The sequence below is a fragment of the Anoxynatronum sibiricum genome (genome assembly GCF_039414295.1).
In the GTDB taxonomy this organism is placed as follows: Bacteria; Bacillota; Clostridia; order Peptostreptococcales; family Tindalliaceae; genus Anoxynatronum; species Anoxynatronum sibiricum.
Window position 1 is genome coordinate 115343 of sequence record NZ_JBCITM010000009.1, and the last position, 50532, is coordinate 165874.

The window sequence follows — 50532 nt, forward strand, 5'->3', positions numbered from 1 at the left end:
CTCTTTTTCCTGTACATATACCTGCCCTGAAGTGGGAGTGTCCATCCCTCCCAGAATATTCAGCAACGTGCTTTTCCCGGAACCGCTGGGCCCCAGAATCACCACAAACTCGCCTTCATACAAATCAAAGGTGGCGTTTTTCAGAGCGCGCACCTCCACTTCACCCATCTGGTATGTCTTGTTCAGGTTTTCAGACCGGATCAGCACCGGCCGCTGACCGGGCTGTGTCGAAACTTCTTTTATGGTTGCTTTATTTTTGGTGTGATTGAAGCCAAACATGGTGCCCCTCCTTTAACTCCCAACTGATGCCCGTGATCCGTGGAATGAATTACCCGGTGGTTATTTCGTCTTTGTTTTGGTGTTGACTCCCTTGCTGCTCCTCTGTTTTTGACAGTGCCCATGGCAGCCTGATGTCTGACATAATGCCCCGGCTGATGAAATGAAACAATTTGATGTTGAAATCCAATAGTTCCTCATGGTGAATTTCTCCCTGCTTGATCAACCCCATAATTCCGACGGTGAGCACATCCAGCATCATTGCCACGAAAGCCGGGTCGGCTTCCTGTATTTCTCCCGCTGCCTTTCCCTGTTCAAGGATATCTGTCAGCAGTTTAACTGTTGTTTCCCGTTTATAGGCGGCAATTTCCTGCAGCAGATGGGGTTTGTCGTACAAGTCATGATAAAACTCTGGCGTAACGGTTTTGGAAACGACGAATCCTTTTTCAAAATATGCTTTCAGGCGGCTGTAGGTATCCGGCTGACGCCGTAGCTCCTGAGATACTTCTTCGTTGAAGCGGCGTACCATTTCCAGGGTGATCTCTTTAAACAACTCCTCTTTGGAATTAAAATGATTGTAGATAGTCATTTTGCTGATGCCGGCTGCTGCTGCAATTTCTTCCATGGTGACGGCTTTCAGCCCTTTTTCAAAAAAAAGCCGTTCTGCCTGTTCAAGCAGGCGCTGGTGTTTCAACTCCCATTGTGTGGCCATAAACCACACCTCCCTCCGTGATCAACGTGTTCTTTGGATCCCTTCTGATACGACTGTATACATGTGACCAATGGGGATTATTTATACTTTTATACTCAAATAGTCCATTAGTTGATTTTATTGTAAACTTTTTTCGGCATTCGTCAAGGGTTTTTTTGAATTTTCTCGATTGATTTTGAAATCTTTTCTCAAAAACATAAAAAACCGCCCGCGGGCAGTTGCAGATTGAAGACCACCCTCTTTGTCTTCAGCCCAAAACCCCCTGAGGCAGTTGAAACAGCAGTTATGATTAAATTGAAGCCGAACCGAAGTTGAAGACGGAACGCATTTTAAGAGGTGCGCTTCAGCAGTCCCGCACGAATCATGGCCATCATGAGAATCAGAGTAACCACCAGCAGCATGGCAATGGATGTGGTGCGACTGGCCCCGGAAATAAAAATGGCACTCACCCCAAGAAACAGGCTGAAACCGTACAGAATCCAGACAGTTTGCCGGTGGGAAAAGCCTTGGGCCAGCAGCCGATGGTGCAAATGCCCTTTGTCTGCTTCCATGATGGGTCGTTTGTTCACCATGCGCCGGAGAATGGCAAAGGCAGTATCAAAGATGGGAACTCCCAGTGCCAGGACGGGAATGGCAACAGCGATGGTGGTGGCGCTTTTAATCACCCCTTCAATGGAGATGGAGGCCAGCACAAAACCAATGAGGAGAGAGCCTGTGTCACCCATGAAAATAGTGGCGGGGTGCGAATTGTGGGGTAAAAAACCCAGGGAAGCTCCCGCCAAAATCATCAGCAGCACTGCCACTTCCGGTTGGCCGTTCATATAGGCGACGGCTGCCAAGGACAAGGATGCAATGCCGGCCACTCCGGCTGCCAGGCCGTCCAGCCCGTCGATGAGATTGACGGTATTGGTGATCCCCACAATCCAAAACAAGGTGGCAGGAATGGCCAGGGGGCCCAGTGCCACTATGGGTTTGGATGCAGAAAGAAAATTGGTGATGAACTCAATGCGAACACCACCGGCCATCACCAGTAACGCTGCACAGATCTGCAATGAGAGCTTCAGTTTTGCCGGCAGGGGACGGACATCATCCACCATTCCCATACCTGCCATGAGGGTGGCTCCTCCCAGCAGGGTCACCATTTGCCGGTCAAGGTCCATCATCAGCAGTGACACTGCCAGAAAAGCAGCGTAGATGGCCAGCCCGCCCAGCCGTGGAATGGGTTTTCGGTGAACCCGTCGGTTATCTTTCGGAACGTCAATAGCCCCTAACCGATAGGCAGCCCGCCGGGCAAGGGGTGTTGTCAAATAAGCAATCAGCGCCGACAAAGCCAGCGCAATCATCAGTCGATCCATAATGGTCAGGTCACTCCCCGGAAATCAGGTTATCCAGCAAAGTCAGGGTGATGCCGGCTTCCTGCAGCATCTGTTCCGCCAGGGCATCGGGATAGGCTCCTTTGATCACGACGGCTTTCACGCCGGCATTGATCATCATTTTGGCACAGATCACGCATGGCTGATGGGTCACGTACAGCAGGCTGCCGTTGATGGATGTGCCATGAAGAGCCGCTTGAATAATGGCATTCTGCTCTGCGTGGAGACCACGGCACATTTCATGCTGCTGCCCCGATGGAATCCCCAGTTGTTGGCGCAGACATCCGGTTTCCTGACAGTGAGCCATGCCAGAAGGGGCACCATTGTACCCGCTGGCAAGAATCCTTCTGTCTTTCACCAACACTGCTCCCACCTGACGACGCAGGCAGGTGGACCGCTTCGCCACCACTTCTGCCATTTCCATAAAATAATGATCCCAGTCCGGTCGCATGAAAAGCCTCCTGCCTGCTGACATGTTGATAATCTCAAGAACGCAAAGCCGCTTTCATTATACCCTTCCTGAAGACCGGTGGCAAGGGACAAGTATTTCTCTGACCGTTAGGGATCCTTTCGTTTTATACGCACCACAAAACGAACGCCATTTCCCTTTTCAATGGTCAGTGCGCCGCTCATTTGCAGGGCCAGCATTTCCACCATTTCAAGTCCAAAACCTCCCGCCCCGGTTTTATTCATTTTTTCCGGCATGCCTTTTCCAAAATCCTGTACCGCCAGTTCAATCATGTCACCCATTTGAAGCACCGAGATCACCACACTGCCTTCCTGATCCTCTCCATAGGCATATTTCATGGCATTGGTGAAGAGTTCGTTCATCATAATCCCCAGGGGAAACAACAGTCGGCTGTCAAGCATCATCTCATCCACTTCCAGATGCACCCGAATACGTTCGTGTTTTGAAAAGGTGCTTTTCACTTCATTGATCAGCGCCTGAAGGTATTTTTCCACCGAGAGGGTGTGAAAATCTTCTGATCGATACAGTTTATCGTAAATCACCATCATGGTTTGAATCCGGCTTCGGGCATCTTTTAAAGCCGCTTCGGCAGCGGTGTTGCCAACGGCTTCTGCCTGGAGGGTGAGCATCATCACCATATTGTTCATGTTGTTTTTGATGCGGTGGTGCACTTCCCGCAGCAGCAGCTCTTTTTCCTGCAGGAGTTTTTGCAGCTGTCGTTGTGTTGCCAGTCCTTTTGACGGCGTCTGCTTCACCCGGTAACGCCTGACGGTCTTCCTGTCAGTCTGGTTATTCCCACCATTCACAAGAATGATCAGAAACCCGCTTTTTTGATTGCCCAGTTTGACGGGGACTCGGTAAAAGTGCGTATTGTTCACTTCTTCCCATTCTGATTCATGCCGGCCGATGATCTCTTCTTTCGAGCCACCAGTCATGGCTACCCCCGCCGGATTAGCATCGACAAGATGACCTGTTTCGTCTATTGCAAAAGCCGGACACGAAAAAAGTTCCATCAATTGAGGCAGCAGATCTTCGTTATTCGGAATCTTAAGCCGATCCAGTTGACTTTCCATGAACAGGACCTCCCAGAGATCTCACCTTGCGACACCAATAACACCTGCTGTCTTATTTCAGAAATATCACTGCAGCGGCCATCTGAGATTACATCAGAAATGGGCATTACATTTATTACCCGTTTCCAACCCATAATCAACGGTGCCGTCATTTATATCTACATTATATACCAAATATGCTAACATGTGCCGGAATATTCCACCACAAGTAAGCAACATTGTCTTCAGCAGGGTTGCTGTTGACAATCCATTTTAACATTCTATTTTCTTTTCACACAAAAACTGCCGATGGGATATCGACAGTTGAGACTGTAGACAAAGTAAGATGAAGACAAGGGGTTTGGTAAAGGACAGCCTTGGAAATCTTGTCAGTGTTTTTTCGAAAAGATGAGAAAACCGCCAGCGCCTGCTGTTTGAGCACAGCGAGTTCAGGCGCTGTTTTCGAGACTTTCGACTAAAAACACACAAGATTGGAATCAGCTGTTCTGGCCAAATCCCTTTGTCTTCAACCTCAGCTGCCGATGGGATATCGGCAGCTGCCATCATGTCATGTCATGGAAACAGCTTATTTTTTCGATTCTGCCAAGAGACGTTCTGAGATTCTAAGATAGAGAGGTGAAACCACCAGGCGAAATTTTTTCAGCGCCCGGGACCACTGTTTCAGCAGTGCTGCCGCCTGCTTGCTGCCTGTCAGTTCATGGTGCCGGGTGACCAACTGATGCAGCAGCTGACGGTCTGCTTCTTCATCTACGGGCAGAATCGTCACCAGATCCTGATTCACCTGCTCCGTAAGAATTGAAACCCCTTCCATCAGAAAAGCCTTTCCACCACTCATGCCGGCTCCGAAGTTCTGGCCCACAGCTCCCAGCACCACCACCACACCGCCGGTCATGTATTCACAGCCATGGCTTCCGATCCCTTCAACCACGGCAGTGGCACCACTGTTACGAACGGCGAAGCGATGTCCCACCCTTCCGCAGAAATAGGCTTCCCCTGCCGTCGCTCCATAAAGGAGGGTGTTGCCGGCGATCACATTGTCTGCTGCGTTGAACCGGCTTTTCTCCGGTGGCATCACCACCAGTTTGCCGCCGCTGAGTCCCTTGCCCAAGTAGTCGTTGGCATCGCCTTTCAGGGTCAGGGTCATGCCGGGGGCGGCAAAAGCGCCAAAGCTTTGTCCTGCTGAACCTTCAAAAGTGAACTGCATGGTGTCAGGTGCCAGTCCTTCTCCGCCATACTGCTGGGCAATCTGACCGCTGAGGCGGGTACCCACGGCCCGATGGGTATTGGTAATGGGAAAGGTGCCGGAAACAGGCTGGCGGGTTTCAAGACTGGTCGCCGCCACCTTCAGCAATGCTTGATCAAGGGCTGTGATCGTCACTCCCGGCGCTTTTTTGCCGCTTTTCACGGAAATACGGGCCGGCAGCTCTGGCCGGTACAGCAGGCGGTCCACCTTCAGGGCAGCGGCTTTGCCGGCGAGCCCGTCCCGGTGGCGCAGGCGGTGTACCTGCCCCACCATATCATCCATCTTCCGGTAGCCCAGCCTGGCCATGATTTCCCGAATCTCACGGGCTACAAAGGTGAAGTACCGCTGCAGATGCTCCGGCTTACCGGTGAATTTTTTTCGAAGTGTGGGGTCTTGTGTGGCAATGCCCACAGGACAACGGTTCAAATGGCACTTGCGGCACATGATACAGCCCAGACCAATCATGGCAGCTGTTGTCATGCCCACTTCTTCTGCCCCCAGCAGAATGGCTGTGACCACGTCTCTGCCGGTGATAATTTTACCGTCCACCTGCAGCTTCACACGTCCCCGAAGCTGGTTCAGCATGAGGGTTTGCTGTACTTCAGCCAGCCCGATTTCCCAGGGAAGCCCGGCATATTTCATGGAACTGAAGGCAGAGGCACCTGTACCGCCGTCGTGGCCGCTGATCACAATGGCGTCGGCATGGGCTTTGGCTACCCCTGCCGCCACGGCACCAATGCCTGTTGACGCCACCAGCTTCACGCTCACTCGGGCTTCCGGATTGGCGTTTTTCAGATCAACTATGAGCTGTGCCAGATCCTCAATGGAGTAGATATCATGATGAGGCGGTGGTGAAATCAGGTCGATTCCAGGCAGGGAATGGCGCACTTCACCGATCTCCGGTGTCACCTTCCCGCCGGGCAAATGGCCGCCTTCCCCTGGTTTGGCTCCCTGAGCCACCTTGATTTGCAGTTCATTGGCATTCACCAGATACTGAATGGTGACGCCAAAACGGCCGGAGGCCACTTGCTTGGCGGCGCTTTTCAGATTGTTCCCGTGGAGATCGGCGTAATAGCGGGAGGGGTGTTCGCCACCCTCGCCGCTGTTGCTCCTGGCGCCCATCCGATTCATGGCGATGGCCATGGTTTCATGGGCTTCTTTACTGACAGAACCAAAGGAAACCGCTCCCGTGGTGAACCGGGGGAGAATGGCTTCCACCGGCTCCACTTTTTCAAGGGGTACCGGAACCCGCTGGGTGAAGTCCAGGAGCCCCCGCACCGTTTGAACATCGCTGTCGGTGCGGTGAATGTCGTCTGAGAAGGCCCGGTAGGCGTCGTAGCTGTCGGAACGCCCAGCCCGTTGTAACATACTCACCCGGTCAGGACTGAGAAGATGGGGAACACCGCCCTTACGGTGAAACAGTTCTCCGCCAACTGCCAGGGCTTCCGGCTGCTTGTCGGTGATGCTGAAGGCGGGTTTGTGAAACCGCAGCACTTCTTCTCCGATGGTTTCCAGGCCGATCCCCGACAAACAGGCAGGGGTTCCGGGGAAGTACTGGTCCACCAGGGTTTCGTCCAGCCCCACCACTTCAAAAATCTGAGCTCCCTGATAACTTTGAAGGGTTGAAATTCCCATTTTGGCAATGATTTTCAGTAAGCCTTTCACCAGCGCGTCCTGGTAATTCCGACGGGATGCTTCCAGGGTGACGGTTTTTCCCATCCCCCCCTCGCTGTGAAGCTTTTGAAGGGTTTCAAAAGCAAGGTAGGGATTCAGCGCCGTGGCTCCATAACCCAGCAACAGGGCCAGGTGCATCACATCCCGGGCATCCCCGGCCTCCACAATAAGATCGGCCTGGGTACGCAGCTTACGTCGAATTAAATGGTGGTGAACCGCACTCACTGCCAGTAAACTGGGAATGGGGGCGTGGTAGTAATCAATGCTCCGATCACTGAGAATCAGCAGATTATGACCCTGCAAAATGTTCTCTTCCGCCCGCTTACACAGATCATAAAGGGCTTTTTCCAACCGGTTGGGACCGCCATCCATCTGAAAAGTGATGGGCAGTGTGACAGCTTTCAGGTCTTTGGTGTACAGATGCTTCAGCTGTTCCATTTCCCGGTTGGTGATCACCGGCTCTTCCAGCCGCAGATACGCCCGGTCTTCTTCTGTTTCGATGGCATCCACCAACAGGCCGTGATTTCCCAGGTATTGCATCAATGACATGCCGCTCTTTTCCCGAATGGAGTCGATGGCCGGATTGGTCACTTGGGCAAATTTCTGTCGAAAATACTGAAAAAGCCACTGGGGTGCTGTTGAGAGGGCCGCCAGCGGTGTATCCATTCCCATGGCCCCAATATTTTCTTCTCCCTGTAGTGCCATGGGTAACAGGATATGTTCCAGTTCTTCTGCGGTGTACCCAAAGCCCTTTTGCTTTTTGGCCAGTATTTCCCGATTCATGGGCCGGGGTTCGGGCAAGTCTTCCAGCGCATCCAAGGTCAGACGGTTGCGCTGCACCCATTCCCCATAGGGGTAACCGGTGGCGATACTCTCTTTAATGGCCAGATTTTCCAGCAACAGTCCTTTTTGAAGGTCCACCACCAGCATACTCCCCGGATTCATATTTCCCTTTTGCACCACTTTTTCAGGGGGAATGTCCAGCACGCCGGTTTCTGATGCCATGATGATGAAATCGTCATCTGTCACCCAGTAACGGGCAGGGCGCAGGCCGTTTCGGTCCACCGTCAAACCCACTTTGGTGCCATCGGAGAAGGCCAGGGTTGCCGGGCCGTCCCAGGGTTGCATGAGCCGGCCATGGTACTCGTAAAATGCCTGAAGCTCTGGAGAAATGCCAACTCCCCACTGCCAGGCCTCCGGCACCAGCACCATCATCACCTGCTCCATGGGGTGACCGTTGGCCAGGAAAAATTCAAAAATATTATCAAGACTGGAAGAGTCGCTGCCTTCGGGTTCGATGACCGGCAGGATTTTTTCAAAATCGTTACCGAAGATCCTGGAACGCATCACGCCTTCCCGGGCATTCATCCAGTTGATGTTCCCCCGAATGGTATTGATTTCGCCGTTGTGGGCCAGATACCGGTAGGGGTGGGCCATTTTCCAGGAAGGAAAGGTATTGGTACTGTAGCGTTCATGGACAAGAATCAGTGCCGTTTCCAGGGATGGCTGCTGCAGATCCAGGTAATAGTCTTTCAGACGATATCCCAGTATCTGCCCCTTGTATACCAACGTCTCTGCCGACAGGCTGCAGACATAAAAATGATGTGCCGGAGGTCCGCCTGCCGCTGCAATGATCTGCTGTACCCGCTTACGAACCACCAGCAGTTTTCTGGCAAAAGCTTCTTTTGTCTGTTGCTCCCGTTGAACAAACACCTGGGCCACCACAGGCCGGGTGGCTCTGGCAGAATCACCACAGGCATAGGGATCCACGGGCACGGTGCGCCATCCCAATAGCAACAGTCCCTCTTCCCGCAGCACCCGCTCGAAGACTCCCTGACAGTAATGCAGGGCATGGGGTTCACGGGGTAAGAAGATCATCCCCACGGCGTACTGTCCCGGCGGCGGCAGCTCAAACCCTTCCTTCAGCGTTTCCTCTGCCAGAAAACCGTGGGGAACCTGAATCAGAATGCCGGCACCGTCTCCCGTTGTCACATCTGCGCCCACCGCTCCCCGGTGTTTCATTTGATGCAGAATTTCCAGTCCTTTTTCAAGAATCTGATGGGAAGGCACGCCCTTCACGTGGGCCACAAAGCCAACGCCACAGTTATCTTTTTCATGGATGGGATCATAAAGTCCCTGCCTGGGAGGAATCCCCGCCTGCCCATTTTGATGGCTTACCTGATATTGATCTCCTTGTCCCAACAAAACCACATCCTTTCCTTCAATTCCGCCGGCCAGGAAAACATTTTCATGCATTTTCCGCTTTTATTATTCATTATTATGCCCGCGTAAAAATTATCCAAAGTATATGATGGTTGCAACACCTTGTCAAGTTGAATCTTTCGAATTGTTGGAATATTAATTTGTATGCATTTTTGTTTCTGCGAAGCATTCGTTTTCCTTATGGGCGATCTCAAAAAAACAGCCTTTCAAATGCGATGTCCGCATTTTTAGGGCTGTTTTTTTATTTCCTGGTTTTTCTATTTTTCATCCTGCCTTTGGCTGAAGGCTATTATTCGGCTGAAGGTCATTAGTTGTTAAACGACTGCAGCGGTGCCGGAATTCGCCCGCCCCGCTTTACAAAAACATCTGATAACTGGGTATGAAGGGGCATAATGGGGGCCCGTCCCAAAAGGCCGCCGAACTCCACAAACTCACCCACCGTTTTTCCTGCCACAGGAATCACCCGCACCGCCGTGGTTTTTCGGTTAATCATTCCAATGGCCATTTCATCGGCGATGATGGCGGCAATGGTTTCTGCGCTGGTTTCCCCGGGAATGGCAATCATGTCCAGCCCCACAGAACAGACAGAAGTCATGGCTTCCAGTTTGTCAAAGGTGAGAATGCCGGCTTCCGCTGCCCGAATCATGCCGGCATCTTCACTGACGGGAATAAAGGCACCGCTGAGTCCACCCACATGGGAGGACGCCATGATACCGCCTTTTTTCACGGCGTCGTTGAGCATGGCCAGGGCTGCCGTGGTACCGTGGGTGCCGGTGGATTCCAGTCCGATGGCTTCCAGAATATCGGAAACACTGTCTCCCACTGCCGGTGTGGGGGCCAGGGACAAGTCAATGATGCCAAAGGGCACTCCCAGAGCTTCTGAAGCAGTCTTTCCCACCAGCTCGCCCATACGGGTGATTTTAAACGCTGTCCGTTTGATCACGTTGGCCAACTCACCCAGATCGGCATCCGGACGCTTGACCACTGCGTTGCGCACCACTCCCGGGCCGCTGATGCCCACATTGATCACCGCCTCCGGTTCTCCCACGCCGTGAAAGGAACCGGCCATAAAGGGATTGTCTTCGGGCACATTGCAGAATACCACCAGCTTGGCACATCCAATGCTGTCCCGCTCCCGGGTGGCTTCCGCTGCGGCTTTGATGATATGGCCCATTTGCAACACAGCATCCATGTTGATGCCCGCCTTGGAAGATGCCACGTTCACAGACGAGCAGACCCGCTCCGTTTCAGCCAGGGCAGCAGGGATGGATGCAATGAGGCGCTGGTCTCCCAGGGTCATCCCCTTCTGCACCAGCGCTGTAAATCCGCCGATGAAATTGACCCCCACCGCTGCGGCCGCTTCGTCCATGGCCCTGGCAAAAGGCGTGTAGTCTTCTGTCTCAGAGGCTTCTGCCACCATGGCCATGGGTGTCACCGAAATGCGCTTGTGGACAATGGGAATGCCAAAATGATCTTCAATCTCTTCTCCCACCTTCACCAGATTTTCCGCCTGGCGGGTGATTTTGTCATAGATCCGGCGACAGGCAATCACCGGGTCGGGATGACCGCAGTCCCGAAGGCTGATGCCCATGGTGATGGTGCGAATATCTAAATTTTCCATCTGGACCATCTGAATGGTTTCCATTATTTCCTGTCTTGATACGGATGTGAAGTGCATTTTGTGTTCTCCCTTCCCCTCCTAAATACGGTGCATGTAATCAAACGTATCCGTATGTTGAATATTCACCTGCATGCCAATCCCTTCACCTGTTTTCACCAGCGTTTCCTTCAGTTCTGGAAAAGCCAGGTCACAGGCACTCAGATCTACCATCATGATCATGGTGAAATAATCCTCCAGAATCGTCTGGCTGATGTCGAGAATATTCCCCCCGTGGGTTGCCAGCACCCCTGAAATAGCTGCAATAATCCCCACTCTGTCTTTCCCAAGCACCGATATGATCACCTTGCTGCCGTTCATCGAATCGCTCCTCCTTTTTGAAGCGGGTCAATCCGCCCCATTCCCCATCCCAAAACGTTGCGCCAACTGTCTGAATGCTCTGTCTTGAATGTTAGAGAGCATTATATCATGTTTTTTTATGCAGGAAAACGCTTCTGTCACATTTTTATCAAATTCTGCTCAGGAAATCCTTTTCCTTCATATATCAACGTTTTTTTCAACTTTTTTTCAAAAAAACCCTTGCAAAAATACTCGGGCTATCCTATAATGACTTTCATCATGATGCGCTCATGACATTCTGATCCTCTCCCCTTCCCCCGGCTTCGGCCGGGGAAATATGGATCAGCCACCTTCATCCGGTATCGGGCAACGGCGTCCGCAGACTCAGGAGGAATCTTCCTCCCCTTGTTTGCGGGCGTTTTTTATTTCCCTGACAGGTTAGCGCCCGTTGCTCCGATACCGGCCTCTCCAGGTGATTCAGCCTTGTGAAATGTTTTTCCCGCATGAACAGCTGCATGACGGGGGGACGTTTCCAAAGCTGCCCCACCTCACATCATGTTCACCTGACAACCCGCTCTCATAATGGCGCGACTCATTGTAGCTTGCATCTTTATCTTTAATAATCGAAATATTCAATGATCGAAGGGAGTTTTGATGATGACCGACTATTCTGCACTTGATACGTTATGGGTACTGCTGGCCGCCGGACTGGTCTTTTTCATGCAAGCCGGATTTGCCATGGTGGAAGCCGGGTTTACCCGGGCCAAAAATGCCGGCAATATCATTATGAAAAACCTAATGGACTTCACCGTCGGATCTCTCATCTACTGGATTCTTGGCTTTAGCCTCATGTTTGGCGTTTCCAACGCCGGCCTCGTCGGCGGCGTTAACTTTCTTTCCACTGGCCTTTATGACCACCTGGGACTGACGATTCCCAAAGAGGCCTTCCTCATTTTTCAGACCGTTTTCTGCGCCACTGCTGCCACCATCGTTTCCGGTGCCATGGCTGAACGTACCAAATTCAAGTCTTATCTGCTGTACAGCTTTGTGATCAGCGCTGTGATTTACCCCATTGCCGGGCACTGGATCTGGGGCGGCGGCTGGTTGAGCGATCTGGGCTTCCACGATTTCGCCGGCTCCACTGTGGTTCACTCTCTTGGTGGCTGGGCAGCCCTCACGGGTGCCTGGATTCTCGGCCCCCGATTGGGCAAATATGGCAAGGATGGCAGCATTCATCCCATCAAAGGCCACAACCTGACGTTAGGTGCTTTGGGCGTCTTCATCCTCTGGTTTGGATGGTTTGGCTTCAATGGCGGTTCCACGCTGGAAGCCGATGCCGTTTCCATGTCCCATATTTTCGTCACCACCAATCTGGCCGCTGCCATGGGCGCTGTGATGGCCATGACCCTTTCCTGGACCCGTTACGGCAAGCCTGATGTGAGCATCACCCTCAATGGCGCTTTGGCCGGCCTGGTGGGCATTACCGCCGGCACTGATATTGTCAGCCCACTGGGTGCTGTCTGTATTGGAGGCATCGCTGGTCTGGTGGTGGTACTGGCCATCGAAGTGCTTGATCAGAAGCTGAAAGTGGATGATCCTGTGGGTGCTGTGAGTGTGCACGGCATCTGCGGCGCAGTGGGAACCCTTGCTGTGGGTATTTTTGCCACCGACGGCGGCCTGCTCTACGGCGGTGGGGTTCAATTGCTGCTGATACAGTTAACCGGTGTGGCCGCCATTGCCCTGTGGACCTTTGCCACCACTTTCGCACTGTTCAAAGCCATTGACGTGACCATTGGCTTGCGCGTCAGCAACGAAGAGGAAGTGCTGGGACTTGACCTGAAAGAACACGGCACCGAAAGCTACGCCGATTTCGAACCCAAAGTGTTGTTGGATACCATTCAATAGGGAGGTGTTTATCAATGGATCAACCTATTTATAAAGTGGAAATTATTACCCGCCCCGGCAAATTCGAAGCCCTGAAAGAAGCCCTGAATGATCTGGGAGTAATGGGTATGACTGTCACCAATGTCATGGGCTGTGGTGTTCAGAAGGGACAGCCTGCCAACTATCGTGGCGTTCCCTACACACCCTCCCTGCTGCCCAAAATTAAAGTTGAGACTGTTATCAGCGAAGTGCCGGTGGAAGCTGTTATTGATGTCACCAAAAAAGTACTGCGTACCGGCGAAATTGGCGATGGAAAGATCTTTGTCTATCCTGTTTCCAATGTGATTCGCATTCGAAACGGCGATGAGGGTGTCACCGCACTGGATAACCAGCCTTAACCTTTACCGCAAAGGGAATCGGGTCATTTTGCCTCTTTTATTGAAATGCATCGAGGAATATTGTATCATATTAAAAATCTCCTTCACCATATCCATTAAAGCATTCAGGGAACCGGCAATGATGCCAGGCTCCCCAAAGTGCTTGATAAAAAAACGCAAAGGAGCGTGTCTTAATGAGTCAAAAAGAAGCCCTGCTGAAAAAAGTCAAGGATTTGGAAGTCGGTTTTATCCATCTGCAATTCACCGATATTATGGGGGTGATGAAAAATGTCTCCATCCTCACCGATCAACTGGATAAAGCCCTGGATAACGAAATCATGTTTGACGGTTCTTCCATTGACGGATTTGTACGTATTGAAGAATCCGACATGTACCTCTGGCCCGACCTGGATACCTTCACCGTTTTTCCCTGGACCAGTCATCCCAAGGAGGCCCGCATCATCTGTGATGTGTATAAGCCCGACGGCACTCCCTTTGTGGGCTGCCCCCGAAACGCCCTGAAAAGCGTGCTGAAAGAAGCTGAAGAAATGGGCTATACCATGAACGTGGGCCCTGAATGTGAATTTTTTCTCTTTAACACCGACGAGCAGGGAAACCCCACCCTGAACACCCACGATAATGCCGGCTATTTTGATCTGGCACCCATCGACCTGGGAGGCAGCGCCCGTCTGGATATGGTGAATGTACTCACTGAGATGGGCTTTGAAATTGAGGCGTCTCACCATGAGGTGGCTCCCGGCCAGCATGAAATCGACTTTAAGTATGCCGACGCCCTCACCACCGCCGACAATATCATGACTTTCAAAATGGCCGTGCGCATCGTCGCCCAGCGCCACGGTCTCCATGCCACCTTCATGCCCAAGCCCCGCTTTGGCATCAATGGCTCTGGCATGCACATCAATCTTTCGTTGGCCAGCCTGGATGGCAAAAACGCCTTTTATGACGAAGCCGATCCCATGCAGCTCTCCGCAACCACCTATGCCTTTTTAGCCGGGGTGATTAAAAATGCCCGGGGCTTCGCCGCCGTCACCAACCCCACAGTGAACTCTTACAAGCGCCTGGTGCCTGGCTATGAAGCACCGGTGATGATCGCCTGGTCTGCCAGCAACCGTAGTCCCCTCATTCGTATTCCCGCCAAACGGGGCAATTCCACCCGCATTGAGCTTCGTAACCCCGATCCCTCTGCCAACCCTTACCTGGCATTGGCTGCCATTCTGCGGGCAGGACTGGATGGCATCAAGAACCAGCTGACACCTCCTGATCCAGTGATGACCAACCTGTATGAAATGAACGACGAGGAACGCAGCCTCAACTGCATTGACTGCCTGCCGGGCAGCCTCTTTGAAGCCGTGCAGGAGCTGGCGAAGAATGACGTGATCAAAGGTGCTCTGGGCCCCCACATCACTGAAAAGTTCATGGATGCCGCCCTTTATGAGTGGAAAAAATACTCGGCCTATGTCTCCCAGTGGGAGTTGGACCGTTACCTGAAAAAATTCTAAACCCATGAACTTTTATCACCAGCAGCATAATAGTTGGAAGGGAGGGCGATGGCCATGAACCGGGAAAAAATTCTGGTGGCCGACAGCAGTGAAGTCAGCCGAAAAAAAGTCTGTGACATGCTGAACCGACAGGGCTACTGGACCTTTCAGGCCACCGATGGTGCCCACACCCTTCGGGTTGCCCGAAAACTCAAGCCTGATCTGGTGATCATTGATGCCGGCATCTGGGGTATGCCGGCCGCCGAGCTGGGCCGCATCATCGAAACCGACGGCCTTTCCACCGTTCTTTATCTCGCCAGTCAGGTGACCCCGGAGTTTTTAGACATGATTCAAAAGCGCCACGTATATGCCTATCTCACCAAGCCCCTGCAGTCCCGCCAAATGGCGCAGATTCTGGATTTTGCCATGGTGAATGCCCGGAAAATCGCAGCTCTTACCGACAAGGTTTCCCGACTGGAACGTTCACTGGAGGGGCGCAAAACCGTTGACCGGGCCAAAGGACTGCTCATGGATCAAAAGCAACTGGCAGAGCAGGAGGCGTATGCCTACCTGCGACGCAAAGCCATGGATAACGGCATTACCCTGGAACAGGCTGCCGAAGCGATTATGCAGCAGCTTCACCCTTCTGGAAATTCCGCGTGATCACATGATTGACCATAATTATCGAAAGGGAGGCAACTGATGAATTCAGCTGCCTCCCTTTCAGTTGAGCCATCAAAATAATGTCACTCCAGACACTCGCAGATCTGTTCACACACTTCATGCCGAAACAAACGATGGGTGATTCCCATTAACCCGCATGATTTCATCATGATTTAATGGCTGCAACCCGGTTCCACTGCACTAAAATCAGTAAAAAGATGAAAAAAGGGAAAAGCTGAATTCCCCATCCAGACAAAGCAATTCCCATCAGAGGCGGAATTGTGGCCACACCCACATAAGCTGCGGCAAACTGATACCCCATCAGAGTTTGGGAAACCTGTGCCCCAAAACGAGTGAGTGTTTCGTGTACCATGGCAGGAAAAACAGGGGCAAACCCAAGCCCAATGAGCAGAAAGGCCGGCATGGGCAAGATTCCTGATATCAGCAACACCGCACCACAGCCCGACACGACGAACCCTGCTATAATCAATTGCCCGTTGTTCAGCCTGAAAGAAATCGCCCCTGCCAGCAGACGACCGGCAGTGATGCCCCCATAATAAAGCGCCACCACCTGTGCCGCCCGTTCAAGGGAGATGCCGTGGAACTGAAACAGGTAGCTGGCACCCCACAATCCCATGGCATACTCCCCGCCACAGTAAAACAGGAACACCAGCATGGCATTTGGTGCTCCTTTGGTTTTGAAGACTTCCCTGGCAGTTAGCACACCTGCAGGTTCTTTTTCATGGGATGCCAAGCCTTTCTGATGTTTTCGCCACAGGGGAAGGGAAACCAGCAACACCGCAGCCAGTGCAAACTGAATGTAAGCAATGGTTCGAAACCCGGCTCGCCAGGATTCGGTTTGTATCAGTACGGCAGCCATGACCAGGGGCCCCGCCGTAGCGCCGATACCCCAACAGGCATGCAGCCAGTTCATGTGATGGGCTTTAAAATGCGTTGCCACGAAATGGTTTAGTGCAGTATCAACAGATCCGGCACCAAAACCCAGGGGCACCGCCAGGAAGACAATCCATCCGTAATGGGGTGCCACGCCGAACCCCAGGAGTGCTGCCGCTGTGAGAAAAGTGCTGAAAAAAGCAATTTTTCCTTCGCCAAAAGCAGCAATGAGTCTGCCGCTGAGCAAACTGCTTGCCACGGTTCCAATGGTTGTCACGGTGGCAATCAAACCGCCTGCCTTTAAATCCATGACCCATTCGGTTCGAATCAGCGGCCAGGCCACACCAAAAACGGCATCGGGCAATCCCAGGGAAATAAACGCCATGTAAATGACCATCAATAAGATGACTGTTATCATGTGCTGTTTACCGCCTCCTGCTCCTTGGATTTCTTAATGGCCTTAAAGCCTGAAATCACATCATTGACTTCTTCGGTGATCTGGTTCTGGCGTTGCCGGCGGTACTTGGCATTCAGATCCACCAGCCGTTCATCAATGTTTTTTTCAGCTGACTGCATGGAAGCCAGCCGGCTGGCGTTTTCTGAAGCCAGAGAATAACAAAAAGCCCGGTAAAGGCTGATGAAAAAATACTGGTGGATCAAATGAGAAAACAGGTTCTTTTTACTGACAAAATAAGTGGGCAGTGAATTGGACTCCCATTCCACATCGTTTTTGATCAGCTCTTCCAGGTCAATGGGGAAGAGCCGTTCGGTTTCTTCGACAAAGGAAGCGACCTCCTGAGGTTTGTTGTAGTGCAGCAAAATGCGGCCAACGGTCTTGCTTTCCCGAATTTCATCAATGGCCAGAAGAAGACGCTGCACCATAGACGTGATCCCTTCTTCTGTCTGGGGGACAGGTAACACCGTGTCTACCTTAAAGCCTTCTTCCAGTCGGTTAAGTACTTGCTGGCCAACCACGAGGACCACATCTTCCTCTCCCGGCGTGATTTTTTCCTGCGCAAAGGCAACGATGCGTTCATTAAACCTTCCCGCCAACCCATGGTCTGACCCAAAAATAACATGGATGTCACTGCCTTTCACCTTCTGCTGGGGAGGCTTTGTTTCTTCGCCGGTGGTGATGACGACGTACAGGGCCCGATCCAACACACGCCGGTAAGCCATGGAAGCCGCAGCCGCATTCTGAAACTGTGTAATCACAGAAGATGCGTGGGCTTTCATGGTGGAAACGATGGATTGAAGGCTTTCAGCCGAGTTGATGCTGCGTTTAATCGATTGCAGGTTTTCCATCTGCCTCATCCCACTCCTCTTTCAGCCTGTCACTGACTCGCTGCAGAAAGCTTTCCTTGACATGTTCATCCAGGCGTTCTGCTTCCATCAACTGCTTGCGAAAGGTTTCATCTTCCCGCACCAGGGACTGGATGATTTTTTCTGCCTGACTAATCTTATTCACCGGCACACTGTCCAAAGTGCCGGAGGTGACCGCCATGAGAATACCGATCTGTTCTGTCACTTCAATGGGTTGGTATTGGGGCTGGTTGAGTACCGCCCGGATTCGTGCGCCCCGTTCCAGAATTCGCTTGGTATTTTCATCCAACCGGGTACCAAAGCTGGCAAAGGTTTCAAGTTCTTCAAACTGGGAATAGGTCAGCTTCAGGGCACTGGTGATCTGGCGGTAAGCCGGTACCTGGGTTTTACCACCCACCCGGGAAACTGAGGTGCCAATTTTCACTGCCGGCAGGTTCCCTTTCTGGTACAGTTTGGGAGAAAGGGCAATCTGACCGTCGGTAATGGAAATCAGGTTGGTGGGGATATAAGCGGACAGGTTTTCTGCCTGGGTTTCAATGATGGGCAGCGCCGTCAGACTGCCACCGCCAAAGGCCGGTTTTAAGTGCGTGGAGCGTTCCAGCAGCCGGGAATGGATATAAAAGATATCGCCAGGATAAGCTTCCCGACCGGGGGGCCGTTCCAGCAACAGTGACAGTTCCCGGTAGGCCCGGGCGTGGCGGGTCAGGTCATCATAAATGATCAGCACATCTCTTCCCTTTTCCATAAAATACTCTCCCAGAGATGTGGCGGCGTAAGGGGCAATGAAAGATACCCCTGGTGCTGATTCTGAACCGGCCACCATGACCACGGTATAGTCCATGGCATCATGTTCCTTTAACATCTCAATCACCTTGGCCACCGCGGTGATTTGCTGACCAATGGCACAATAGATACATATTACATCTGCCTTGCGCTGGTTAATGATAGCGTCGACAGCAATGGCGGTTTTCCCGGTTTGCCGGTCGCCCAGAATCAACTCCCGCTGGCCTTTGCCGATGGGCACCACTGAATCGATCACCTTCAGACCTGTTTGCAGGGGTTTGTTCACCGCCGCCCGGTGCATGATGGGCGGTGCTTCCCGTTCGATGGGCATCCGCCGGTCCATTTCAATGGGACCCAGATCGTCCAGGGGTTCGCCCAGGGGACTGATCACCCGGCCTAACACTTCCTGTGACACGGGAATGTCTGCCACCTGGTAACTTCGTGTCACCCTGTCGCCCGATTGAATATGCTTGTATTCCCCCAGCAGAATCACACCAACAGAGCGAAAATCCAGGTTAAAGGCCATTCCCATGGTGCCTCCCGGAAACTTGATAAGTTCCTGGTTTTTCACGGCCTTTAGTCCTTTAATCACGGCAATGCCATTATCAATGGACACCACCGTACCGCTTTCTTCCACATCTTCTTTACCCAGCTGTTGTTCCACAGCTGCGTCGATGGTTTCTTCCAATAGGGAAAGTTGTTTTGTCAGCATGGGTTAACCACCTTACCTGTCTAATGAATCAGACGTCAGCCTGGTTTAGGCCGTCCGTTTTTTAATGAGTTGCTGAACGTTCTTTTCTGCTTCTTCCAGATACTTGCGCACATTGGTATGCACTGTCAGTGTTTCAAGTTTCAGCTCATACCCCTGAATCAGTTCCGCTTCCACTTCGTAGCTTATTTCCTTGTAGGTGCCCACTTTCTCTTGAAGCACTTTTTCCAGAGATTCTTTTTGCTGCTCCGACAGTGCTTCTGAACTGATGAGGATGATCCGTTCCTCTTTGGATGCCATATCTTCCCTCAGGATATCCTCTTCCAATGCCGCCACTTTTTTCATAAAAGAATCGAACACTTTTTCACTGAGTTTTTCTTTTGAAAAGGACCCCAGAATGTGTTCAGCAATTTTGACGGCGTTATGCCCCAGTGAAGTCCGCAGGTCCTGGATAAACCGCTCCTGCTCCTCTTCCACTTCTCTCCTGTAATCGCTGCGTTTCTGTTCCGCTTCTTCCCTGTAGACAGCTAACAGTTCTTCTTTCTTTTCCTGCGCCTGTTGTTTAGCGGCTTCCAACTGCCTGTCTTTCTCTTTTTCCAACTCTGCCAAGTTGTGGTTGTAGGTTTCAATTAATTCATCTGCCTTCTTCATTTTCTCCTCCGATTTTGTCTGGTTATCCCGGATTCGCTGCTGCCGGTCGTCCATGGCTTTGATCACGGGTTTATAAAACAGTTTTTGCAACAGAAAGAGAAGAATGAAAAAGTTGATCATTTGGGCGATGATTTCAAACCAGTTAATATTCATAACGGCCTACCCTGTTATTAAATTCCAGAATGGATTGGCGAAAAGTAAAATCATTGAAACCACAAAGCAGTAAATGGCAGTTGATTCAATCATGGCAAGGCCTACAAAAAGTGTTCTTGAAATGGTATTGGCTTCATCTGGCTGCTGGGCAATTGACGCCAGTGCCTGGGCAACGGCTTTTCCCTGTCCTAAAGCGGGTGCAATTGAACCAATGGCAATGGTCATTCCGGCGATCACAATTGACGTCATTCCGATGACACTCACAGAATCCATTCGACAACCTCCTCGTTTATTGTTCGCTGCTATTAATCGCTGTTTATTGTTCGCTTCTATTAATCGCTGTTTATTGTTCGCTGTCGACCTGTTTTTTCCCTTTTTTCTTTTTTGTGGCAGAACCAATGTAGACAATGGCCAGGATGGCAAATATATAGGCTTGTATCACCCCGGTAAGCAGCCCCAGTACCTGCATGACCACGGGGAAGAACAGGGGAATAACCCCCAGCAGAATGACCGCGATAATGCTGGCACTCATCACATTGCCGTACAGGCGAATGGCCAGGGACAGGGTGCGGGTGATTTCACTGATGATGTTAAAAGGAAGCATGATCACCGTTGGCTTAATGTATTCCTTCAGGTACCCTTTAATCCCCTGGCTGGCAATTCCGAATGTGGGAACCGCCAAAAAGACGCACAATGCCAGGGCGATGGTGGTATTGAGGGAACCGGTGGGAGCGACGAACCCCGGCACCACCGACAGAATGTTGGCTGCCAGAATAAAGATGAACAGGGTACCAATAAAAGGCAGGTACGGCCCAGGGTCCTGGCGGCTCACTTCATAGATCTGTTTTTTGATGGTTATGATCAGGGCTTCCAGGATGTTTTGCCCCTGGCTGATTTCCGGGCCAGGCTTCACATTGCGGGTAATCAGGTAGGACCCCACCGCCAATACACCCATGGTGATCCAGGTAAACACCAGCGTGGCTGAGATGGTCACAAACCGCCACTGAAAATAAACAATATCGCTGGGATCAAGGTTCATTACATCACTCCCTTTCGGTTGGTGCAGGGGAATTCTGCCGCACTTTGGCAATCATCATAAACTTCACCAGCATAACCCCCGCCACCGCCGCCAACAGGTTCTTAATGTCCCCTGCCATGAGAAAATAAAGGCCAGTCAACAGAATCGCCATACGCACCAACATACTGGCCACCATCAGAAAGCCTGGATGTTTCGCCGTTGGCAGTTGATTCACACTCCAGTAGAGGCCGCCAAAAAAAACCAGGCCCAGTCCCATACCGCCTAAAAAACCCAGGATCAATTCATCCGCCTCCTCTTACTCTCCATACTCTTTTTGCTCTACATACTCCTCTTGCGCTGCATACTCCTCTTGCGTTGCATACGCTTTTACTCTTCCTCACTTTTTTGCTTCACCCAGTGCCAGGCATTGAAACAACCCAACAAAATACCGGCGAACAACAGGGTGAGTGTCCAGGAAAACCCGGTGGGATAGCGGTTGTCAAGGTATACACCTGCTGCAATCCCCATCAGGGTGGGAATGGCAATGGACCAGCCCACAATACCGAACACGCCCAAGCCAAACATGATGTCGTCTTTTTCCGTTTTGGCTTTTATTTTCTTCGCCGCATCCAACTGGATCCTGTGCTTCATTTGTTCTTCTGGAGAGCGCTTTTTCTTGTCCAAAGAGACACCTCTTTATGATTCGATTTCCATAAAACGTCTGATGGTATCGGTTTCCAGTTTAACCAGCACTTCGCGAGCCTTCTTTTCCCTTTCATCCTGCTTCTGATAATTTTCTGCCAAAGACTCATGCAGTTTTTCCAGGGAATCGCCTTTAACGGCCTGAAAAGTGGACACCACCACCGCGTCCCCTTCCTTCACCAAGGTTCCCTGTTGAATGGCGTAGTACTCATCCTGGTTGTTTTTCGTTAACGTCAAGATGCCAGGCTGCAGACTCCACACCACATCAATGTGTTTGGGTAACACCTGGAAACCGCCTTCGGTTCCAGGGGCAGTGATTTTATCCACCGGCTGGTCCAACAGCGTACGATAGGGCAGCACCAGCTTAATGTTCATGGCCTTTTGTCCGCTCCCTTCGTTTTTCATCTGCCTCATCAATGGTGCCAATCATGTAAAAATCACTTTCAACATAGTCGCTGTATTCATCATTGAGAATCTTTTCGCAGCCCGTCAGGGTCTCTTCCAGTTCCACCAGTTTTCCCTTCATGCCGGTAAACTGCTCAGTGGTAAAAAAGGGCTGTGTTAAAAAGCGTTCCAACAACCTGGCCCGATTCACAATGTTTCGGTCCTCCTGAGACAATTCTTCGATGCCCAGCATGGCGATGATGTCTTTCAGGTCTTCATAGGAAGCCAGGGTCCGTTTGATTTCCTGTGCAATGAGGTAATGCCGTTCTCCCACAATGGACTTGCTCAGCATGGTGGAAGATGATTCAAGGGGACTGATGGCCGGGTACAACCCTTCACTGGCCCGTTTCCGCGACAGCACCACCGAAGCGGAGAGATGGGAAAAGGTGTGGGTGGCCGAGGGGTCGGTGAAATCATCTGCCGGCACATACACCGCCTGAATGGAGGTGATGGACCCGGAGCGAGTGCTTGAAATTCGCTCCTGGAGTTCCGCCAGTTCAGTGGCCAACGTGGGCTGGTACCCCACCCGTGATGGCATTTTGCCCATGAGACCTGACACTTCAGACCCCGCCTGAACAAACCGGAAAATATTGTCAATGAGCAGGAGAATATCCTTTTTTTCTTCATCCCGCAGGTATTCAGCCATGGTCAGCGCTGCATGACCCACCCGGAAACGAGCACCGGGGGGTTCGTTCATCTGCCCGAAAATAAGCACTGCGTTTTCGTAGACGCCGGCATCGATCATTTCCCGGTACAACTCTTCCGCTTCCCGGGAACGCTCGCCGATACCGCAAAAAACACTGTACCCTTTTGTTTTTTTAGCTGTATTGTTGATCAATTCCGTAATAAGAACGGTTTTGCCCACGCCTGCCCCGCCAAAAAGACCGGCTTTGCCGCCTTTGGCCAGGGGGGTCAACAGGTCAATCACCTTGATTCCGGTGAGAAACAGTTCATCTGAAGGAACCCGTTTGGAAAAGGGCACCGGTTTCTGATGAATGGATCGACGGGGAACCTCAGCACCCATGGTGTCGTCTCCATCCAGCCGGTTTCCAAACAAGTCAAACATTTTTCCCAGGGTTTCTGTGCCGACGGGTACAGTGACAGGCCCCCCGGTGTCGATCACCTCGTCTCCCCGGGAGATGCCGGCGGTAAAAGTAAGGGCAATGGCTTTCACGGTGACGTCATTCACGTAGGCATTTACCTCCATGATGATCTCCTGGTTGTCACCAGTTACCAGTTGATCGTTCATGCCTGGCAGACGGTCTTTAAAAACGACTTCAATCACACTGCCTCGTATGGATTTGATGGTTCCTACATTGCGGTCTGCCATGGAAAAACGCTCCTATTCATGTTTTTCGTATCTTTCGGTGTGCTTCATGTGAAGTATTCAATGACTAACTACCCGTTAACCCCACTCCCTAATCGAAGAAACACCCACCTCTGGATTCACAGCCAGAAATGGGTGCTTGCATTTAAATAATTTTGATGTGGCGTTCATTGCTCACGCATCAACGAAGCGATTTGTGGTCAAAGCGATTCGATGTTCTCAACGTTTCATTCACACTTCACTGCACAGCTGCAGTCGTCAACTGCACAGCTGGTGCAGACGGTAATAATCATGTGAGTTTGAACAGGCTGGTTCAAATCAAACTCATTGATGCTTTTCTGCCTTACAGCTATTCTGCTGTTTGAGGCTCACCTTTAGCCATCACTTTTTCCGGTTCCGAAATGACCGGTGCTCCTGTCACCATGAGGTCATCTTCCTTTAGGGCTTTCAGCATGGAATAGCAGGCCGCCAGCATCACAAAGCAGAAGGGGAAGGCCGCTGCAATGGAGGCAATTTGCAGGGTTGCCAGACCGCCGGCTACCATAAGGGACACAGCTACACCCGACATCACCAGCCCCCAGAGAATTTTCTTGCTGTTGGAGGGGTTTAGATCTCCACCGGAGCTGAACATACCCAGTACAAAGGTGGCAGAGTTGGCGGAGGTGATAAAGAAGGTACCCAGCAGGAAGGTGGCCACCAGTGAAACGATGGTTCCCAAGGGGTAGTTGCTCAGCACCACAAAGAGGGCGGTTTCTGTCACTGCTGCTGCTTCTGTGGCAATTTCCAGTCCCAGATTCAGACCCATGCCGCCAAACACAGCAAACCAGACAAAGGAGCCCAGGGCCGGTGCCACGATGACACCGAGAACAAATTCACGGATGGTACGGCCCTTGGAAATCCGGGCAATAAAAGTGCCGACAAACGGTGCCCAGGCAATCCACCAAGCCCAGTAAAAGACAGTCCACCAACCGATCCAGGTGTTATCGCCAAAGGGATTCAAGAAAAAGCTGTCGTTGAGAAATCCGCTGAGGTACCGGCCAAAGCCGCCCACCAGGGTGTTGATGATGGCCACGGTTGGTCCGACAATGATGGCCAGCACCAACATGAGGATGGCGGCCTTCAGGTTAATGTCCCCCAACAGGGCAATGCCTTTTTCAATTCCAGCCACGGCTGTCCAGATAAAAATCACCGTCACCACGGCCACGATGATGATTTGAACCGTCAGGGTGTTGGGAATGCCAAACATGAAGTTCAGTCCGCCGTTAATCTGCATGGCTCCCAGCCCGAGAGAGGTGGCCACGCCTGCCACAGTGGCAAAGATGGCCAGAATATCAATGGTTTTGCCAATGGGACCCTGCACACCCTTTTCGCCAATGAGGGGGGTGAAGATGCTGCTGATGAGCCCTGGCGCACCTTTTCGGTACTGGAAATATCCCAGTGCCATGGCCAGCACCGCATAGTTGGCCCAGGGATGGAATCCCCAGTGAAGGAAGGAAATGCGCATGGCAAAGTTAGCTGCCTCAGAGGTTCCCGCTTCTACCCCGATGGGAGAAATGAAATGATTCAGAGGCTCTGCCGCTCCCCAGAAAACCAGGCCGATGCCCATACCGGCACCAAAGAGCATGGCAAACCAGGAAGCTGTTGAAAATTCAGGTTTGGAATCATCCGGCCCCAGTTTGATGGCCCCATATTTACTGAAGGCCAGGTACACACTGAAGAGCACAAAGACAAACATGGAAATCATGTACAGCCAGCTGAAATTGTTCACCAGGAAGTTAAACGTGCCGTTGGCCACGTTTCCGAAATTGCCGGGGGCAAAAATACCCCAGGCCACAATGGCCAGTGAAATGACAAGGGAAATAATGAAGACGTCGTTGGAACCTTTTTTACCGTTCATTGAGCAGACACTCCTTTACACACAGATTCAACCGAGCCGTTAATCAGAAGTACATTGACCCGGCAGCGGGTTAATGCTGGGTTCAGCCGCTGCCGCAGTCAATGGCCAGGGAGCAACACCCCGCTGGTTTAAATCTTGGTTTTAAAAAGGGTTGGCTCGCTGATTTCAGCGGTTAAAGCGTCCAGGGCGACGCCCACCCGGTGGTAACGGAGTTTGTACTGCTCTTCTTTTGGTGTGGCAGGGTCTCCCAGGGGATAGGGAATGGAGATGGTGGGAACCATTTTATTCACGCCCACACTCTTGGCAACGGGAATCAGGTTGGCCATGAGCACAATGGGAATGCCTGCTTTTTCAATTTCTCTTAGCATCGTTGCACCGCAACGAGTACAAGTGCCTCAGGTGGCTACAAGGAGCACGCCGTCAACGCCGGACTCCTTCAGTTCTGCCGCAATTTCACGCCCCATACGGGCCGCTTCTTTTTGGGTGGTGCCGGTGCCCACAGTGGAGTAGAAATAATGGAACATTTTCTTGATTTTGCCTTCTTTTTCATACTGGCGCATGGCGTCCAGGGGAACAATGACATCCGGGTCGGCATTGGCCGCCATGGGGTCAAAGCCTGCGTGAATGGTCTGGTATTCGCCAGCCTTCAGATCGTCCATGCCGGAAACATCATACTTGCCCCACTTGGTGGCAGAGGCCGACTGGATGCGGTCGGGGTTGCCGACAGGCACAATGCCGCCGGAGGTGACAATGGCAATGGTGGCTTCCGACAGCTTGTCAGGAGCAACCGGTGATGCCACGGGAACCAGGTCGGTGATTGGCACCGGCAGTTCTGTTTCATAAGGCTCCCCATTGATCTTCTTCAGCAACATGTCAATGACACGCTCAGTGGCAGGCACCGGCGGGTTGAGGAAGTACTGCTTCCGTTTACCCCGTCCAAAATAGCCTTCTTCTTTGGCTGAAGTGATTTCTTCTCCCCGGGCCAGCTTTTGGGCAAACTGTGCCATGGCCTTCAGGTCATTTCTCATGGCAGCCGCACTGGCACCACCTCTGAAAATGAACATGTCTTTACGGAACATTTCTACGCCGGGATTTTCTTCATCCATGGAGGTAATCACCACAGCGTCGGGAAACATTTGCTGCACGGCACGTCCTGCATGACCGCAGGCTGCCCCGTAACGCCCGGCACGAAAGGCCGGACCGGCAAAGAAAAAGTCTACTTCTTTATCTTTCAGGAAATCCTTGATCATGTCAATGGCTTCTTCCTGACGGGAACCCATGAAGTTATCGCCGCAGATAATGGTATGGGTGACTTGAATGTCATCACCCAGCTGTTTGTCCAGCTCCATGGCAGGCCCCACAAGGCCTTCCCGGATTTCAGGAGTGTGGTCGGCCATGTCTTCGCCGCCCACCTGGCCGAAAAACTGATTCAGGTATAAAATCGCTTTTTTCACTGTTGACACACCTCCTAATACTCAACCATTGTCTTGGTGGACCAGCCAACAATCTGGTCACCGCAGAACATGGCGTTGTTTTCCATGATAATGGATCCGTCTTCCCGTACCGAAGCTCCCAGAATGGCGTCGTTATCCCAGCCGCCGGAGAGACCGTCACGGGCCAGGGATTCCAGTTCGCCAATGACCACTGGCATGGGGGGCAGCTCAATAAGCTCTGACACATTGCCTGTGGAAACCATGGCAGTGGCCAGGGCATCCATGGAAACCAGGGGCTGTGACGCGCCGTCGCGGCCGGTGCACTCATTGGACAGGCCTACGGTTTTGATGCCGGCTTTTTCCAGAGCCACCAGGCAGCCGGTGTAGTCGGCATCCGGGTTGCCGTAGCCTTCTTCAGCCACAACCGCCGCATCGGCTCCCAGATTCTTGGCCATGGAAGCCACAAAGAGCATGGCCCGTTCTTTTTGTTCCAGTGCCACATTCAGGTTGGACATGATCACACCCAAAAAGTTGATGGTTTTGCCATGTTCCTGATAAAGGCGTTTGATCATGGGGTAATTCTGGAAGTCATAAGTGGCCCATTTGGAGGAGCAGGGCATGAAGGAGCCGGAAATGATGCAGCCGTCCAGCACTTCATTGGGATGCATGAAGGTGGGCAGCATCCGATTGGCATCCCAGCCATACACCAGATCGTTGTAGCCCAGTTCTTCCATTTGTGACTGGGGTTGAAGCACCATCACCACCTTGGGCAGTTGGTTCTCGCCCTCCGTGCGTTTGGTTACCGGTGCCAACTCAAAAGTTTCCACTTCTTCAGGGGTCTGGTCAGCCACGGTTTTACCCAGGTATTCCGCCAGTTTCATGCCAGCCCACCGCAGGGCACGGTTTTTCTTCTGCTGCTCCCGCTGTTCAAGCACTTCATTGGTATCAGCCACCAGGCAGACATTCATCAACTGGGAGAAGTAGCTGTATTTGGCACCTTCGCCCCCCATGTCAATCAGTCCGTCCTGAAAACCGCCCCAGTGTTTGCCCACTGCCAGCACACTCATGTTTTTCAGTGCCAGGGTGCGGCCGTTGCCAGCCTGCATCAGATCGCCGGTGACACCGGGAAACACAGGCCCGCCGCCCACCCGGTAACGGGGCTCGATGGCTTCTTTCACCGGAACAATGCGCACCATGTCGCCAGGCTTCACAATCACCAGGTCTGCTTCTGTGATCCGCTCATCTTCCCGCACCATTTCCAGCGCTTCTTCCTTGTTAATGGTCAGCACCCCGTCTGCAAACCGGGTTTCACTGCCAAAAACAATGTCCTTGACGTAAAAATGTCCCAATTCCAGTTTCATTGACTTGACACTCCTTCCTTCCGTGAAAACGTTTCGTTTCTCACTTTGATAAAAGAATATCATAACCGTATTGATTTTGTAAATACGTTTATTGGATAATCTTGATTATTTTTACAAATTTTTCCGTCGATTTCTTTCATCACTTGCAAACAGCTGCTTCTTATTCTTCCCGCAAGTTTTCGAGAACTTCTCATTTCTTGATTTTTTATCGGAACATCATGATTATCCCTTTCTCTCTCTTTCTTGCTTCTTGCAGAATCTGTTGATATAATGAATCAACACTGAACAAGAAACGCACACTAAATGAAAACGTGGTGAATAATGTGATTCGACCTGATAAAAAAACGATACAGAAACGCCGCATCATGAGCTATTTCATTGAAGCCGCCACCCAAATCATTGACGAGGAAGGCATCGATGCCGTCACTATCCGAAAGGTCGCCGACATCGCCGGGTATAACAGTGCCACCCTGTATAATTATTTCGACAACCTGGACCACCTCATCTTTTTTGCATTGCTCAAGCACTTTAAAATTTATGTGATTCATCTCAGTGATTTCATTAAGGACGCTGATAATGCGCTGAAAAAGTATTTTCTCATCTGGGAGTTCTTCTGCTACCATTCCTTCCAGGATCCACGGGTTTATCACACCCTCTTTTTCAAGCAGTTCAACCAACCCCTGCGAGACATGATGCAGGAGTACTACGCCCTCTTCCCCGAAGAACTGGAAGATCTGCCGGAAGAACTGGAGCCCATGCTGTTGAACCAGGATCTGACGCTTCGCAACCTGGCCCTGCTCCAAAACTGCGTCAGGGAAGGCTATTTAAAAGAAGACGATTTGGAAGAACTGAACGAAATGACCCTGCTCATTTATGAAAGCATGCTGCAGCATCTTCTCACCGAACGGGTGGAGTACACCCCCAAGGAAGCCACCCGGCGCACACTGAAGTACATTCGCATGGCCATGAAAGTATTCAATCACTGCGCAGATACCCTCGACCAGTAACCGTCTCCTGTCAACAGCTTCATCTGGCTATTTACTTTATGTTGGCTTCTTTTGATATTTTTTTGACAAATTGTTTTATTTGCTATTGTCTTTCATAGAAAAACATAATATAATGATAACGAAAAGACATCATTCAACCTTACCTGGTTAACAACTTCATCAAAAGCTGGATGACGTATGCGGGAGAGAGTCCGTTCAGGGCCGCCGAAGGTAAAAGCTAACTTCATAAAAGAGTTAGTGAATTTCTCAGGCAAAAGGACCGTATATCGACAGCGCTCTGGAAAGCGCAAGCACCGAAGGAGCAAGTCCTGGCAGCAGCATCGCCAGGAAGAACCTCTCAGGTCCCACAACAGAGATCAACATGACAGCTGTGTTCATGATTGACTCTGTTTTTTTGTGTTCCCGTTTTTTTGACAAGGGGTTGAATGATGGCTGCTCAGGACGCAATGTGGTGGTGTGAATGAATGGCTGGATGGTTGAATAGCTGATGACTGATGTTAAAGGAGGGAGTGCCATGATGGTCGTCACCAATAATCCCCTGGTACGAGAACGTTTGCCTGAAGAAATGAACCTTCTGTGGGTGGATGGCGGCTATGAAGATGTGATTGTGGCCGTTCGCAACCGGGTACACCGGGGTCACCGGCTTCTCACACACCCCCTTGCAGGGAGTGTGAAACCCTATGAAACCCCTTACCGAACCATCTTTCTCTCTGATGAGGCCACCGACTTGCATCATCCGTCACTCAGTGTGCTGGAGCAGGCCATGGCATTGCTCAACGCTTTTAAAGGAAAGACAGGCGGTCTCAATTCATTGCGCACCTACCGGGATGAGCATCTGCCCGACCTGCAGCTGGTGGATTACGGTTTAGTTGAAACAGTGATTCAGCAGCAACCCACCATGCATCAGACACTTGATCAGTTACTGCAGGAAGAGTGATGAAAGCTGTCAGGAAGCACCAGGAAACAGCATGAAAACAGGCAGAAAACGAAGAAAGTCTCACGAATCATCAACGAAAGAGGAATGAAGAAAGGGGAGAAACAGTATGAAACTTGAACTTGGCAAGGTATTCATTGAAGATGTCCAGTTTGGAGAAAGCACCCATCTGGACGGCCGCATTCTGGTCATTGACCATGCGGAACTGCTGGAAGCCGTCAGCGGCGACGAGCGTCTGTGGAAAATCCGGGTGGATCTGGCCCATCCCGGAGAGTCTGTTCGCATCACCCCGGTGAAAGATGTCATCGAACCCCGGGTCAAGGTGAAAGGTCATGGGGGTATTTTCCCAGGCATGTTGTCGAAAGTTGACACAGTTGGAAACGGCCGTACCCATGCCATGAAAAATGTGGCCGTGGTCACCGCCGGTAAAGTGGTGGGCTTCCAGGAGGGCATCATCGATATGTCAGGCATTGGTGCCGATTATACCCCCTTCTCCAAAACCCATAACGTGGTCATCACCGCCGAACCCAAAGCCGGCATCAAGTCCCATGATCACGAAGCCGCCCTGCGCACCCTTGGTCTGAAAGCTGCCGCCTATCTGGGGCAGGCCGTGAAAGACGTGGAACCGGACGAAGTCAAAACCTACGAAACCCTGGCACCCCGGGAAGCTGCCCAGCTGTACCCTGAACTGCCCCGGGTTGGCTATGTGTACATGCTTCAAACCCAGGGACTCCTCCATGACACCTATGTCTATGGTGTGGATGCCAAAAAAATCGTTCCCACCATCATGTACCCCACCGAAATCATGGACGGTGCCATTGTCAGCGGAAACTGCGTTTCTGCCTGCGACAAGAACCCCACCTATGTGCATCTTAACAATCCCATCATCGAAGACCTGTATGAAGAACATGGCAAAACCCTGAACTTCATGGGTGTCATCATCACCAACGAAAACGTGACCCTGGCCGACAAAGAGCGTTCCTCCAACTGGACAGCCAAACTCACTGAATTTCTCGGTCTTGACGGTGCCATTGTCTCACAGGAAGGTTTTGGAAACCCGGATACCGACCTGATCATGAACTGCCGTAAAATCGAGGAAAAAGGCATTAAAACCGTCATTGTCACCGACGAATATGCCGGCCGTGACGGCGCTTCCCAGTCTCTGGCAGATGCAGACCCCAAAGCCAATGCAGTCATCACCAACGGCAACGCCAACGAAGTGATTGTTCTGCCTCCCATGAATCGACTCATCGGCACTACCGCCTATGTGGATTCCTGCGCAGGCGGCTTCGACGGCAGTCTTCGTTCTGACGGCAGTATTGAAGTGGAGATTCAAGCCATTACTGGCGCCACCAACGAAACCGGCTTTGTGCACTTGTCCGCCGACGCTTACTAAACCTTTTGGAAAGGATGGATCAATATGGCAAAGAAGAAAGTCGTGCATTATGTGAACCAGTTTTTTGCCGGCATCGGCGGCGAAGAAAAAGCCGACATGCCGCCTGAATTGCGTGAAGGCGTCATCGGTCCCGGAATGGCACTGAACACCGCCCTGGGTGAAGATGCTGAAATTGTCGCCACCATTGTCTGCGGCGACTCCTATTTTAATGAAAACCCGGAGATCTCCAAGCAAAAGATTCTTGAAATGATCAAACCCTTCGAGCCTGACCTGTTTCTGGCCGGCCCTGCTTTCAACGCCGGTCGTTACGGCGTGGCCTGCGCCACAGTGGCCTGGCTGGTGCAGGAAGAACTGAAGATTCCTGCCCTCACCGGTATGTACATTGAAAACCCGGGAGCTGATCTGTTCCGCAAAGCTGTTTACATTGTGGAAACCGGCAACTCTGCTGCCACCATGCGCAAAGCTGTCCCCGGAATGGTGAGCCTGGCAAAAAAACTGCTCCATGGCGAACCCATTGGGCTGCCTGCTGAAGAAGGCTACATTCCCCGAGGCATTCGCCGCAACGTCTTCAAGGAAGAACGCGGTTCCCGTCGGGCTGTGAACATGCTGCTGGCGAAACTGAAGGGAGACGACTATCAGACTGAGTATGCCATGCCCGATTTCGACCGGGTACCTCCCGCTGATGCTGTGGGTGACCTGAGTCATCTGAAAATCGCTTTGGTAACCTCCGGCGGTATTGTTCCCAAAACCAATCCTGACCGGGTGGAGTCCTCCAGCGCTTCCAAGTTTGGCAAATACTCCATCGAAGGTGTGGAAGACCTGACCGCCGAAGCATATGAAACTGCCCACGGCGGCTACGACCCAGTGTATGCCAACGAAGATCCTGATCGGGTAATGCCTCTGGACGTACTCCGTGATATGGAGCGGGAAGGCATCATCGGCCACATTCATGAGTTCTTCTACAGCACCGTTGGAAACGGCACCTCCGTTGGCAACTCCCGTGCCTTCGGTATCAGAATTGGAAAGGAACTGAAGGAAGCCGGTGTGGATGCCGTTCTTCTCACCTCCACCTGAGGTACCTGCACTCGTTGCGGCGCAACGATGGTAAAAGAGATTGAACGTTTTGGCCTTCCTGTGGTTCATGTATGCACCGTGGTACCCATTTCCATGACAGTGGGCGCCAACCGGATCGTTCCGGCAGTCGCCATTCCCCACCCCTTCGGTAATCCGGCTGTGGATGCCAAGGAAGAAAAAGCCCTGCGGCGCAAGCTGGTTGAGAAAGCCATGAAAGCCCTGCAGACAGAAATTGAAACTCAAACAGTTATTGAATAATCTGATGGAATCACACATCTTTGCGTGAATCGCGTGATTCTTTGGGTAACATGGAAATAGAGCATTATCGGCGGGAAACAGCCATCTGAAAGAGGCGTTCCAATGCAGCATGCCAACAGTTTGATGCTGTGTGCTTGCCCTTTCTGCAAATCAATCCAAAAGATTTTGATAAATTAATCACGATTATTTCGTGATTGTGTTTACACCTCTATTGCCCTATGCTATAATGGCATCAAAAGATTCAATGCACGGCTGTTTTCCGTCATCAGAAACCCTTGTAAGGAGGCAAATTCATGGAAAATGTGTATGATGTGGTCATCATCGGCGCCGGCCCAGCCGGTCTTTCGGCAGCTCTCTATGCCGGCCGCGCCAAGATGAAGACCCTTGTGCTGGAAGGCACAAAGGTGGGTGGTCAGATTGCCATCACCAGCGAAGTGGCCAACTATCCCGGTTCCATTCACGATGCCACCGGTCCCACCCTCACCGCCCGTATGGTGGAGCAGGCTGATGAATTCGGTGCCGAACGGGTGAAAGACATCGCCGTGTCGGTTGACTTCACAGGTAAGGTCAAGATCATTAAAGGTGAAAAAGGCACTTATCACAGCAAAAGCATCATCATTGCCACTGGTGCCACCCCCCGGGTGATTGGCTGCCCTGGAGAAGTGGAACTCACCGGCAAAGGCGTATCCTACTGTGCCACCTGTGATGCCGATTTCTTCCAGGATTTGGAAGTGTTCGTGGTGGGAGGCGGCGACACCGCTGTTGAGGAAGCTATTTACCTCACCAAATTTGCTAAAAAAGTCACCATTGTCCATCGCCGGGAAGAGCTCAGGGCTGCCAAATCCATTCAGGAGATGGCTTTCAATAATCCCAAAATCGAATTTATGTGGAACAGTGTGATCGTGGATATTAAAGGAGATGGCATCGTTGAATCCGCTGTTTTCCATAACCGGGTGACCGGCGAAACCACTGAAATTCACGCTGATGAAGAAGACGGCACCTTTGGCATTTTCGTGTTCGTGGGTTACGACCCTGTGAGCCAGGTCTTCAAGGGCTGCATCAACACCGATGAAGCCGGCTACATCATCACTGATTCACAGATGAACACCAATGCAGAAGGCGTTTTCGCCGCCGGCGATATTCGGGTGAAAACCCTGCGCCAGGTGATCACTGCCGCTGCAGACGGTGCCATTGCCGCCGTTGAAGCAGAGAAATACATTACCCACGCCTTTAAGGAATAGTGTCATCAAAATGAAGCTTTATGGGACCCTTTACCGTCATGAAATGCACCAGATTCTAAGAAACAACAAAACAGGTGAAACAATGTGATTCAATGGAGGAGGTGAAACCATGTTAGCACTCGATAAGGATACTTTCCAGGCGGAAGTACTGGAAGCAGAAGGTTTTGTACTGGTGGACTACTGGAGTGACGGCTGCGAGCCCTGCAAAGCACTGTTGCCGGACATCGAAGCACTGGCTGAAACCTACGGTGACAAAGTGAAGTTCACCAAGCTGAACACCACCGGCGCCCGGCGACTGGCCATTTCTCAGAAGGTATTGGGACTGCCCACCATCACCCTTTACAAAGATGGCGCCAAGGTGGCCGAGGTCACCAAGGAGGAAGCCACCAAAACCAGCATTGAAAAAATGATTCAGGATCATGCCCTGTAACAGCAACGCCAATCCTCATCGGGATTGATGCATAGCAACAATCAAACTAAAAAAAGAAAGGATGGTCATAATGAGTTTTTTAGATGGCAAAAAAGTCATCATTATTGGTGACCGTGATGGTATTCCCGCACCAGCAATGGTGGAATGCCTGAAAGACACCGGCGCTGAAGTGGTCTTCTCTTCCACTGAATGCTTCGTCTGAACCGCCGCCGGTGCCATGGACCTGGAAAACCAGAATCGTGTGAAAACCCTGACTGAAAAATACGGAGCGGAGAACATGTTAATTCTCCTGGGAGCCGCCGAAGCAGAATCTGCCGGTCTGGCTGCCGAAACCGTTACCAATGGGGATCCCACATTCGCAGGTCCGTTGGCTGGAGTCCAGTTGGGACTCAAGGTATACCACGCAGTAGAACCTGAATTTAAGGACGCTGTCAATCCCGACGTGTATGATGAGCAAATTGGCATGATGGAAATGGTGCTGGATGTTGACGGCATCGTCGAAGAAATGAACAACATTCGAAGCGAGTTCTGCAAGTACTAGTCACAGGCTTCACAGGCAGTGACACACAACAAGGGTGATGGCAACCATCACCCTTTTTTTTGAAGAAAATGGAGGTGGACAAATTGAGTTTTCCTGTCATCAAAGGAACCGGCTATGTGCTGGTTCATACACCGGATATCATGCATCACCATGGCACCACCCAGAGTCTTGAACGAGCTGCACACCCAGACTCCGATTACCTGAAGTCTCTTAATGACCATACCCGATCCTACGACGATGTGGTGGCCTACGCCCCCAACCAGACCTACATTGGTAACCTGCATCCGGAAGAACTGCGGAACGTTCCCACACCCTGGTTCCAAAACGGCCTGGAGAACGCCCAGCGAGTGGGTACCTTCGGTGAAATCATGCCCCAGGATGAGTTCTATGGCCTGATGAAAATTTCTGATGCTTTTGATCTGGTCAGTCTTGAAGAAGGCTTTTTGAAAAAAGCAAAGGAAAAGCTGGAAGCCCATCCCCTTTTCAAAGATGATGTGGCAAAAATGGGCAATGGCGACACCCAGGAAGATGTGGAGCGGTTCATTAAGGATCACCATGCCGACCCCCTCTTCCACGAAGGCCACCTGGTGGGCTGCGTGAAGCGGGCCCATGACGTGGATGTCAGCCTGACAGCCCACATTATTTTCGAAAACCTGGTATCCAAGGCATCCGGCGTGCTGGCCATGAAACACTTGGTGGATAAAACCGGCCTGGATGTGAACAGCATCGATTATGTGATCGAATGCTCAGAAGAAGCCTGCGGTGACATGAACCAGCGGGGCGGCGGCAACTTCGCCAAAGCCATTGCCGAAGTGGTGGGCGCTGTCAACGCCACGGGTTCTGACCTGCGTGCCTTCTGCGCCGCACCCACCCACGCACTGATTGAAGCTGCTGCCCTTGTAAAGGCAGGTGTTTATGAGAACGTTGTCGTGGTGGCCGGTGGTGCCACAGCCAAACTGGGCATGAACGGAAAAGACCACGTTAAAAAAGACATGCCCCTGTTGGAAGACGTGGTGGGCGGTTTTGCCGTACTGGTTTCCCAGAACGACGGCGTGAACCCGGTGATTCGTACCGATCTCATCGGTCGTCACACCGTGGGCACCGGTTCTTCACCCCAGGCGGTGATCACCAGCCTCATCACAGCTCCGCTGGACAAAAGCGGTCTGAAGATCACCGACATCGACAAGTATTCCGTTGAAATGCAAAACCCGGATATCACCAAGCCTGCCGGCGCCGGCGATGTGCCGGAAGCCAACTACAAAATGATCGGCGCTTTGGGTGTGAAGCGGGGTGATCTGGAACGGGCAGAACTGGCCACCTTCGTGACCAAGCACGGCATGCCCGGCTGGGCACCCACCCAGGGGCACATCCCTTCTGGTATCCCCTATGTGGGTTATGCTCAGCAAGACCTGACCACCGGCGGCCTGAACAAGACGATGATCGTTGGCAAGGGAAGCCTCTTCCTGGCCCGTATGACCAATCTCTTCGATGGTGTTTCAGTGGTGCTGGAACGCAACTCCGGCGAGGTGGAAGCTCCCGGCAACGGCGTCTCCAAAAACGAAATCAAGGAAATGATCGTCGAAGCCATGAAAGAACTGGCCGCTCAACTGATGAAGGAATAGGAGTGTTAACGATGACAGATCGTACAGCCATTAAGCAGGAAGTCGGCCGCACCCTTCTCTCCTTCGCAGAGGCACTGGACCGGGAAGAGTTTGGCCCCAAGGTACGGGTAGGCCTCACCACCCTGGGCAGCGAGCTGGAACCCATTCATCTGGTAAAGGGAGCCGAGGCTGCCGTACGCCGATCCCCCGGCCTGGAAGTGGTGCTCATCGGCCCAAAGGTGGATACCACCCTGGAAACCGTTGAAGTCAACGATGAAGCCGACATGCACAAAGTCATGGAAAAACTGCTGGATGAAGGCAGCATTCAGGCCTGCGTCACCATGCATTATAACTTCCCCATCGGTGTATCCACCGTGGGACGTGTTGTTACCCCCGGTTTTGGTCGGGAAATGTTTGTGGCCACCACCACCGGCACCGCTGCCACCCACCGGGTGGCAGCCATGGTGAAGAATGCCCTCTACGGCATCATCACCGCCAAAGCCATGGGCATTGAAAACCCCACTTTGGGGGTATTGAACCTTGACGGAGCCAAGCAGGTGGAGCGGGCTCTGAAAACCCTTAAAAGTAACGGCTATGACCTGAACTTCTCTGAGTCAGTGCGATCAGACGGGGGCAGCATCATGCGGGGCAACGACCTGTTGACCGGGTCTGCCGATGTGATGGTCACCGACACCCTCACTGGGAACATCATGATGAAAGTCTTCTCCTCCTATACCACCGGGGGCAGCTACGAAGCCATGGGTGACGGTTATGGCCCCGGCATTGGAGAAGACCAGAAACGCATCATTCTCATCCTTTCAAGAGCTTCCGGCACCCCTGTGGTGGCCAATGCCATCCAGTACGCAGCTTCACTGGTGAAGGGGAACCTGATACAGGTGATGAAGGATGAACTTGCCAAGGCCAAAAAAGCCGGCCTGGATGACATTCTGGCAGGCCTCACCGCCGAAACGAAAAAAACCGAAGCCACCGAAGAAAAAATCACGGCACCCCCCAAAGAAATTGTCACTGGCAGCATTTCCGGCATCGAAGTCATGGATATTGAAGATGCCGTGCTGGTGCTTTGGAAAGCCGGTATCTATGCCGAAAGCGGCATGGGCTGCACCGGCCCTGTGGTGATGGTGGCAGAAGAAAGGGTGGCTCAGGCTGCCCAGTTGCTGGCCAAAGCCGGTTATGTGGGCATGGAAGGCGACACCTGCTAATATCATGCAGTTGATCGTGTGCATGGAATAGTGAATCAACCTTTCAACAGTAAAGCCGCTCCTGTAAAAGGGGCGGCTGAGATTGAAGACAAAGGGCTTTGGCCCGGCCAGCTGATTCAAGTCTTGGTTGTTTTGACAAGATTTCCAAGGCTGTCCTTTACCAAGTCCCTTGTCTTCATCTTATTTTGTATACAGTCTGAGCCGCTCCTGAAAAGGGGCGGCTTATGACGTTGTTCCTTAAAAAAAGAAGTCTTTTGTCCTATGTTTTTTCCCAAAGCACCTACACATATGTTATACTATTGACGTATTATGATTACCAAGCATTGATGACCTGCATTTAAGCATTCAAAGGTCCCTCTTTTCTCTTTTGCTCCCATCTGGTGTTTCATTCCCTTGAGATGATTGGATTCAACCCTTGCTTTGCTGATCAAGGTTGGCGAATGACATAAAGTGCCATTATCCAGCTTCTTATTTTTTCCATAACGAAAGTATGTCTAAAGCCCAGTTTTAGATCAACCACCTGGAGGCGATTCAATGATTTCCACAACCAACCCGACGCAACCGGAACAACCGCAGCATCCCCTGGAAGGTCCCTACCTGGAACTGATTGCACGTCTCTCTGCCCGAATGATTCACCTGAACCTTTCCAGCGATTATCTCATTGATGAAAGCTTGGCAGATCTGGGCCGACAGACAGCTGCTTCAAGGGCCTATGTGTTTCTGTTTCGATGCCAGTACACCTATATGGATAACCTGTATGAGTGGTGTGCCCCTGGTGTCAGTGCAGAAAAAATGAACTTGCAAAATCTGAAAACCGATGGCTTTCCCTGGTGGATGGCACAGTTACACCAGAACCAAATCATCACAGTTCCACGAACAGACGAAATGCCCAATGAAGCCCGTTCAGAACAGCAGATAGTGATGGAGCAGGGAATCAAGTCGCTGGTGGTGCTGCCCCTTCGTATCAAAGATGAACTCATCGGATATCTGGGATTGGATGACACCATACAATACCGGAACTGGAGCGACAGCAGTTTGTTGTCACTGCGTCTCATTGCCGACATTTTTTCAGGTGCTTTTGCCCGCCTGCGTTGTGAACAGGATTACCTGAATGCCAACGAGGCCATCGACCGACAAGATCACAACATTCGTCAGCTTCTTCAACGGATTCAACCTGATGAAAGTGCCCAAACAGTCGTCGGCTCCCTTGATCTTTCCCTCCCCATAGGCCTTCACAAAGAACCTTTTAATGAACTGATTCAACAGGTGATCTCGCTGCTGCAAACAGATCTGGTCATTTTCAACAACGTAGACCTGGCTTTGGACAACAAGCTGCCTCTCATGGACTGTAACCGGTTCGATCTGTGCCAGGTGATTCAGGCCATCATCAAGAATGCCATTGATGAGGCCTCCCATAAAAATGCTGTACTGGCCAGTCGGGGCGCCAAAGATACCAACCTGCTGAAAGTGGAGACTTTGAGGGAAGGCAATCATTTGATCTGTCATATTTCTGATAACGGCATGGGAATTCCCGAATGCAACCAGATGAAAATATTCGAACCCCTCTTTTCCACCAAACCCATCCACAACGGTTCGGGACTGGGCCTTTCTTATGCTTATGATGTCATTGTCAACAAGTATCAGGGAGACATCAGCATCTCCACCAACCACTGGGGCGGGGCTACCTTTACCCTTCGCCTGCCTTTTCGTCAGGAAAAATGCAAGTGAAGCTGGTCAGCCAACAACCGTTAAGCTGATAAGAGCCGCTCCCTTTCACCGGAGCGGCTCTTATCATAGGATTGGTGCAGATTCTGATTCGGTTTCCAGCAATTTCAGGTGTCTGGGTGTCGTTCCATATTTCACCGACAAAATTTGAGCCATGATGCTCACAGCAATTTCCTCCGGCTTTTGCCCCCCCAAATCAAGGCCAATGGGCATGTATACCTGGCGAATCTGCTCTTCAGACACGCCGGTTTCCCGCAGGGATTTGACGGTATGTGCCACTTTGGTTCGGCTTCCAATCATTCCCACATACGCGGCAGGTTTTCCCAGCACTGCCCGCAAAGCCAGTTCGTCCATCTGATGGCCCCGGCTGACAATCACCACATAGCTGCCGTTGTTCAGGGACATGGAGGCCATCAGCTCTCCCATGTCTCCCAGCAGCAGCTGTTCTGCTTCCGGAAACCGTTCCCGGCTGGCGAATTCTTTTCGGTCTTCCACCACTGTCACCCGAAAACCCATCATCATTCCCAGATGGTACAGGGCCTGGGCAATATGGCCGCCACCAACCAGAATCAACTGATTTTGAGGCCTGAACACTTTGATGAACACCTGGGCATCACCACCGCACTGCATGCCGATGCCGGCAGCGTCATCTTTCAGGTGGTAGTTTAGCAACCGGTCTTCTCCTGTTTCCAGGCATTCCCGGGCAGTTCTGGTGACTTCCCCTTCCAGTTTGCCGCCACCCACAGTGCCATAGCTGCTGCCATCAGCCAGTACAGCCATCATGGCACCGGTTTTTCCCGGCGTCGATCCCGTGGCTTCTGTGACAGTAATCAGGGCCACCGACCGGTTTCCTGTCATTTCCTCCGTCACACGTTTCAACACGTTGATTTCCATCAGCAACAAACCCCTTTCGATCTCAATAGTTTTGATTAATGAATTGATTGTTCAACGAATCCTTTTCATGACAATTCTCTCGGAATGCTTTGAGCTTTCCACCCAAAAACCGTTTTTTCCCTCCACATGCCTTGCCCTTTTCAGTGACTAACCCTTCCTTTTCCATTGAAGATGCAAGAGCGCTTCCAGAACACCACCGCCAATGGCTCGTGCCTTATCAGAGATCTGGTGGCAGTATTCCGGGTAAATGCGGGGATCAACATCTCCCACCTTAAACCCGGGTGTGACTGGCAGACCATCTGCCAGCAAGCCTCTCAACAGGCCGCCGATGGCCGTTCTGACAGGTATTTCATCAACCATCGCCACCGTCTGGCCCGCTTCCACCACATCGCCGATGACTGCCTCAGCTCTGAAAATGCCGCTGGCGGGCGAACGAAGAACGCGTTCACTGCCAACACCGGCAATAATTCCGGGCACTCCGGTGTTGGGCTGCGCGCTGCCTTCATAAATCACGCGCCCCAGCCAGTGGCCCCGCCGGCTCTCCACCACCGCATCCACATCGTCACCGGCAGTGAACCCCGGCCCCACACCAATCACCACTGGTGCCATACCCCGCTGAACACCCGTGTTCTTTTTCGCAAGGGTGGCATCCACGAGAACTGCCGGTGACATCTCCCGGCATATTTCTGAGGCCTCTGCTGATATGACAGGGATCACACCCTGCTGCCAAAGAGTCGGTGCCTCTGCCAGAGACAGAATGTGCCGGGCTTTCACCCCTTCCACGGTCATCTGATTTTCTAAAACAGCGCTGGCAAAGGCCACAGTTCGACGAATCACAGTGGGATGTTGCTGTTCAGTGATCATCAGCCGAAAACCACATTGATAAAGCCGGTGTGCCACGCCGGAGGCCAGATCACCACCGCCTCTGATGACTATCAGTTGATTTTCCATGACGGACTCCTTCCATTCCACAAATAATGTGAGCAGCGGGTTCATCTTGAATTCATCTGTGTCCACTATTCTTGACTGTACCCAGCTCAACCTTTATTGTACCCCATTCGCCTCACTTTTGTCGCTGATGATCTTCTTTCAGGCCGCCACATTTCACCAGCTTGGCGGGATATACAGATGCTTCTTTTTCATTTTAACAGGAATCAATGGCGGTATGTTTCCATCAACCATGGAATTTTTCTTTCATATAGGATAGAATAGAAGCATCCAGCTAAATCGACGATTCACGCAGCGCAGTCCCGTTTCACGAAAGGCGGTTGTCTATGGAACTGTTGATAAGAAAGTGGATTCAACAATACGTGGCAGATTATCCTAATCAAAAAGCACTGGAAAACTGCTGGCAGTCTCCCTTGACCGCCTTTGTTCCTGCTGAGGATCCCCGATTTCATCACATCAAAAACTGGGGACAACCGGAACACCAGCTTCCTGTTGATCTTCTCCCTGAAGCACGGACTGTTGTTGCTTTTTTTCTCCCTTTTCTGCCGGCAATCCCCCACAGCAACCGAAATGGCCGGCTGGCCTCCCGGGAGTGGGGAAGAGCGTATCTCCTGACAAATCAGCTCATTGCCGATCTCAATCTTTTTCTGAAAGATCAGCTGGAACAAGCCGGCTTCAAGGCGGCTTTCGCCCAGGCCACCCACAACTTTGATGAAACGACCCTCATGAGTGTATGGTCACATCGCCATGTGGCTTATCTGGCCGGACTGGGAAATGTTGGCCTGAACAATATGCTCATCACCGAAAAGGGCTGTTGCGGACGGGTGGGCACCCTTGTGACCAGCGCTCCCGTCACCTGTCAGTCCGTGACACCTGCCGAAACCTGTCTCTACAGGTATAATGGTTCCTGCGGTTTGTGTGTGCAGCGGTGCGTCAACGGATCTTTAACTCTTGATGCTTTTGATCGCCATCGCTGTTATGAAATGTGCCTTGAAAATGCGTCTGCTCTGTCCTCCATGGGACTGGCGGATGTCTGCGGCAAATGTACTGTCGGCCTGCCCTGTTCCGGAGTGAATCCGACGAGCAGACTGACCCCATCACCAGCGGGCTCCCCTGATGCCCGCAATCATAAGGAGGGTTCACTGAATGAGCTATGATGAAAGAAAAGCACCTCTTGAGACCAATGAGACACATTTGAATGAGCCGGAGCAACCGGCATCCGAAACATCTGAACTTCATGAAACGAGCGCCGCCGAAGGCTATCTGGAAACTACCCTTGACAGCTCACCCATGAAGGCCGACCAAACCCTCACTTCTTCCAGTGAGTCCGTTTCTTCCAAGAGAAAATTTACCGGCAGTATCCGCATTAAAATTCTGGCAGGATTCCTCACCATTGTACTGCTGCTGGTGGCTTCTGCCAGTTACACCCTCACCCAGGTGCGGCGAATGGCGGTGGACACTGCCCATTTGCTGGAGCAGGAGATCATTGTGTACCAGCTCTATCAGGAAATGACCCTGGCCATTTCAGAGCGCAGCAGCCTGATTTCCAATTACGTGCTCACTGGTACCCGTTCTTATCTGGATTCATTTTACCAGATCTCAGCTGTCAGTGACGAAATGATCGAACGCCTCAAGGAACTCTCCGACCGGCCGGAGGATATGGAGTTCATAGAGAGAAGCCTTGCCTGGCGGCGCATGGCAACTGGCGAGGTGATTCCCCTTTATGTGAATGGCCGCCACGAAGAAGCCGCCAAGGTAGTTAGTGAACGAATGGCACCGGAAGGTACCCAGCTGATTCAGCAGGCTAAACTGATCTCCGAATCACGTCAGCAGGAGTTTTTGGCCACCGGTGATGCGCTGATGAGAGCTCAAAATCGTGTGGTTAACCTGATTGGCGTTGCCATTGCCGCCGCCGTCCTCATTGCTGCTGCCCTGGCCCTCATCGTATCCAACCGCATTACCAGACCGCTTAAGCAGGTGTTGGCTGCTGCCAATGCCGTTGCCGAGGGAGACCTGCGTCAGGAAGTGCCGGTGATGTCCAATGACGAAACCGGCCAGCTGGCGGTGGCGGTGAATCAAATGATCATCAGCCTTAAGGGGCTGATCAAATCCAGCGACTTCATTTCTGAACAGGTGGCGTCCACCAGCGAAGAGCTGGCTGCCACCGCCGAGGAGGCTGCCGCTTCTTCTGAAGAAGTGGCCAAGACCATCCACGAGGTTTCCCGGGCCACGGGAGAGCAGGCGACATCTGTTGAAGATAGCAACCGGGGCATGAACAGCATTGCAGGTCATTTGCAACAGGTGACTGCCAGCATTGACGAAGTGCTCAATGGTTCCCGTACCACATTGGCTTCCGCCGAGAGTGGCCGTGGTGCCGCCCGCAAGGCGGTGGATACCATGAGCCAGATTCGTACCGCCACCGATGAAACGGCCGCCTCTGTGAAGGCACTGGATCAGGCTTCCCGGGAAATTGTCAAGATTGTTGATTCCATCGGAGCCATTGCCGACCAGACCAACCTTTTGGCCCTGAATGCCGCCATTGAAGCGGCCCGTGCAGGAGACGCCGGTCGTGGGTTTGCCGTGGTGGCTGATGAAATTCGCAAACTGGCAGAGCAGTCTTCCCAGTCTTCCAGCCAGATTGCCACCATCATCGACGGTATTCAAAAACAGATTCACGAAGCTGTGGCTTCCATGGAAGCCAATAATGAGAAGGTCATCAGCGGCACCGGTATTGTTAATGAAGCCAGCAGTCATTTCGAATCCATTCTGGAGGAAATCAACCATATTACCCAGCAAATTGATCAGGTGACTGATCTGGTGAGAGAAGTGAATGCTCACAGTGGTACCGTGGTGGGGCATTTCGAAAGTATGTCGGCTGTATCTGAAGAGACAGCCGCCTCGGCCCAGCAGGTATCTGCCAGCGCCGAGGAACAAACCGCTGCCATCAATGAAATTGCCGAATCTTCCACTGAACTGGCATCTCTGTCTCAGGAACTGCGCAACGCCATTGCTGTTTTCAAGTATTAGACATCTGCTGTTACAAGGGCAAGAGAGGAAGGTTGATTGAATGAACTCATTCTCAGTGAATCAGGGAGAAGGCCATTTTGTTGATATGATACCAGGCGTCAAACGGCGCAATCTGGTGGTGGGAAAAACAACCATGCTCTGTGAGTTTCATCTGAAGGAGGGGGTTGTCTTACCGCTCCACCAGCACCCCCATGAACAGACGGGGTATCTGATCTCCGGGCGGGCTCTTTTTGAAATCGATGGCAAGGAAATCGAGATGAAGCCTGGAGACAGCTGGTCCATTGGCGGCGATGTGCCCCATCAGGTGACTGTTCTCGAAACAGCACAGGTCATAGAAACCTTCACCCCCGTGCGGGAAGACTTTTTATAGAATCATTTCTCATAACGCCCTCCCTCTGTGGAGGGCGTTGTTGATTGAAGCGTTGATTGAAGACAAAAGGATTTGGCAGGGCAGCTGATTCCCTCTGCGTCGGTGTTTTTTATGCATTCTGCGGCCTTATTATATGTATAATAATTCACTCAACCGTTGTAATATCAATCTTTTCGCCGTTGACAGGCTTTATGCATTCATGTATATTTGAGGGAGAAGTGTGGCTGACAACTGCTTCTCTGTCGCCGGCCACTCTGATTCTGAAAAAACGGGAGGATGTGCCGAATGAATGTGAAAAAAGTTTCGATTATTGGTGTCCCCATGGACCTGGGGCAGAACCGCAGAGGTGTGGACATGGGCCCCAGCGCCATTCGATATGCCGGCGTGGTGGAAAAGCTGGAGAGCATTGACCTGGAAGTGGAAGATATGGGAGATATTCAGATTGACATGCCTGAACGGGTTCACAGCAGTTCTCTCCACAATCTGCGAAACCTGAAAGCCATCGAACAAGCCAACACCCGACTGGCCCAGTTGGTGGATCAGGTGGTGCAGGAGGGCCATTTTCCACTGGTGCTGGGTGGTGATCACAGCATTGCCATCGGTACCCTGGCAGGGGTCTCCCGTCACTATGAAGATCTGGGCGTCATCTGGTTCGACGCTCATGGCGACCTGAATACCGCCGACACGTCACCCTCCGGCAACATTCATGGTATGCCCCTGGCCTCCAGCATGGGTGTGGGCCACCCGGCGCTCACCGGCCTGGGAGGTTACGGACCAAAAGTGAAGCCGGAAAATCTGGTGATCATTGGCGCCCGCGCTCTTGATCAGGGCGAAAAAGAACTGATACGTCAAAAGGGCCTGCGGGTATACACCATGCACGAAATTGACCGAATGGGAATGGCTGCCGTGATGCGGGAAGCCATTGATTACCTGAAGGAACGCACCGACGGGGTTCACCTTTCCCTTGACCTTGACGGCGTAGACCCCACAGACGCTCCGGGTGTGGGCACACCGGTGATGGGCGGTGTTTCCTACAGGGAAAGTCATCTGGCCATGGAAATGCTGGCAGAATCGGGCATTGTGGTTTCAGCGGAGTTTGTGGAAATCAACCCCATTCTCGATGAAAAAAATCGGACCGCCAAGGTGGCCGTCGCCCTCATGGGCTCTTTGCTGGGTGACCAGTTGAAATAGGTCTCCTGAAATAAATGTTTGTCAGCTGAAAAAAGTCACCCTTAATTGACAGGGGTGACTTTTTTTCGGTATGAGCATGGGTTTAGCGCGGGTTTACCCTCTGTTCCAGCTGTTCTGGTAACGGTTACGATGGTAGGCAATGACCTTCTCCAGCTTAGCGATGACCCGCTGCCGGTTTCTGAAGTTTCCAGGAATACTGTCAAGTGCCGTATCCAGAAAGCCTTCAAACACCTGTGTCATATTGCCTTCTCCTGTCAGAAGAGCCACCGGGCGTTCTTTTCCCGGCCCGAGACTTCCCGCTAAAGCAGCCTGGTTTTCCTTGTAACCAAGACTCATGTTTAAATCCTGCCACAAGGGGTTTTTATTGGCCAGGTACACCTCATAATTGGGGTATTTTCGCAGGCGGTCCACCATGGATTCCAGCAGGCTGATCACCTGCTCTTCCTTTAGGCGCAGGGGTTTTGTGGTGAAACTTTCCAGTGGGTTCAACACTGCCTGAGTACCCCGGGAAAGCTGGTTCAGCAGATTAAGAGGCAGCACTTCCACATAACTGAAGTGGGGAATGTTTTTGCGGAAGGCTTCCAGTCGCTTTTGGTGCAACTGCAACCGCCGCCATCGTTCTTCGCTTTTAATGCCTTCCTGTACCATCAGCTGCTCATACAGTGGCAGACTGAGGCTCGACCCCGACAACCCGTTTTTCCACCCAATCCAGGTGCCTGCCTCCTCTTCCAGCTTCACCACCTGCTCCATATAGCTTTCAAGCCGGGTAGCAGTATAAAAGCGCACCAGCGGCATACACTCTTTCAGCAGGCTTTGGTAGCTGCTTTCCAGAATTTTGGCCACCACAGGATCACGGAAGAAAAAAGTATAATACTGATCTTCCGGTGTCTCTTCATTGACAGAGGCAAACACCGCAGCTTGGTTACGAATTATGAAGTAGGTATTCTGAAAGGGCAGCTCCCGGTATCGGGGAAAATACCAGGAACGCACATTACCGGTTAAATGCAGGGGAATCCAGTATTTCATAATATTCAACAGATCGTCGTTTTCACGATCCATGTGATGAATGATGGTTACCTGATGACCGCCGGTGAGAACTGCCGTTAGCTTTCGGTTCCATTCTGCCATGAAGACCGGGTCTTCCATCATCCAGCTCAGATTTTCCTGGCTGAGAAGCAACAGCTCCTGGGGCGGCTTCATTTCAAGCACCAGATCCAAAAACTCAATAACTGCTTTTCGCCGCCCGGAACGACCGGCATGTAAATGATACTGGTGGAGGTTTCCACCAGTGGGTGCCGGGGCGTCCATTGAAGTGGGGGGAACCGGAGCCGTTTCCACATTCATCAGTTGCTGCATCAGATGAATCACCTGGCGCCCCTGGGCACTGGAAGGTGACATGCCTTCCTGGTTTTCCCCATTTTCCTCTGCGATCAGCCATTCCAGCAGAAACTGTTTCAGTGCCATTTCACTGTCGTCCAGATGCAGTTCGGCCGATTCGCCCAGAATACGTCTCAGCCGGTGTTGCAACAGGGCATCACTTTCCACATACTGTTCATAGAAAAAAAACACAACTTCTTTGACATAACCGGCACTGCGGGCAGGCAGGCGATTGCCGTGACGCCATTTACTGATCAGCGACGGATCAACACTCAACCTTTTCGCCATCCGACTGTTACTGATGCTGAACAGGTCCATCAAAGCGTTAAGCTTCTCTGCAAAATCCATAAAGGTTCCTCCATTTTCTCACAGCTTCCGTCAGCGCGTCTTCTCGTAGGCTTGATTGTCTCTCTCTTTTGTCATTCCTCACAGTCTTCTGAGCCAGTCACTTCATCACCAAACTTTTTCGTCTCAGATCCCCATGCTGACACCTCATCATCTGTGGTAACTGTCGTGATGACCGACTATTTTCTTGAGCACCCTTCGTAACCACTGGCATCTTTGATTTCTATAGATTTTCCAGCAGAAAGTGCGGTGATTCACTTTTTCTGAAGTCTTTAATTTTTAGCTTCTTATATCATGACAAAATTTAGCCACTGATGTCAAGGGCAATCCTGTTAAAATCCCGGAAATTGTCTTCTTTCTGATGATTTCCGTCGACTATTAGCGCAAAATGCCTCAACTTACCGCTCTTTCTCTTATGACGACCCTTATTCCATTGAAGCCCTTCTGCAAAATTGTTACAATATAGAAGACGACTCAGCCGAAAGGATGTCTTCCAAAATGGCACAAATTCTAAAAAATGACTGGCATCTGTCTCTATCTGCCGAATTTGACAAAGACTACTATCAAAAATTAAGAACATTTTTGATCCGGGAGTATAAGACCAACCAGGTGTATCCACCCATGCATGATATTTTCAATGCCCTGCACTACACTTCCCTGGCTGATGTGAAGGTGCTGTTGCTGGGACAGGACCCTTACCATGGGGAGAAACAGGCCCACGGCCTTTCCTTCTCGGTGCTGCCCGGTCAGCAAATCCCCCCCTCCCTTCAAAACATCTATCAGGAGCTGCAGGATGATCTGGGCTGCACCATTCCCACCCATGGATATCTGAAAAAATGGGCTGACCAGGGGGTGCTGCTCCTTAACACGGTGCTGACCGTCAGAGCCCATGAAGCCCATTCCCATAAAGACATGGGGTGGGAACTGTTCACCGATGCAGTGATTCGTGTCATCAATGATCAAAGTCGCCCCATTGTCATTTTTCTGTGGGGAAAACCAGCGCAAGCCAAAGAAAAAATGCTCACCAATCCTCATCATCTCATTTTAAAAGCACCTCACCCAAGCCCCTTATCGGCTTATCGGGGATTTTTTGGATGCAAGTGCTTCAGTCAGGCAAATGTGTTTTTAACCTCTCACGGCATTGATCCCATTGACTGGCAAATTGAACCGCTGGCCGCCAGACCCACTTCTGAAGGATGATGGCGGCAGCCTCACATCAGCCTTCAATATGATATAATAGGACTGAAGTGAATCGCCACTTTCACAGTTACCTACCAATATACAGGAGGGATTATATGAGCACATCGGTATCCATTGATTGGAGTCAACTGGGATTTTCGTACTTTAAAACCCCTTACCGCTACATTGCCCGCTGGAAAGACGGCCAATGGAACGCAGGAGAACTGACAGAAGACAACACCCTGCACATCAGCGAATCTTCTACAGCCCTGCACTATGGCCAGCAGTGTTTTGAGGGTCTGAAGGCTTACCGTACCAAAGATGGCAGTGTGCAGCTCTTCCGCCCCGACCAGAATGCCCGGCGGATGCATCAGAGCTGTGACCGTGTGTTAATGCCACGGGTACCTGAGGACATGTTCATTGACGCCTGCCTTCAGGTGGTAAAAGCCAACCTGGACTACGTCCCTCCTTACGGCACCGGCGCCACCCTTTATTTACGACCCTTTGTCATTGGTGTGGGCGACAACATTGGCGTGAAGCCGGCTCCCGAGTTCATTTTCAGTGTCTTCTGCCTGCCGGTGGGCCCTTACTTCAAGGGCGGTATGGCTCCCGTAAACTTTATGGTTTCTGAGTTTGACCGGGCTGCACCCTATGGCACCGGAGCCGCCAAGGTGGGGGGCAACTACGCCGGCAGCCTGATGCCCCACGAACAGGCAGTGGAACAGGGCTTTGCCGACTGCATTTACCTGGATCCCCTGACCCATACCAAAATTGAGGAAGTGGGAGCCGCCAACTTCTTTGGCATCACCAAAGACAATGAGTTTGTCACCCCCAAATCACCTTCCATTCTTCCCAGTATCACCAAGTACTCCCTGTTGTATCTGGCAGAGCACTATCTGAAGATGAAGGTTTCTGAACGGGATGTTCTCATTGACCATCTGGATGAGTTCGCCGAGGCCGGCGCCTGCGGCACCGCTGCTGTCATCACTCCCATTGGCGGTGTTTCTTACAAGGGCAAGCTTCATGTGTTCCACAGTGAAACCGAAGTGGGCCCCGTAACGAAAAAGCTCTACGACACCCTTTGCGGTATTCAGTTCGGTGATGTGGAAGCCCCTGAGGGCTGGCTGGTAAAGTTGGATTAATCAGGATAACGAAAGTAGTCATGAAACAACATAGCGTAACCATGGAAAACGCCCTAAAGATCGGCTTGACGGCCGGTGTTCAGGGCGTTTCTTTTGGTGGGTTGAGGGTTTCTCCATTGAAAACACTTTTATAACACATCCCTCGGGTCTTCTCTCATCTGCTCAATCAAGACACTCCGAATGTCAATGAATTTCTGAGCCGCGCGCTGATGAATTTTTGAGCCATTGTGCTCGCCAATTTGTGAGCCAATAGCTTCGTTACTGTCTTTGCTTTTGATCTTTGACTAAGTAACACAAAAAGTTCGTCGTCGAGGCTGTTAAGATGTGGTCAACGCCAGAGGCGTTGTCCAAGCGGTTGTGGGCTCTGTGGGTAACTCCACTTGAGGAGTTATCCATAGAATCCACAATTGCAGCAACTTAATAGCCTGTCACCCCTGCTCCATTCGATAAGATGGGTTGTTCATATTAAGGATGTGGGACCGAAAAGTAAGTCGATCCACCAATGCCGTAATCA

The 50532-nt window shown here is 51.6% G+C and carries 45 protein-coding genes and 1 riboswitch (1 of these 46 running past the window's edge); of the genes, 20 read left to right on the forward strand and 25 right to left on the reverse strand.

The window, feature by feature from the left end:
* The 8 genes from AAIG11_RS10325 to AAIG11_RS10360 all read right to left on the reverse strand — a co-directional run.
* On the reverse strand, positions 1-168 hold the beginning of the coding sequence (locus AAIG11_RS10325; RefSeq protein ID WP_343186215.1) for an ABC transporter ATP-binding protein. 492 nt of this gene lie to the left of the window's left edge; the window shows 168 of its 660 coding nt (coding positions 1-168); it begins with the start codon at positions 166-168; its stop codon lies beyond the left edge, outside the window.
* A gap of 160 nt (positions 169-328) precedes the next feature.
* Entirely contained in the window at positions 329-988 is a 660-nt protein-coding gene (locus AAIG11_RS10330) for a TetR/AcrR family transcriptional regulator (protein WP_343186172.1), read from the reverse strand.
* A gap of 329 nt (positions 989-1317) precedes the next feature.
* Entirely contained in the window at positions 1318-2343 is a 1026-nt protein-coding gene (locus tag AAIG11_RS10335) for a glycosyltransferase family 4 protein (RefSeq protein ID WP_343186173.1), read from the reverse strand.
* 10 nt (positions 2344-2353) lie between these two features.
* Positions 2354-2812, reverse strand: a complete 459-nt coding sequence (locus tag AAIG11_RS10340) for a deoxycytidylate deaminase (RefSeq protein WP_343186174.1) — start codon at positions 2810-2812, stop codon at positions 2354-2356.
* A gap of 107 nt (positions 2813-2919) precedes the next feature.
* On the reverse strand, positions 2920-3903 hold the full coding sequence (locus tag AAIG11_RS10345; protein WP_343186175.1) for a sensor histidine kinase: 984 nt from the start codon (positions 3901-3903) through the stop codon (positions 2920-2922).
* 565 nt (positions 3904-4468) lie between these two features.
* On the reverse strand, positions 4469-9076 hold the full coding sequence (gene gltB, locus AAIG11_RS10350; protein ID WP_343186176.1) for a glutamate synthase large subunit: 4608 nt from the start codon (positions 9074-9076) through the stop codon (positions 4469-4471).
* Positions 9077-9350: 274 nt separating this feature from the next.
* Entirely contained in the window at positions 9351-10721 is a 1371-nt protein-coding gene (locus AAIG11_RS10355) for a PFL family protein (protein ID WP_343186177.1), read from the reverse strand.
* Positions 10722-10742: 21 nt separating this feature from the next.
* Positions 10743-11021: an ACT domain-containing protein gene (locus AAIG11_RS10360; RefSeq protein WP_343186178.1), complete on the reverse strand. Its 279-nt coding sequence runs from the start codon at positions 11019-11021 to the stop codon at positions 10743-10745.
* A gap of 636 nt (positions 11022-11657) precedes the next feature.
* Between AAIG11_RS10360 and AAIG11_RS10365 the strand changes: the two genes are divergently transcribed.
* From AAIG11_RS10365 to AAIG11_RS10380, 4 genes are all read left to right on the forward strand, one after another.
* A complete protein-coding gene (locus AAIG11_RS10365) occupies positions 11658-12905 on the forward strand; it encodes an ammonium transporter (protein ID WP_343186179.1) in 1248 nt (415 codons plus the stop codon).
* A 14-nt stretch (positions 12906-12919) separates the two neighbouring features.
* Positions 12920-13282, forward strand: a complete 363-nt coding sequence (locus AAIG11_RS10370; protein ID WP_343186180.1) for a P-II family nitrogen regulator — start codon at positions 12920-12922, stop codon at positions 13280-13282.
* A gap of 173 nt (positions 13283-13455) precedes the next feature.
* Positions 13456-14781, forward strand: coding sequence for a type I glutamate--ammonia ligase (gene glnA / locus AAIG11_RS10375; RefSeq protein ID WP_343186181.1), 1326 nt, complete (start codon positions 13456-13458; stop codon positions 14779-14781).
* A 54-nt stretch (positions 14782-14835) separates the two neighbouring features.
* Complete coding sequence (locus AAIG11_RS10380; RefSeq protein ID WP_343186182.1) at positions 14836-15423, forward strand: ANTAR domain-containing response regulator; 588 nt, start codon at positions 14836-14838, stop codon at positions 15421-15423.
* Between the two features lie 166 nt (positions 15424-15589).
* Here AAIG11_RS10380 and AAIG11_RS10385 read toward each other — a convergent pair whose 3' ends face one another.
* From AAIG11_RS10385 to AAIG11_RS10445, 13 genes are all read right to left on the reverse strand, one after another.
* Positions 15590-16735, reverse strand: a complete 1146-nt coding sequence (locus AAIG11_RS10385) for an MFS transporter (protein ID WP_343186183.1) — start codon at positions 16733-16735, stop codon at positions 15590-15592.
* Complete coding sequence (locus AAIG11_RS10390) at positions 16732-17622, reverse strand: F0F1 ATP synthase subunit gamma (RefSeq protein ID WP_343186184.1); 891 nt, start codon at positions 17620-17622, stop codon at positions 16732-16734. Before AAIG11_RS10390 ends, AAIG11_RS10385 begins: the two co-directional genes overlap by 4 nt.
* Positions 17600-19135, reverse strand: coding sequence for an alternate F1F0 ATPase, F1 subunit alpha (locus AAIG11_RS10395; RefSeq protein WP_343186185.1), 1536 nt, complete (start codon positions 19133-19135; stop codon positions 17600-17602). Before AAIG11_RS10395 ends, AAIG11_RS10390 begins: the two co-directional genes overlap by 23 nt.
* A gap of 45 nt (positions 19136-19180) precedes the next feature.
* Entirely contained in the window at positions 19181-19936 is a 756-nt protein-coding gene (gene atpF / locus AAIG11_RS10400) for a F0F1 ATP synthase subunit B (protein WP_343186186.1), read from the reverse strand.
* Between the two features lie 6 nt (positions 19937-19942).
* Positions 19943-20209 carry a F0F1 ATP synthase subunit C gene (locus tag AAIG11_RS10405; RefSeq protein WP_283408848.1) on the reverse strand — a complete coding sequence of 89 codons (267 nt, stop codon included), beginning with the start codon at positions 20207-20209 and terminating at the stop codon, positions 19943-19945.
* Positions 20210-20279: 70 nt separating this feature from the next.
* Positions 20280-20975 carry a F0F1 ATP synthase subunit A gene (locus AAIG11_RS10410; protein WP_343186187.1) on the reverse strand — a complete coding sequence of 232 codons (696 nt, stop codon included), beginning with the start codon at positions 20973-20975 and terminating at the stop codon, positions 20280-20282.
* Between the two features lie 4 nt (positions 20976-20979).
* Positions 20980-21255 (reverse strand): N-ATPase subunit AtpR, encoded by a 276-nt coding sequence (locus AAIG11_RS10415; protein WP_343186188.1) that lies wholly within the window; start codon positions 21253-21255, stop codon positions 20980-20982.
* A gap of 86 nt (positions 21256-21341) precedes the next feature.
* Complete coding sequence (locus AAIG11_RS10420; protein ID WP_343186189.1) at positions 21342-21638, reverse strand: AtpZ/AtpI family protein; 297 nt, start codon at positions 21636-21638, stop codon at positions 21342-21344.
* Between the two features lie 12 nt (positions 21639-21650).
* Positions 21651-22031, reverse strand: coding sequence for a hypothetical protein (locus AAIG11_RS10425; protein ID WP_343186190.1), 381 nt, complete (start codon positions 22029-22031; stop codon positions 21651-21653).
* Positions 22021-23430: a F0F1 ATP synthase subunit beta gene (gene atpD, locus AAIG11_RS10430; protein ID WP_343186191.1), complete on the reverse strand. Its 1410-nt coding sequence runs from the start codon at positions 23428-23430 to the stop codon at positions 22021-22023. Before atpD ends, AAIG11_RS10425 begins: the two co-directional genes overlap by 11 nt.
* Positions 23431-23776: 346 nt before the next feature.
* Positions 23777-25324: a glycine betaine uptake BCCT transporter gene (locus tag AAIG11_RS10435; RefSeq protein ID WP_343186192.1), complete on the reverse strand. Its 1548-nt coding sequence runs from the start codon at positions 25322-25324 to the stop codon at positions 23777-23779.
* Positions 25325-25452: 128 nt separating this feature from the next.
* Positions 25453-26778, reverse strand: coding sequence for a glycine/betaine/sarcosine/D-proline family reductase selenoprotein B (locus AAIG11_RS10440; protein WP_343186193.1), 1326 nt, complete (start codon positions 26776-26778; stop codon positions 25453-25455).
* A 14-nt stretch (positions 26779-26792) separates the two neighbouring features.
* Complete coding sequence (locus AAIG11_RS10445; RefSeq protein ID WP_343186194.1) at positions 26793-28118, reverse strand: glycine/sarcosine/betaine reductase component B subunit; 1326 nt, start codon at positions 28116-28118, stop codon at positions 26793-26795.
* Between the two features lie 365 nt (positions 28119-28483).
* On the opposite strand from AAIG11_RS10445, the gene AAIG11_RS10450 reads away from it, so the two are divergent.
* On the forward strand, positions 28484-29125 hold the full coding sequence (locus AAIG11_RS10450) for a TetR/AcrR family transcriptional regulator (RefSeq protein WP_343186195.1): 642 nt from the start codon (positions 28484-28486) through the stop codon (positions 29123-29125).
* A gap of 170 nt (positions 29126-29295) precedes the next feature.
* A riboswitch (glycine riboswitch) is annotated at positions 29296-29397 on the forward strand.
* Here the strand turns inward: AAIG11_RS10450 and AAIG11_RS10455 are convergent.
* A complete protein-coding gene (locus AAIG11_RS10455) occupies positions 29372-29653 on the reverse strand; it encodes a hypothetical protein (RefSeq protein ID WP_343186196.1) in 282 nt (93 codons plus the stop codon). Its footprint overlaps the riboswitch before it by 26 nt.
* Here AAIG11_RS10455 and AAIG11_RS10460 point away from each other — a divergent pair.
* The 9 genes from AAIG11_RS10460 to AAIG11_RS10500 all read left to right on the forward strand — a co-directional run bounded on the left by AAIG11_RS10460 (position 29640) and on the right by AAIG11_RS10500 (position 39548).
* Positions 29640-30062, forward strand: a complete 423-nt coding sequence (locus AAIG11_RS10460; protein ID WP_343186197.1) for a GrdX family protein — start codon at positions 29640-29642, stop codon at positions 30060-30062. The genes AAIG11_RS10455 and AAIG11_RS10460 overlap by 14 nt on opposite strands.
* Positions 30063-30168: 106 nt before the next feature.
* A complete protein-coding gene (locus tag AAIG11_RS10465) occupies positions 30169-31455 on the forward strand; it encodes a glycine/sarcosine/betaine reductase component B subunit (protein WP_343186198.1) in 1287 nt (428 codons plus the stop codon).
* Between the two features lie 24 nt (positions 31456-31479).
* Positions 31480-32787, forward strand: a complete 1308-nt coding sequence (grdB, locus tag AAIG11_RS10470) for a glycine reductase complex selenoprotein B (protein WP_343186199.1) — start codon at positions 31480-31482, stop codon at positions 32785-32787.
* 293 nt (positions 32788-33080) lie between these two features.
* Entirely contained in the window at positions 33081-34028 is a 948-nt protein-coding gene (gene trxB / locus AAIG11_RS10475; protein WP_343186200.1) for a thioredoxin-disulfide reductase, read from the forward strand.
* Positions 34029-34137: 109 nt separating this feature from the next.
* Positions 34138-34458 carry a thioredoxin TrxA gene (gene trxA, locus AAIG11_RS10480; RefSeq protein WP_343186201.1) on the forward strand — a complete coding sequence of 107 codons (321 nt, stop codon included), beginning with the start codon at positions 34138-34140 and terminating at the stop codon, positions 34456-34458.
* Between the two features lie 70 nt (positions 34459-34528).
* Positions 34529-34999: a glycine/sarcosine/betaine reductase complex selenoprotein A gene (gene grdA / locus AAIG11_RS10485; RefSeq protein ID WP_343186202.1), complete on the forward strand. Its 471-nt coding sequence runs from the start codon at positions 34529-34531 to the stop codon at positions 34997-34999.
* Positions 35000-35082: 83 nt separating this feature from the next.
* Complete coding sequence (gene grdC / locus AAIG11_RS10490) at positions 35083-36621, forward strand: glycine/sarcosine/betaine reductase complex component C subunit beta (RefSeq protein ID WP_343186216.1); 1539 nt, start codon at positions 35083-35085, stop codon at positions 36619-36621.
* A gap of 11 nt (positions 36622-36632) precedes the next feature.
* On the forward strand, positions 36633-37820 hold the full coding sequence (gene grdD / locus AAIG11_RS10495) for a glycine/sarcosine/betaine reductase complex component C subunit alpha (RefSeq protein ID WP_343186203.1): 1188 nt from the start codon (positions 36633-36635) through the stop codon (positions 37818-37820).
* Positions 37821-38354: 534 nt separating this feature from the next.
* Positions 38355-39548 (forward strand): GAF domain-containing sensor histidine kinase, encoded by a 1194-nt coding sequence (locus AAIG11_RS10500; RefSeq protein ID WP_343186204.1) that lies wholly within the window; start codon positions 38355-38357, stop codon positions 39546-39548.
* A 63-nt stretch (positions 39549-39611) separates the two neighbouring features.
* Here AAIG11_RS10500 and AAIG11_RS10505 read toward each other — a convergent pair whose 3' ends face one another.
* Complete coding sequence (locus tag AAIG11_RS10505) at positions 39612-40439, reverse strand: XdhC family protein (protein WP_343186205.1); 828 nt, start codon at positions 40437-40439, stop codon at positions 39612-39614.
* 147 nt (positions 40440-40586) lie between these two features.
* Positions 40587-41435 carry a selenium-dependent molybdenum cofactor biosynthesis protein YqeB gene (gene yqeB / locus AAIG11_RS10510; RefSeq protein ID WP_343186206.1) on the reverse strand — a complete coding sequence of 283 codons (849 nt, stop codon included), beginning with the start codon at positions 41433-41435 and terminating at the stop codon, positions 40587-40589.
* A gap of 278 nt (positions 41436-41713) precedes the next feature.
* Between yqeB and AAIG11_RS10515 the strand changes: the two genes are divergently transcribed.
* The 4 genes from AAIG11_RS10515 (at position 41714) to rocF (ending at position 45975) form a co-directional block, all read left to right on the forward strand.
* Positions 41714-42544: an epoxyqueuosine reductase gene (locus AAIG11_RS10515; protein WP_343186207.1), complete on the forward strand. Its 831-nt coding sequence runs from the start codon at positions 41714-41716 to the stop codon at positions 42542-42544.
* Positions 42534-44414, forward strand: coding sequence for a methyl-accepting chemotaxis protein (locus tag AAIG11_RS10520; RefSeq protein WP_343186208.1), 1881 nt, complete (start codon positions 42534-42536; stop codon positions 44412-44414). Before AAIG11_RS10515 ends, AAIG11_RS10520 begins: the two co-directional genes overlap by 11 nt.
* Before the next feature lie 40 nt (positions 44415-44454).
* The gene (locus AAIG11_RS10525) at positions 44455-44784 is read left to right on the forward strand and encodes a cupin domain-containing protein (protein ID WP_343186209.1); all 330 of its coding nucleotides are present in this window, start codon (positions 44455-44457) and stop codon (positions 44782-44784) included.
* A gap of 285 nt (positions 44785-45069) precedes the next feature.
* Positions 45070-45975, forward strand: a complete 906-nt coding sequence (gene rocF, locus AAIG11_RS10530; RefSeq protein ID WP_343186210.1) for an arginase — start codon at positions 45070-45072, stop codon at positions 45973-45975.
* Between the two features lie 93 nt (positions 45976-46068).
* Here rocF and AAIG11_RS10535 read toward each other — a convergent pair whose 3' ends face one another.
* Entirely contained in the window at positions 46069-47700 is a 1632-nt protein-coding gene (locus AAIG11_RS10535) for a hypothetical protein (RefSeq protein ID WP_343186211.1), read from the reverse strand.
* Between the two features lie 495 nt (positions 47701-48195).
* Here AAIG11_RS10535 and ung point away from each other — a divergent pair, with 495 nt between their 5' ends.
* Together ung and AAIG11_RS10545 are read left to right on the forward strand one after the other, a co-directional pair.
* Positions 48196-48897 carry a uracil-DNA glycosylase gene (gene ung / locus AAIG11_RS10540; RefSeq protein WP_343186212.1) on the forward strand — a complete coding sequence of 234 codons (702 nt, stop codon included), beginning with the start codon at positions 48196-48198 and terminating at the stop codon, positions 48895-48897.
* Positions 48898-48992: 95 nt separating this feature from the next.
* Positions 48993-50018, forward strand: coding sequence for a branched-chain amino acid aminotransferase (locus tag AAIG11_RS10545; RefSeq protein ID WP_343186213.1), 1026 nt, complete (start codon positions 48993-48995; stop codon positions 50016-50018).
* Positions 50019-50532: the final 514 nt, after the last annotated feature.

Coding starts and splice junctions, on each gene's coding strand:
- AAIG11_RS10330 (WP_343186172.1), bottom strand. CDS start 988: ATGGCCACACAATGGGAGTTGAAACACCAGCGCCTGCTTGAACAGGCA.
- AAIG11_RS10335 (WP_343186173.1), bottom strand. CDS start 2,343: ATGGATCGACTGATGATTGCGCTGGCTTTGTCGGCGCTGATTGCTTAT.
- AAIG11_RS10340 (WP_343186174.1), bottom strand. CDS start 2,812: ATGCGACCGGACTGGGATCATTATTTTATGGAAATGGCAGAAGTGGTG.
- AAIG11_RS10345 (WP_343186175.1), bottom strand. CDS start 3,903: ATGGAAAGTCAACTGGATCGGCTTAAGATTCCGAATAACGAAGATCTG.
- gltB (WP_343186176.1), bottom strand. CDS start 9,076: ATGCATGAAAATGTTTTCCTGGCCGGCGGAATTGAAGGAAAGGATGTG.
- AAIG11_RS10355 (WP_343186177.1), bottom strand. CDS start 10,721: ATGCACTTCACATCCGTATCAAGACAGGAAATAATGGAAACCATTCAG.
- AAIG11_RS10360 (WP_343186178.1), bottom strand. CDS start 11,021: ATGAACGGCAGCAAGGTGATCATATCGGTGCTTGGGAAAGACAGAGTG.
- AAIG11_RS10365 (WP_343186179.1), top strand. CDS start 11,658: ATGACCGACTATTCTGCACTTGATACGTTATGGGTACTGCTGGCCGCC.
- AAIG11_RS10370 (WP_343186180.1), top strand. CDS start 12,920: ATGGATCAACCTATTTATAAAGTGGAAATTATTACCCGCCCCGGCAAA.
- glnA (WP_343186181.1), top strand. CDS start 13,456: ATGAGTCAAAAAGAAGCCCTGCTGAAAAAAGTCAAGGATTTGGAAGTC.
- AAIG11_RS10380 (WP_343186182.1), top strand. CDS start 14,836: ATGAACCGGGAAAAAATTCTGGTGGCCGACAGCAGTGAAGTCAGCCGA.
- AAIG11_RS10385 (WP_343186183.1), bottom strand. CDS start 16,735: ATGATAACAGTCATCTTATTGATGGTCATTTACATGGCGTTTATTTCC.
- AAIG11_RS10390 (WP_343186184.1), bottom strand. CDS start 17,622: ATGGAAAACCTGCAATCGATTAAACGCAGCATCAACTCGGCTGAAAGC.
- AAIG11_RS10395 (WP_343186185.1), bottom strand. CDS start 19,135: ATGCTGACAAAACAACTTTCCCTATTGGAAGAAACCATCGACGCAGCT.
- atpF (WP_343186186.1), bottom strand. CDS start 19,936: ATGAATATTAACTGGTTTGAAATCATCGCCCAAATGATCAACTTTTTC.
- AAIG11_RS10405 (WP_283408848.1), bottom strand. CDS start 20,209: ATGGATTCTGTGAGTGTCATCGGAATGACGTCAATTGTGATCGCCGGA.
- AAIG11_RS10410 (WP_343186187.1), bottom strand. CDS start 20,975: ATGAACCTTGATCCCAGCGATATTGTTTATTTTCAGTGGCGGTTTGTG.
- AAIG11_RS10425 (WP_343186190.1), bottom strand. CDS start 22,031: ATGAACATTAAGCTGGTGCTGCCCTATCGTACGCTGTTGGACCAGCCG.
- atpD (WP_343186191.1), bottom strand. CDS start 23,430: ATGGCAGACCGCAATGTAGGAACCATCAAATCCATACGAGGCAGTGTG.
- AAIG11_RS10435 (WP_343186192.1), bottom strand. CDS start 25,324: ATGAACGGTAAAAAAGGTTCCAACGACGTCTTCATTATTTCCCTTGTC.
- AAIG11_RS10445 (WP_343186194.1), bottom strand. CDS start 28,118: ATGAAACTGGAATTGGGACATTTTTACGTCAAGGACATTGTTTTTGGC.
- AAIG11_RS10450 (WP_343186195.1), top strand. CDS start 28,484: ATGAGCTATTTCATTGAAGCCGCCACCCAAATCATTGACGAGGAAGGC.
- AAIG11_RS10460 (WP_343186197.1), top strand. CDS start 29,640: ATGATGGTCGTCACCAATAATCCCCTGGTACGAGAACGTTTGCCTGAA.
- AAIG11_RS10465 (WP_343186198.1), top strand. CDS start 30,169: ATGAAACTTGAACTTGGCAAGGTATTCATTGAAGATGTCCAGTTTGGA.
- trxB (WP_343186200.1), top strand. CDS start 33,081: ATGGAAAATGTGTATGATGTGGTCATCATCGGCGCCGGCCCAGCCGGT.
- trxA (WP_343186201.1), top strand. CDS start 34,138: ATGTTAGCACTCGATAAGGATACTTTCCAGGCGGAAGTACTGGAAGCA.
- grdD (WP_343186203.1), top strand. CDS start 36,633: ATGACAGATCGTACAGCCATTAAGCAGGAAGTCGGCCGCACCCTTCTC.
- AAIG11_RS10500 (WP_343186204.1), top strand. CDS start 38,355: ATGATTTCCACAACCAACCCGACGCAACCGGAACAACCGCAGCATCCC.
- AAIG11_RS10505 (WP_343186205.1), bottom strand. CDS start 40,439: ATGGAAATCAACGTGTTGAAACGTGTGACGGAGGAAATGACAGGAAAC.
- yqeB (WP_343186206.1), bottom strand. CDS start 41,435: ATGAACCCGCTGCTCACATTATTTGTGGAATGGAAGGAGTCCGTCATG.
- AAIG11_RS10515 (WP_343186207.1), top strand. CDS start 41,714: ATGGAACTGTTGATAAGAAAGTGGATTCAACAATACGTGGCAGATTAT.
- AAIG11_RS10520 (WP_343186208.1), top strand. CDS start 42,534: ATGAGCTATGATGAAAGAAAAGCACCTCTTGAGACCAATGAGACACAT.
- AAIG11_RS10525 (WP_343186209.1), top strand. CDS start 44,455: ATGAACTCATTCTCAGTGAATCAGGGAGAAGGCCATTTTGTTGATATG.
- rocF (WP_343186210.1), top strand. CDS start 45,070: ATGAATGTGAAAAAAGTTTCGATTATTGGTGTCCCCATGGACCTGGGG.
- AAIG11_RS10535 (WP_343186211.1), bottom strand. CDS start 47,700: ATGGATTTTGCAGAGAAGCTTAACGCTTTGATGGACCTGTTCAGCATC.
- ung (WP_343186212.1), top strand. CDS start 48,196: ATGGCACAAATTCTAAAAAATGACTGGCATCTGTCTCTATCTGCCGAA.
- AAIG11_RS10545 (WP_343186213.1), top strand. CDS start 48,993: ATGAGCACATCGGTATCCATTGATTGGAGTCAACTGGGATTTTCGTAC.